The organism is Frigoribacterium sp. VKM Ac-1396, from assembly GCF_015350895.1.
Lineage (GTDB): Bacteria > Actinomycetota > Actinomycetes > Actinomycetales > Microbacteriaceae > Frigoribacterium.
This window is the reverse complement of sequence record NZ_JADKSD010000001.1, coordinates 957,471-1,015,141: the sequence shown is the minus strand read 5'-3', so window position 1 is coordinate 1,015,141 and position 57,671 is coordinate 957,471. Positions and strand designations below refer to the sequence as shown.

The 57,671-nt window shown below is 70.2% G+C and carries 48 protein-coding genes (1 of these 48 only partly in view); 24 read left to right on the top strand and 24 right to left on the bottom strand.

Going from position 1 to position 57,671, the window contains the following annotated elements:
• Positions 1-104: 104 nt before the first annotated feature.
• The 3 genes from ITJ55_RS04680 to ITJ55_RS04670 all read left to right on the top strand — a co-directional run bounded on the left by ITJ55_RS04680 (position 105) and on the right by ITJ55_RS04670 (position 3,147).
• Positions 105-1,241, top strand: a complete 1,137-nt coding sequence (locus ITJ55_RS04680) for a 5-(carboxyamino)imidazole ribonucleotide synthase (RefSeq protein ID WP_194594285.1) — start codon at positions 105-107, stop codon at positions 1,239-1,241.
• Positions 1,242-1,336: 95 nt separating this feature from the next.
• Positions 1,337-1,804: a 5-(carboxyamino)imidazole ribonucleotide mutase gene (gene purE, locus ITJ55_RS04675; protein ID WP_194594743.1), complete on the top strand. Its 468-nt coding sequence runs from the start codon at positions 1,337-1,339 to the stop codon at positions 1,802-1,804.
• Positions 1,805-1,881: 77 nt separating this feature from the next.
• Positions 1,882-3,147, top strand: a complete 1,266-nt coding sequence (locus ITJ55_RS04670) for an LCP family protein (RefSeq protein WP_228497568.1) — start codon at positions 1,882-1,884, stop codon at positions 3,145-3,147.
• 180 nt (positions 3,148-3,327) lie between these two features.
• Here the strand turns inward: ITJ55_RS04670 and ITJ55_RS04665 are convergent, their stop codons facing one another.
• From ITJ55_RS04665 to ITJ55_RS04650, 4 genes are read right to left on the bottom strand one after another with little or no spacing between them, the layout of a single operon-like run.
• Positions 3,328-4,452, bottom strand: coding sequence for a glycosyltransferase family 4 protein (locus ITJ55_RS04665; protein ID WP_370544014.1), 1,125 nt, complete (start codon positions 4,450-4,452; stop codon positions 3,328-3,330).
• Positions 4,442-5,332 (bottom strand): dTDP-4-dehydrorhamnose reductase, encoded by an 891-nt coding sequence (gene rfbD / locus ITJ55_RS04660; RefSeq protein ID WP_194594282.1) that lies wholly within the window; start codon positions 5,330-5,332, stop codon positions 4,442-4,444. The genes ITJ55_RS04665 and rfbD overlap by 11 nt, the downstream gene beginning before the upstream one ends.
• On the bottom strand, positions 5,332-6,315 hold the full coding sequence (gene rfbB, locus ITJ55_RS04655) for a dTDP-glucose 4,6-dehydratase (RefSeq protein WP_194594281.1): 984 nt from the start codon (positions 6,313-6,315) through the stop codon (positions 5,332-5,334). Before rfbB ends, rfbD begins: the two co-directional genes overlap by 1 nt.
• Positions 6,316-6,372: 57 nt before the next feature.
• Positions 6,373-8,091 (bottom strand): hypothetical protein, encoded by a 1,719-nt coding sequence (locus ITJ55_RS04650; protein ID WP_194594280.1) that lies wholly within the window; start codon positions 8,089-8,091, stop codon positions 6,373-6,375.
• 83 nt (positions 8,092-8,174) lie between these two features.
• On the opposite strand from ITJ55_RS04650, the gene ITJ55_RS04645 reads away from it, so the two are divergent.
• From ITJ55_RS04645 to ITJ55_RS04635, 3 genes are read left to right on the top strand one after another with little or no spacing between them, the layout of a single operon-like run.
• Positions 8,175-10,265, top strand: a complete 2,091-nt coding sequence (locus ITJ55_RS04645) for an acyltransferase family protein (RefSeq protein WP_194594279.1) — start codon at positions 8,175-8,177, stop codon at positions 10,263-10,265.
• Positions 10,266-10,307: 42 nt separating this feature from the next.
• Positions 10,308-11,867 carry a polysaccharide pyruvyl transferase family protein gene (locus tag ITJ55_RS04640; protein WP_194594278.1) on the top strand — a complete coding sequence of 520 codons (1,560 nt, stop codon included), beginning with the start codon at positions 10,308-10,310 and terminating at the stop codon, positions 11,865-11,867.
• Entirely contained in the window at positions 11,864-13,714 is a 1,851-nt protein-coding gene (locus tag ITJ55_RS04635) for a glycosyltransferase family 2 protein (RefSeq protein WP_194594277.1), read from the top strand. The genes ITJ55_RS04640 and ITJ55_RS04635 overlap by 4 nt, the downstream gene beginning before the upstream one ends.
• Here the strand turns inward: ITJ55_RS04635 and ITJ55_RS04630 are convergent.
• The 3 genes from ITJ55_RS04630 to ITJ55_RS04620 all read right to left on the bottom strand — a co-directional run bounded on the left by ITJ55_RS04630 (position 13,655) and on the right by ITJ55_RS04620 (position 17,629).
• Positions 13,655-14,734, bottom strand: coding sequence for a glycosyltransferase (locus ITJ55_RS04630; RefSeq protein ID WP_194594276.1), 1,080 nt, complete (start codon positions 14,732-14,734; stop codon positions 13,655-13,657). The genes ITJ55_RS04635 and ITJ55_RS04630 overlap by 60 nt on opposite strands.
• A 76-nt stretch (positions 14,735-14,810) precedes the next feature.
• Positions 14,811-16,223 carry a glycosyltransferase family 2 protein gene (locus tag ITJ55_RS04625; protein ID WP_194594275.1) on the bottom strand — a complete coding sequence of 471 codons (1,413 nt, stop codon included), beginning with the start codon at positions 16,221-16,223 and terminating at the stop codon, positions 14,811-14,813.
• Between the two features lie 35 nt (positions 16,224-16,258).
• Complete coding sequence (locus ITJ55_RS04620; protein WP_194594274.1) at positions 16,259-17,629, bottom strand: glycosyltransferase family 4 protein; 1,371 nt, start codon at positions 17,627-17,629, stop codon at positions 16,259-16,261.
• A 167-nt stretch (positions 17,630-17,796) separates the two neighbouring features.
• On the opposite strand from ITJ55_RS04620, the gene ITJ55_RS04615 reads away from it, so the two are divergent.
• Positions 17,797-18,615, top strand: coding sequence for an ABC transporter permease (locus ITJ55_RS04615; protein ID WP_194594273.1), 819 nt, complete (start codon positions 17,797-17,799; stop codon positions 18,613-18,615).
• Positions 18,616-18,659: 44 nt separating this feature from the next.
• Positions 18,660-19,340: an ABC transporter ATP-binding protein gene (locus ITJ55_RS04610; RefSeq protein WP_194594272.1), complete on the top strand. Its 681-nt coding sequence runs from the start codon at positions 18,660-18,662 to the stop codon at positions 19,338-19,340.
• Positions 19,341-19,414: 74 nt separating this feature from the next.
• Here ITJ55_RS04610 and ITJ55_RS04605 read toward each other — a convergent pair whose 3' ends face one another.
• The 3 genes from ITJ55_RS04605 to ITJ55_RS04595 are packed head-to-tail and all read right to left on the bottom strand — an operon-like array spanning position 19,415 to position 24,935.
• Positions 19,415-22,060 (bottom strand): glycosyltransferase family 2 protein, encoded by a 2,646-nt coding sequence (locus tag ITJ55_RS04605; RefSeq protein ID WP_194594271.1) that lies wholly within the window; start codon positions 22,058-22,060, stop codon positions 19,415-19,417.
• Positions 22,057-23,586 carry a glycosyltransferase family 2 protein gene (locus ITJ55_RS04600; RefSeq protein ID WP_194594270.1) on the bottom strand — a complete coding sequence of 510 codons (1,530 nt, stop codon included), beginning with the start codon at positions 23,584-23,586 and terminating at the stop codon, positions 22,057-22,059. The genes ITJ55_RS04605 and ITJ55_RS04600 overlap by 4 nt, the downstream gene beginning before the upstream one ends.
• Positions 23,583-24,935, bottom strand: coding sequence for a hypothetical protein (locus ITJ55_RS04595; RefSeq protein ID WP_194594269.1), 1,353 nt, complete (start codon positions 24,933-24,935; stop codon positions 23,583-23,585). Before ITJ55_RS04595 ends, ITJ55_RS04600 begins: the two co-directional genes overlap by 4 nt.
• Positions 24,936-25,057: 122 nt before the next feature.
• On the opposite strand from ITJ55_RS04595, the gene ITJ55_RS04590 reads away from it, so the two are divergent.
• From ITJ55_RS04590 to ITJ55_RS04570, 5 genes are all read left to right on the top strand, one after another.
• A complete protein-coding gene (locus tag ITJ55_RS04590; RefSeq protein WP_194594268.1) occupies positions 25,058-25,666 on the top strand; it encodes a dTDP-4-dehydrorhamnose 3,5-epimerase family protein in 609 nt (202 codons plus the stop codon).
• 6 nt (positions 25,667-25,672) lie between these two features.
• Positions 25,673-26,533, top strand: a complete 861-nt coding sequence (gene rfbA, locus ITJ55_RS04585; RefSeq protein WP_194594267.1) for a glucose-1-phosphate thymidylyltransferase RfbA — start codon at positions 25,673-25,675, stop codon at positions 26,531-26,533.
• A gap of 114 nt (positions 26,534-26,647) precedes the next feature.
• Positions 26,648-27,499 (top strand): D-alanyl-D-alanine carboxypeptidase family protein, encoded by an 852-nt coding sequence (locus tag ITJ55_RS04580; protein WP_194594266.1) that lies wholly within the window; start codon positions 26,648-26,650, stop codon positions 27,497-27,499.
• Positions 27,500-27,551: 52 nt separating this feature from the next.
• Entirely contained in the window at positions 27,552-27,782 is a 231-nt protein-coding gene (locus tag ITJ55_RS04575; RefSeq protein WP_194594265.1) for a hypothetical protein, read from the top strand.
• A gap of 188 nt (positions 27,783-27,970) precedes the next feature.
• A complete protein-coding gene (locus tag ITJ55_RS04570) occupies positions 27,971-29,029 on the top strand; it encodes a hypothetical protein (protein WP_194594264.1) in 1,059 nt (352 codons plus the stop codon).
• A 17-nt stretch (positions 29,030-29,046) separates the two neighbouring features.
• On the opposite strand, the gene ITJ55_RS04565 is transcribed toward ITJ55_RS04570, so the two are convergent.
• The 6 genes from ITJ55_RS04565 to ITJ55_RS04540 all read right to left on the bottom strand — a co-directional run bounded on the left by ITJ55_RS04565 (position 29,047) and on the right by ITJ55_RS04540 (position 35,879).
• A complete protein-coding gene (locus tag ITJ55_RS04565; RefSeq protein WP_194594263.1) occupies positions 29,047-29,913 on the bottom strand; it encodes a glycosyltransferase family 2 protein in 867 nt (288 codons plus the stop codon).
• Positions 29,910-31,049: a glycosyltransferase family 1 protein gene (locus ITJ55_RS16445; RefSeq protein WP_194594262.1), complete on the bottom strand. Its 1,140-nt coding sequence runs from the start codon at positions 31,047-31,049 to the stop codon at positions 29,910-29,912. The genes ITJ55_RS04565 and ITJ55_RS16445 overlap by 4 nt, the downstream gene beginning before the upstream one ends.
• Before the next feature lie 90 nt (positions 31,050-31,139).
• Positions 31,140-32,087 (bottom strand): GDP-mannose 4,6-dehydratase, encoded by a 948-nt coding sequence (locus ITJ55_RS04555; RefSeq protein ID WP_194594261.1) that lies wholly within the window; start codon positions 32,085-32,087, stop codon positions 31,140-31,142.
• A gap of 3 nt (positions 32,088-32,090) precedes the next feature.
• Entirely contained in the window at positions 32,091-33,080 is a 990-nt protein-coding gene (locus ITJ55_RS04550) for a GDP-mannose 4,6-dehydratase (RefSeq protein ID WP_228497566.1), read from the bottom strand.
• A gap of 73 nt (positions 33,081-33,153) precedes the next feature.
• Complete coding sequence (locus ITJ55_RS04545; RefSeq protein WP_194594260.1) at positions 33,154-35,289, bottom strand: hypothetical protein; 2,136 nt, start codon at positions 35,287-35,289, stop codon at positions 33,154-33,156.
• Positions 35,286-35,879 (bottom strand): hypothetical protein, encoded by a 594-nt coding sequence (locus tag ITJ55_RS04540; protein ID WP_194594259.1) that lies wholly within the window; start codon positions 35,877-35,879, stop codon positions 35,286-35,288. Before ITJ55_RS04540 ends, ITJ55_RS04545 begins: the two co-directional genes overlap by 4 nt.
• Positions 35,880-36,058: 179 nt before the next feature.
• Here ITJ55_RS04540 and ITJ55_RS04535 point away from each other — a divergent pair, with 179 nt between their 5' ends.
• Genes ITJ55_RS04535 through ITJ55_RS04525 form a run of 3 tightly spaced genes read left to right on the top strand, consistent with a single transcriptional unit; the run spans position 36,059 to position 39,305 of the window.
• Positions 36,059-36,307: a hypothetical protein gene (locus ITJ55_RS04535; protein ID WP_194594258.1), complete on the top strand. Its 249-nt coding sequence runs from the start codon at positions 36,059-36,061 to the stop codon at positions 36,305-36,307.
• Positions 36,308-36,321: 14 nt separating this feature from the next.
• On the top strand, positions 36,322-37,833 hold the full coding sequence (locus tag ITJ55_RS04530; RefSeq protein ID WP_194594257.1) for a glycosyltransferase: 1,512 nt from the start codon (positions 36,322-36,324) through the stop codon (positions 37,831-37,833).
• Entirely contained in the window at positions 37,830-39,305 is a 1,476-nt protein-coding gene (locus ITJ55_RS04525; protein WP_194594256.1) for a glycosyltransferase family 1 protein, read from the top strand. Before ITJ55_RS04530 ends, ITJ55_RS04525 begins: the two co-directional genes overlap by 4 nt.
• Here the strand turns inward: ITJ55_RS04525 and ITJ55_RS04520 are convergent.
• From ITJ55_RS04520 to ITJ55_RS04500, 5 genes are all read right to left on the bottom strand, one after another.
• A complete protein-coding gene (locus ITJ55_RS04520; protein WP_194594255.1) occupies positions 39,302-40,468 on the bottom strand; it encodes a glycosyltransferase family 2 protein in 1,167 nt (388 codons plus the stop codon). The genes ITJ55_RS04525 and ITJ55_RS04520 overlap by 4 nt on opposite strands.
• Positions 40,465-41,442: an NAD-dependent epimerase/dehydratase family protein gene (locus tag ITJ55_RS04515; RefSeq protein WP_194594254.1), complete on the bottom strand. Its 978-nt coding sequence runs from the start codon at positions 41,440-41,442 to the stop codon at positions 40,465-40,467. The genes ITJ55_RS04520 and ITJ55_RS04515 overlap by 4 nt, the downstream gene beginning before the upstream one ends.
• A 16-nt stretch (positions 41,443-41,458) precedes the next feature.
• A complete protein-coding gene (locus ITJ55_RS04510; RefSeq protein ID WP_370544012.1) occupies positions 41,459-42,523 on the bottom strand; it encodes a glycosyltransferase in 1,065 nt (354 codons plus the stop codon).
• A gap of 64 nt (positions 42,524-42,587) precedes the next feature.
• The gene (locus ITJ55_RS04505; protein WP_194594252.1) at positions 42,588-44,846 is read right to left on the bottom strand and encodes a DUF2029 domain-containing protein; all 2,259 of its coding nucleotides are present in this window, start codon (positions 44,844-44,846) and stop codon (positions 42,588-42,590) included.
• Positions 44,846-45,706 (bottom strand): glycosyltransferase family 2 protein, encoded by an 861-nt coding sequence (locus tag ITJ55_RS04500; protein ID WP_194594251.1) that lies wholly within the window; start codon positions 45,704-45,706, stop codon positions 44,846-44,848. Before ITJ55_RS04500 ends, ITJ55_RS04505 begins: the two co-directional genes overlap by 1 nt.
• A gap of 172 nt (positions 45,707-45,878) precedes the next feature.
• On the opposite strand from ITJ55_RS04500, the gene ITJ55_RS04495 reads away from it, so the two are divergent.
• From ITJ55_RS04495 to ITJ55_RS04480, 4 genes are read left to right on the top strand one after another with little or no spacing between them, the layout of a single operon-like run.
• Positions 45,879-46,832, top strand: coding sequence for an ABC transporter permease (locus ITJ55_RS04495; protein ID WP_194594250.1), 954 nt, complete (start codon positions 45,879-45,881; stop codon positions 46,830-46,832).
• Between the two features lie 3 nt (positions 46,833-46,835).
• A complete protein-coding gene (locus ITJ55_RS04490; protein ID WP_370544011.1) occupies positions 46,836-47,576 on the top strand; it encodes an ABC transporter ATP-binding protein in 741 nt (246 codons plus the stop codon).
• The gene (locus ITJ55_RS04485; RefSeq protein WP_194594249.1) at positions 47,573-48,955 is read left to right on the top strand and encodes a hypothetical protein; all 1,383 of its coding nucleotides are present in this window, start codon (positions 47,573-47,575) and stop codon (positions 48,953-48,955) included. Before ITJ55_RS04490 ends, ITJ55_RS04485 begins: the two co-directional genes overlap by 4 nt.
• Positions 48,956-48,964: 9 nt before the next feature.
• On the top strand, positions 48,965-49,753 hold the full coding sequence (locus ITJ55_RS04480; RefSeq protein WP_194594248.1) for a polyprenol monophosphomannose synthase: 789 nt from the start codon (positions 48,965-48,967) through the stop codon (positions 49,751-49,753).
• Between the two features lie 81 nt (positions 49,754-49,834).
• On the opposite strand, the gene ITJ55_RS04475 is transcribed toward ITJ55_RS04480, so the two are convergent.
• From ITJ55_RS04475 to ITJ55_RS04465, 3 genes are all read right to left on the bottom strand, one after another.
• On the bottom strand, positions 49,835-51,142 hold the full coding sequence (locus tag ITJ55_RS04475; protein WP_194594247.1) for an O-antigen ligase family protein: 1,308 nt from the start codon (positions 51,140-51,142) through the stop codon (positions 49,835-49,837).
• On the bottom strand, positions 51,139-52,458 hold the full coding sequence (locus ITJ55_RS04470) for an O-antigen ligase (RefSeq protein ID WP_194594246.1): 1,320 nt from the start codon (positions 52,456-52,458) through the stop codon (positions 51,139-51,141). The genes ITJ55_RS04475 and ITJ55_RS04470 overlap by 4 nt, the downstream gene beginning before the upstream one ends.
• A 65-nt stretch (positions 52,459-52,523) precedes the next feature.
• Positions 52,524-53,720 carry an acyl-CoA dehydrogenase family protein gene (locus ITJ55_RS04465; protein WP_194594245.1) on the bottom strand — a complete coding sequence of 399 codons (1,197 nt, stop codon included), beginning with the start codon at positions 53,718-53,720 and terminating at the stop codon, positions 52,524-52,526.
• A gap of 155 nt (positions 53,721-53,875) precedes the next feature.
• On the opposite strand from ITJ55_RS04465, the gene manA reads away from it, so the two are divergent.
• The 4 genes from manA to ITJ55_RS04445 form a co-directional block, all read left to right on the top strand.
• Positions 53,876-55,042, top strand: a complete 1,167-nt coding sequence (manA, locus tag ITJ55_RS04460) for a mannose-6-phosphate isomerase, class I (protein ID WP_194594244.1) — start codon at positions 53,876-53,878, stop codon at positions 55,040-55,042.
• An 85-nt stretch (positions 55,043-55,127) separates the two neighbouring features.
• Entirely contained in the window at positions 55,128-56,087 is a 960-nt protein-coding gene (gene galE, locus ITJ55_RS04455) for a UDP-glucose 4-epimerase GalE (RefSeq protein ID WP_194594243.1), read from the top strand.
• Between the two features lie 184 nt (positions 56,088-56,271).
• On the top strand, positions 56,272-56,598 hold the full coding sequence (locus ITJ55_RS04450) for a WhiB family transcriptional regulator (protein WP_194594242.1): 327 nt from the start codon (positions 56,272-56,274) through the stop codon (positions 56,596-56,598).
• A gap of 199 nt (positions 56,599-56,797) precedes the next feature.
• Positions 56,798-57,671 carry the 5' end (the start) of a glycosyltransferase gene (locus tag ITJ55_RS04445; protein WP_194594241.1) on the top strand. 1,958 nt of this gene lie beyond the right edge of the window, so 874 of the gene's 2,832 nt are visible here — the first part of the coding sequence; the start codon lies at positions 56,798-56,800; its stop codon lies off the right edge, out of view.

The window sequence follows — 57,671 nt, the reverse complement described above, 5'->3', positions numbered from 1 at the left end:
GCCAAGATGGTTCGGGCCCGGCCGGACGGTTTCGGGTCGACCGCGTTCGTTCGCGTGCCCGCCATCCTCGCATCCGTCGAGCGGTCACGCAGTCAGGAGTCGAGATGGCCTACCGCGTCGGAGTGATCGGTGGCGGGCAACTCGCCCGCATGATGGTGCCGCCTGCCGTCCACCTGGGCATCGAGATCAGCGTCCTGGCCGAGACCGAGGGCAGCTCGGCCCGGCTCGCCGCGACCCGGGTCGGCGACTACCACGACGTCGACGTCGTGCTCGACTTCGCGCGGGGCGTCGACGTCGTCACCTTCGACCACGAGCACGTGCCCCAGCCCGTGCTCGCCGCCCTCGTCGAGGCCGGCGTCGAGGTGCACCCCGGCCCCGCCGCCCTGGCGGTCGCGCAAGACAAGATCGTCATGCGCGAGCGGCTCACGGCCCTCGGCCTGCCCATCCCGGACTGGGCGGCGGTCCACGACGCCGCCGGCCTCGAGGCCTTCCTCGCCGACCACGGTGGCCGAGCCGTCGTCAAGACCGCCCGCGGCGGCTACGACGGCAAGGGCGTCCGCGTCGTCTCGGGCGCTCACGACGCCGACGACTGGTTCGCGGCCCTGGCCGACGGAGGCTCAGGAGGCGCGCTGCTGGTCGAAGAGCTCGTCGAGTTCCGGCGTGAGCTGTCGCAGCTCGTGGCCCGGCGGCCCAGCGGGCAGATCGTGCCCTGGCCGGTCGTCGAGACCGTCCAGCGCGACGGCGTCTGTGCCGAGGTCTTCGCCCCGGCTCCGTCGAGCGCCGGTCGGGTCGCCGACGTCGCCGACGACATCGCCCGGACGGTCGCCGAACGGCTCGGGGTCACCGGGGTGCTCGCGGTCGAGCTGTTCGAGACCACCGACGAGCGCCTCCTGATCAACGAGTTGGCCATGCGACCCCACAACACCGGGCACTGGACGATCGACGGGTCGGTCACCAGCCAGTTCGAGCAGCACCTCCGCGCGGTGCTCGACCTGCCGCTCGGCGACACGGGGTGTCACCGCCCCCACAGCGTCATGGTGAACGTCCTGGGCGGGCCCACCACGGGGACCATGGCCGACCGTCTGCCGGCCCTCATGCTCGACCAGCCGGCCGTGAAGGTCCACGACTACGGCAAGGAGCCCCGTCCGGGCCGCAAGGTCGGGCACGTCACGGTGATCGGCGACGACCTCGACGAGAGCGTCTTCCGGGCGCGCGCCGCTGTCGAGTTCTTCACCGAGTGACGGCTATCCTCTAGTCCGTGTCCGACCCGAAGAGCACCTCTCCGTCCCCGGCCTCGCCGAACGACCCGTCGGTGACGCCCGTGGTGTCGATCGTCATGGGCTCCGACAGCGACTGGCCGACCATGACCGGCGCGTCCGAGATCCTGTCGCGGTTCGGCATCGCCCACGAGGTCGAGGTCGTGTCGGCCCACCGCACTCCCGAGAAGATGATCCGGTTCGGTCACGAGGCCGCCGGCCGCGGCGTCCGCGTCATCATCGCCGGTGCCGGCGGAGCCGCGCACCTGCCCGGCATGCTGGCGTCGGTCACGACCCTGCCGGTCGTCGGCGTCCCGGTCGCGCTGGCCAAGCTCGACGGGCTCGACAGCCTCCTGTCGATCGTCCAGATGCCGGCGGGCGTGCCCGTGGCGACGGTCTCGATCGGCGGTGCGGTGAACGCCGGCCTGCTGGCGGCGCGCATCATCGGCTCGACCGACCAGGGCGTCGCCGCCCAGCTCGCCGACTACGCGTCAGGCCTGGCGCAGCTGGTCGACGAGAAGAACGCGGCCCTCTCGCGGTCGCTGTGAGCGCCGCGCTCCCGGTCCGCCACCCCGACACACGGTCGGCGCCGTTCATGACCCGCCGGGCGTGGACGCTGGTTCTGATGAACGTCGTGATCCCCGGGTCGGCGCAGGTGCTGGCCGGCAGTCGTCGACTCGGTCGCTGGGGCCTCGCCTCGACCCTGGTCTTCTGGGCGGTCGCGCTCGTGACGGTCGCCCTGGCGCTGTTCTGGCGGACGCCCCTGTTCGACGTCGCCACGAACGTCGTCGCCCTCACCGCCGTGCAGATCTTCTTGGTCTACTACGCCGTGCTCTGGCTCGTGCTCACCCTCGACACCCTCCGGCTGATCAGGATCATCCGCACGGCGCCGTCGGCTCGGGGCCTCCTGGCGGGCGTCATGGTGCTGCTGCTGGTGGCCACCGTCGGCCCCGCGGCCTGGGGCGCCTATCTCAGCGGTGTCCAGCACGGGCTGCTCAACAGCCTCTTCACGTCGCAGCAGGCGGCGGCCGCGCCGGTCGACGGGCGGTACAACATCTTGCTGCTGGGCGGCGACGCCGGGTCCGACCGGACCGGCCTCCGCCCCGACAGCATCTCGGTGGCGAGCATCGACGCCGAGACCGGTGCCACCACCATCGTGGGCATCCCCCGAAACCTGTACAACGCGCCCTTCAGCGAGGGCTCCCCGCTCTACGGGGCCTACCCCGACGGCTATACCTGCGGCGACGACTGCCTGGTGAGCTACCTCTACACCTACGGTGAAGAACACCCCGACCTCTACCCCGACGCCGAGGCGAAGGGCAGCAACCCCGGCGTCGAGGCCATGCGCGACGCCGTCGAGGGCGTGACCGGTCTGACGCTGCAGTACTACGTGCTGATCGACATGCAGGGGTTCGTCGACCTGATCGACGCGCTGGGCGGCATCACCGTCGACAACACCGAGGGTCGCCTGCCCATCAACGGCGGCGTCGACGCGAACGGCCAGCCGACGAACGTCGACGGGTGGATCGAGCCGGGCGTGCAGAAGCTCGACGGCTACCACGCCCTCTGGTACGCCCGGGCCCGTCACGGGTCCGACGACTACCACCGCATGGCCCGCCAGCGTGAGGTGCAGCAGGCGCTGCTGACGCAGTTCCAGCCGGCGACCGTCCTGACGAAGTTCCAGTCGGTCGCGTCCGCGGGGGCACAGACCGTCGACACCGACATCCCGCAGGGCGCCCTGACGGCCTTCGTCGAGCTCGCGCTCAAGGCGAAGGACCAGCAGGTCACCGACCTCGAGATCGTCCCGCCGACCTACTCGAACGTCTACCCCGACTACACGGTCATCCACGCCGACGTCGCGGCGGCCACGGCCGTGGCGCCCGCCGGCTGACCCGACCCTCCGTCGGTGGGGTGACCCGCGCCTCCTGAGCCCGCCGACGCTCGTCGGCACCTCCGGACGCGCGGTGACCCGTGCCTCCTGAGCCTGTCGGCCCTGGCCTGCTGCCGGGCGTCACCCGCGACGCGCGCGTCGTCGACGCCGAGGAGGCGCGGGTCGTGACCTCACGGACGCCTAGAGATCGGCGTGCAGCTGCCAGACCTTGTCGGCGGAGTCGGTCCAGCTGAAGGCGCGTGCTCGGTCGAGACCGGCGATGCCGAGGCGGGACGAGAGCTCGAGGTCGTTCACGACCTGGAACATCGCCTGCGCGAGGCGCTCGGGGTAGCCCTCGGGGTCGTCGCGGGGCACGACGACGGCGGCGTCGGCGGCGACCTCGACGAGAGCCGGGGCGTCCGACACGATGGTCGGGGTGCCGAAGCTCAGGGCCTCGACGACGGGCAGCCCGAAGCCCTCGGCCAGGCTCGGGAAGACGAAGGCGGCGGCGCGCTGGTAGAGCACGGCGATCTGGGAGTCCGAGACGAAGCCGAGGGTGCGGACGCGGTCGGGCGCGAGGCCGGCCTTCTCGACGATGTCGGCGACGTGGACGTCGCCCCAGCCCTCGGGGCCGACGATGAGCAGGGGCAGGTCGGGGGCGTCGGGGTGCGCGAGGGCCTGGATGAGGGGCTCGATGCCCTTCCGGGGCTCGACGGTGCCCACGCTGAGGAGGTAGCGCTCGGGCAGGTCGAAGGCGTCGGCGACTTCGTCGGCGTCGTCGGGGACGGCGAGGGCGTCGCTGACGGCCCCGCCGATGACGCGGATGCGGTCGCCGAAGTCGAACCACTCGCCGAGGTCACGGGCCACGGCGTGGGTGGGGACGACGACGGCGTCGGCGTACTTGTGGGCCCGCTTGGTCATGGCCTTGTGCCAGCTGACGCCTCGGGGGGTGAGGGTCTCAGGGTTCGTCCACGGGACGGTGTCGTGGATGGTGACCACGGTCTGCGTGCTGGGGTCGAGCTGACGGTCGTGCCGCCGCAGCGGGGCCATCAGGCTCGTGGCGTGCACCATGCCGCGACCGCTCGGGCCGACCATGCCGGTCTGCCAGGCGACCGAGAGCTCTCGCCGCCCGACCAGGGTCTTGGTCAGGTGCGACAAGCCGGGCAGGCAGTCGTTCAGTCGGTCGTAGTCGGCCTGGGGGTGCGCCGCGACGACCCCCTCGACGGTGCAGCCGCTCGGGGCGGTGCGGATCAGTGCGCGGGTGATCTCTTCGGTGTAACGCCCGATGCCGCCGGGTACGGGTGCGAGGATCTGGTCAACGACCACTCGAAGCGTTGTCATCGTTATGCAGGACTCCCGTGTTGGCGGCCTCGGACAAGGCTTGTCTCCATGGACGCATCGGGGTGAGCCCCGCTCGGCGCCATGCGTCGTGACCGAGCACGCTGTAGCTCGGTCTCGGGGCGGGGCGGACGAACGTCGAGCTGTCGGTCGGCTCGACCCTAGCAGCGTCGAGACCGGACTCCTCGAAGACCGCGCGGGCGAACTCGAACCAGCTGACGCTGCCCTCGTTGGTGCCGTGGTAGGTGCCGGCCGGGGCGTCGGAGTCGAGCAGGGCGACGATCTGGTGGGCCAGGTCGAGAGTCCACGTGGGCTGCCCCACCTGGTCGGCGACGACCGAGAGCGTGTCGCGGTCGGCCGCCAGTTTCAGCATCGTCTTCGGGAAGTTCGCGCCGTGTCGGCCGTAGAGCCAAGCCGTCCGCACCACGTAGCTGCCGTCGGGGTTGCCCTCGCGCGCCAGCCGTTCGCCGAGGGCCTTCGTGCGGCCGTAGGCGCCGAGGGGGGCGAGGGATGCGTCCTCGGCGTAGGGCTCGGTGGCGTCGCCGGCGAAGACGTAGTCCGTCGAGATCGTGACGAGCTTGGCGCCGTGTGCCGCCGTCGCCTCGGCGAGCAGGCCGACGGCGGTGCCGTTGACGGCTCGGGCGGTGTCTTCGTCGGTCTCGGCGGCGTCGACGGCGGTGTAGGCGGCGGCGTTGACGACGACGTCGTGGCCCCGCACGGCGTCGAACACGGCGTCGCGGTCGGTCACGTCGAGGTCGGCGCGCGAGAGCAGGGTCACGTCACGGCCGAAGAGTGCCTCGGCGAGGTCGGACCCGAGCATGCCGCGCGCCCCGGTGACCAGGTACCGGGCGTTCTGGCGCACCGCCATCAGAGGGCGGCGCGTTCTTTGAGGGGCTGCCACCACTCGCGGTTGTCGCGGTACCACTGCACGACGTCGGCCAGCCCCTGGCCGAAGGGGACCTGCGGCTCGTAACCGAGCTCGTCGCGGATCTTCGAGATGTCGACCGAGTAGCGCAGGTCGTGACCGAGGCGGTCCTGGACGCGGTCGACGTACGACCAGTCCTTGCCCGTCGCCTCGAGCAGCATCTCGGTGAGCTCTTTGTTGGTGAGCTCGGTGCCGCCGCCGATGTTGTAGATCTCGCCGGCGCGGCCGCCCACGAGCACCATGGCGATGCCGCGGGTGTGGTCGTCGACGTGCAGCCAGTCGCGGATGTTGTTGCCTTCCCCGTAGAGGGGGACGTGGCGGTCGTCGATCAGGTTCGTGACGAAGAGGGGGATGACCTTCTCGGGGAAGTGGTACGGGCCGTAGTTGTTGCTGCAGCGCGTGATCGACACGTTCAGGCCGTGCGTGCGGTGGTAGCTGCGGGCGAGCAGGTCGCTGCCGGCCTTCGAGGCCGAGTACGGCGAGTTCGGCTCGAGCGGGCGGTCCTCGGCCCACGAGCCCTCGGCGATCGAGCCGTACACCTCGTCGGTCGAGACGTGCACGAAGCGCTTCAGGTCGTTGCGCAGGGCGGCGTCGAGCAGCTGCTGGGTGCCGAGCACGTTGGTCTCGACGAAGATCGACGCGTCGCGGACGGAGCGGTCGACGTGCGACTCGGCCGCGAAGTGCACGACGGCGTCGACCTCGGGGAAGAGCGTGTCGAGCAGCGCGCCGTCACGGATGTCGCCCTGCACGAAGGAGTAGCGGGGGGAGTCGGCCACGCTCGCCAGGTTGGCCTCGTTGCCCGAGTAGGTCAGGGCGTCGAGCACGACCACCTCGGCACCCTCGAGCCCCGGGTAGGCGTCTTCGAGGGTGCGACGGACGAAGTTGGAGCCGATGAAGCCGGCGCCGCCGGTGACGAGGATTTTCACTGCTGTTCCTTTGCTCGGAGGATGGGGCGTCAGGGTGGTTCGTCGATGGCTGCGCGATCAGCGCAGGAACATCGCCATGGAGAGGGCTTTCGCCACGGACGGACCGGCCTGACGAAGTGGTAGTCCTTGGGTCTCGACCCGCCAGCGGGCATTGTCGACGACCTCGTTGAACATTCTGCGGGCAGCCTCGTCACGGATCGCCTGGACGCCCGCGTGCGCGAGAGCCAGGACGTCTTCCGCTTCCGATCCGAGATCGTAGCCGTGCAGCTTCGCGACGGACCGTCCGAGATCGGTGCCTCCGTCAGGGACGTCATGACGCGCACCGTCGACGTGGACACGGACGATCGCCGAATCGGGAAGCAGCCGTGCAGCGCCTCCGGTCGGAGCGGCGCCCTTCCCGAGGGTCGGGGCCAACATGCCCACGAGCGTCTCGAGGGGATCGGCTGCTCCCCGGAACGTGGCGTCCTGCCTGTCCTTGATGCCGCGTCCGGAGTCCGTGCGTCCGTGAGCCCAGCGCGCGAGCTCCAGCGACTGCAGGAGTCGGATGTTGGTCATGGAGACCGAGGTCCGGCCGGCATCGGAGAGACCCGCACGGTGCGAGAGGTACTGGATCTCGGACGCGTCCGCCCAACCGGTCTCGGCACCTGCGCGTCGGATGCCCTTCGCGACCTGGTTCGCGTAGGACGTCCGCCTGAGTGGCGCCAGCGCGGAGAACTCGACCAGCTGAGCCTTCAGGCCAGTCCATCCCCACGATCCGGACACCACCTCGGCGTGGGTGCCGTAGAGCGACGAGGACGACGTGTCGCTCCTCGTCGGCCGTGGGGTGAAGGCGTCCCTGATGCCCAGCGAGCTGGCCGCCCAATGGGTGAGATCGAGCGCCTCGTCCTGGTCCTCGCCGGCCGAGCGGACCAGCCGTGAGTCCACGCTGGCGGCGAGGGCGGCGGCGGAGCGGACGTCGGCCGAGTTCGTCGACGTCGACCACAGATCGATGCGGTCGAGGACCTCGGCCCGGGCCGCCGCGGCGAGCAGCACCCGTGATCCGGCGGCGTGGCTCAGGCCCATCCCGAGGCGGTCACCTGGCATCTCGGCGAGTGCACGGACGGCGCCGACGGCGAAGCCGGCCCAGGTCTCGAGGCCCTTCGGGTTGGACCGGGAGCCATGGACGACGCGGCCCGCCATGCCGGTCCCGGTCTCGGCGACGTCGAGACGGGAGAGGGAGACTTCCGCATGGCGCCCTGCGGGGACGAACAGGATCTCGTCGACGTAGGTGTCGCCCGACATCTGCTGCGCACTGTGACTGTTGGTGAGGGAGCGACCGAGCAGGACCTGGGCGTTCTGGGTGACGGGCAGACCGAGGTGGTCACGGAGTGACTTGAGGACCAGCAGGGAGTCGGAGATGCCGACCACCCCGGGCCCCGTGGTGTGCAGCAGTGCCGTGTTGGCGAAGACGTCGCGCCGGACCCGGACGCGTCGCCGGTTCCAGTCGGTCGCGACGAACTCGCCCTCGAGCTGGTCGTCACGTCGCACGCGGCCCGGCAACCTGTTCCAGGCCTCGACACCGAAGGCGATGCGTCCGTGCCGCGGGCTCACGACGGTCCCGGTGAAGAAGTGACGCCCGTGCTTGCCGTGCGCCACGTTCCGTGCGACGAGGAACAAGACGCGGCCTCGGCTCAGGTCGGTGACCAGGACCTCCGTCTCGGCAGCCTCGGCTTCGAGCCAAGCTCGAAGCTTGACCGCTCGAGCGGCGTCAGCCACGAACACGGAGTAATTCGACATCCCGACAGCTTAGGGGCGCTCGTGCCATGGCATCTCCGGGAGGTCGGTGACCACATCCGTGGCATCGTTGCTACAGTCCCGCTGTGCAGACGAGAGAGATGCGGCGAGCGACCCCCGACGGCCTGTCGCATCCTGCGGCGCCCGTCGAGATCGTGCGCGGAATCCGGCCCGAGATCCAGGCTCTCCGGGCCGTCGCGGTCGCCGCGGTCGTCCTTTACCACCTCTGGCCCCTGCGCATGCCCGGCGGCTTCGTCGGTGTCGACATGTTCTTCGCCGTCTCCGGGTTCCTCATCACCGCACATCTCCTCAGGGAAGTCGAGACCCACGGGTCGGTCCGCATCACGACGTTCTGGGCCCGGAGGGCGCGCCGCCTGCTGCCTGCTTCTCTCGTCGTTCTCGTGGCCACGTCGGTGGCAGTCCTCCTCGTGGTTCCCCGTGCCCTCTGGCAACAGTTCTTCCGCGCCATCGGCGCCAGCGTTCTCTACGTCGAGAACTGGTTGCTCGCAGGAGACGCGGTCGACTACCTGGCTGCGGAGAACGCGCCCACCCCGGTCCAGCACTTCTGGTCCCTCGGCGTCGAGGAGCAGTTCTACCTCCTCTGGCCCGTCCTCATCGCGATCGGTGCCCTGGTGGCCACGCGTTCCCGGCGGTGGAGGGCGAGCCAGGTCGTCGGCCTGCTCATCGCGGTGATCTTCGCGACGTCGCTGGTCGCGAGCGTGCTGACGACGTCCACGGCGCCGTCGCTGGCGTACTTCGGCACCCACATCCGCGCGTGGGAATTCGCGGCTGGCGGATTGGTCGCCCTTCTCGGAAGTCGGCCACCGTTCGTGAACGACATGGCCCGGACGTGGATGTCCTGGACGGGCTGGGTGCTCGTCGTGGTCGCCATCGCGTCTTTCGACGGCAGCATCGCCTTCCCCGGCGCGACTGCCCTGGTACCGGTCGTGGGCACCTTGATGGTGGTTGCCGGTGGCAGCCCTCGCCTGTGGTGGTCGCCCACGCGCATCGTCTCCTTGCCGCCCGTCCAGAGACTCGGCGATGTGTCCTACTCGTTCTACCTGTGGCACTGGCCCGTCATCGTCCTCGTCCCCTTCGCCACGGGGCGCGACCTGACGACCATCGACAAGGCGCTCATCTTCGTCGCCACCCTGGTGCTCGCAGCGCTGACGAAGAAACTGATCGAGGACAGGGTGCGGTCGCTCCCCGCGCTGACGATCCGCCGACCTCGCTGGACGTTCCTCGCCGTCGGAGCATCGATGGCGCTCGCGATGCTCCTTCCCGTTGCAGGGACGATCTACACGGCGGACAGCCGCGAGCAGAGCGTCGCTGCGATCGACGACGCGTTGGCCAGCGGGGAGCGGTGCTTCGGAGCGGGCGCTCTCGTCGAGTCCGGGTGCACGGTGGATCCGGCGGCTGCATTGCTTCCCGACCCTGCCTCGCTGTACGAGGACACGGGCGGGGCGTTCTCCTGTTACCGCCCTCAGGACGATCCCGAGCTGAACACGTCCTGTTCTTTCGGTTCCACCGCTCCGGATGCCACACGGGTCGCTCTCGTCGGGGACTCCCACGCGGCCATGCTGATCCCTGGGCTGCGCGATCGTGCGTCCCAGATGGGGTGGCGTCTCGACGTCCTGGTGGGCAACGACGGTTCGTGGCGTGACCCTGCGTCGGCAGAGCCTGGCAGCGCCCAAGAGGCTTACCTGACGGCACTCGACGAACACCTCGCGGAGGGCGACTACGACATCGTGCTCACCACCGCCCGGCACGATCCTGCACGCCGGGCTGCCGTGTCGGAGAAGACCAGAGACGCCTACGTCGAGGTCTGGACCGACGCGCGCGCTCGTGGCACACAGGTGGTCGCGATCCAGGACAATCCGCTCATCTCGCAGGCCGACCTCGACTGTGTCGTCTCTCCGCGGCCCGGCGTCGAACCGACGAGCTGTGCTGCTCCCGAGTCCGCCGCATCGGATGCCGGAGACGACATCGTCCACGCTGCACGGGACGAAGGGTTGCCTGTGATCGACTTGAGGGACCACTTCTGCACGGCGGACTCGTGCCCGATCGTCATCGGCGGCGTCATCGCCTACCGGGATCTGCACCACATCACCGCGACGTTCAGCAAGACGCTGGGGCCCTACCTGGTCGCGGCTGTGGAAGACGCGACCAGGGCCTGAGGGAAGGGTCGGGGCACCCGCTCTCGGGTAAGGTCGATGCCCGTGGATGATCTCTCTGATCGCGTGGGCGGTGTCTCGATCGTCCGGTGGAATCCCCGGCGAGACGATGGCGTCACCGTCAGCGGCCGAGTCGACAACTTCGGGGACCTGTTGGGCCCGATCATCGCTTCGCGTCTGATGCCTGGGCCTGCCGTCGACTTCGATCCGGCAGGACCGCGACTTCTCGCGGTCGGCTCGATCATGCACTTCGGCCGTCCGGGCGATGTCGTCTGGGGCGCTGGGTTCAACGCGAAGCTCAATGAGCACCGTTCAGATCTGCCCGACCTCGATGTGCGCGCGGTGCGGGGACCGTATTCGCGTCTGCTGCTCGAGGCCGCTGGTCTCGACGTTCCCGAGGTCTACGGCGATCCAGCTCTCTTGCTCCCGGAGCTGTTCCCCGAGACCAGGTCGTGGGCAGAGCAGAAAGTTCGACAGGTGGTCATCGTCCCCAACCTGCACGATGAGGGCCAGCTGGTGGGCGACGATCGGGTCGTGTCACCACGTGGGCCGGTGTGGGAGGTCGTGCGCGCCATCGCGTCTGCCGACCTCGTGGTCGGGTCGTCTCTGCACGGCATCGTGATCGCCGAGTCCCTCGGCGTGCCGGCACGGCTCGTGGCCCCGGAAGCCGAGCATCCGATGAAGTACGTCGACTACTACGCCGGGACAGGTCGTCACGGCATTGCAGCAGCGACCGATGTCGACGAGGCGATACGGCTCGGGGGCGCCGCGCCGATCGACGGTTGGTCCTCCTCTGCACTCGTCGAGGCGTTCCCCGTGGACCTCTGGGCCGAAGATCGTCCAGGAGCGGTCGAACGTCGGAAGGGGGGCAGCTCGGGCCGCGGCATCACGGACGTCGTGTCCGACGTCAGCGACCTCCGACGGAGCGCCGTGACTCCCTTCGAGACGGACGCTGCAGAACACCTCGCCGAGCGGATCGTCCTCCGAGCACTCGCACATGACGCGGATCGATTCGCACCCGAGTCGTTGGCTGTCGTACTCGCCGAGTTCCAGGCCACTCGGCGCGACGGAGCCCTCGCCGATGTCGACCCGCGGTATTCTCGCGCCGTCAAGTTGGCCGAACTTGGATTCACCCCGGAACTCCGACGCAACGCCTTGGCATCGCGGCCCGGCCACAGGGTCCTCCTCCTGGATGTCCATCGCGCCGGTGACGACGGCGTGCTCGTCCTGGGTGGCCGGACCACACTTCCGGACACCGCCTGGTGGGCGACCGACGCGATCGTCGAGGCCGTGGCGCACGATGCCGAGGGCGAACAGCTCTCGTCCACGACCATCCCGTTCTCGGTCCTCGACGTCGACGAGTCGACCGGCACGATGACCTGGGAATGTCGCGTGGACGTCGCCCGGTTGCCAGAGGGCGTGAGCGCGGTCCTGTGGAGCTTGTCGACCCCGATCCACGGCGAGGTGGTCGTTCCGGTCGACGTTCCCCCCGATCTCAGTTTCAATCGCTGGGGCCTCGGTGACGGAACTGCCTACCGGGTCGATCGGACGACCAGAGGACATCTCGTCCTGCACCACGAGCCTCAACGGGGGGTCCGGCCGTGAACTCACTCTCTCTCGTCGTCGATCCACTGATCGGGTCGGCGCCTGTCGACAGAGACGGGACCCTGCTCTCCGTCGTCATCCCCACCCACAACGTCGAGCCGTGGATCGACGAGTTGCTGACGAGCGTCCTGGCGCAGGGGCTGCCGGGCATGGAGGTCATCGTCGTCGACGACCACTCCGTCGACGGGACCCTCGAGCGGGTGCGCCGTCGGGCGGACCTCGATCCGCGCGTGAGGTTGATCGAGGCCAGGGACGCGGGGGGTGCCACGGCCAGGAACATCGGCGTCGCGTCCTCCGCAGGGCGATACATCGTGTTCGCAGACGGGGACGACATCGTCCCGCACGGTGCCTACGTCGCCATGGTCGAATCTGCTGAGAACTCGGGCTCCGACATCGTGTTCGGGGATTATCTGAAGTTCTCGACGACCTCCACGTGGAACCCCACGAAGAACTGGCCGGGGCATCGTTCACAGCGGAACTCGGTGCCGTTCGCGAGCGAGCCGTCCCTCATCCGCGGGCGAGCGTGCTGGAACAAGCTGTTCCGACGGTCCTTGCTGACGGACAACGGCATCACGTTCCCGGAGGTGCCCCGGTCGAACGACATCGTCCCCATGACGAAGGCCTACCTGGCTGCGCGTCGCGTCGACGTCGTCGAGGACTGTGTCTACCTCTACCGGCAGCGTCCTGGCACCTCCTCGATGACGGCTCGGGCCGGTGCGGAAGTGGCGTCGGTGAGTTACCTGACCCAAGAAGCGGAATGCGCCCGCCTGATCGTCCTGCACGACGACGACGCGGTCATGTCGGCGTACTCATCCCTGATCTTCGACTCCGACGCGTGGGTGCACCTTCATGGATATCTCTTGGGCCTCGACGGGTCGAACGTGTCCGCAGAGGTCCTGGCGGCCGTGGACGCACTGTTCGATGCGGCGCCTCGGGAGGGTTTCGCCCGGGCGGCAGCTCACAAACGGCTCCTCTTCGGGCTCCTTCGGGTGCACGAGACGGCGGCGGCCCTTGCTCTGACCCGCGCTGTTGCGATGAGGGCCGAGACCGGCGCCTACGACGTGGAAGGACTTCGAGCGGTCTTCTCCGCAGTCCGAGTCCTGGCGGACGCCATCGCCGGCGAGCCGTCGTTCGTCCTCGACGTGCCCAGGTTGGTGGCTGAGGCCGTCATCGTCCCGCTCGTCCACGACGGCGACTCCATCGGTGCCGCGGCCCTGTCAGGCCTCGTGGGTGAGATCGCGACGAGCGGGCTCCTGGACGGGCGAGACCTCGAGCTGAACCTCCCCGTCGGGCTGGCGCGAGCCCTCGGGCGTTCCGTGCTGGCTGCGGACGCCGAAGCGGTCGTCGCCCTCTCGGGGATGCAGAGCATCTCGACGGTGACGACCGATGCTGTCGGGCTGCACGAAGGGCGTGTCGAGATGTCAGGGCCCCGTGTGTGGGGTCGGCCGGTCTCGGCCGAGCTCCACCTGGTCGCGCAGTCGAAAGGCCAGGTGGGGCATGCGGTACCCGTCGAGACGGGACGAACCTCGTGGAGTGTCGACATCGAAGATCCGGGAAGACAGCATGCCGGCCGTCACTCGCTGGAGCTCGTCCTGTCGATCGGTGACTTCTCCAAGAAGGTACCTGTCGTCTCGGCCAGGATGCCGCTTCCGGTACCGGGCCACAAAGACGTCCTCGCCGTCTTCAGCGACCGGAAGAAAGGGTGGCGAATGGTGATCGAGCGCCGTCGGAAACCGACGATGGTGCGCCGAGTCCTCACTGCCGGACGCAGAGCAGGCGCCCGACTGTCAGGCCGCCGAACCCGGGGCGGTCAGGACGCCACGGAGGGCCTGCTCGAAACGCACTGAGACCTGGTAGGGGGCAAGCCTGTCCGCGAAGTGCCGCGCAGCGCCCTCGACGTCCGCATAGGACTCCGGTGCGGCCAGGACTCCGGCCAGTGACTTCACTGCATCGTCGGGTTCGAAGAACTGCACCCAGTCCTCAGCGCCGAAGTCATGGCGCATGTGGTCCGTCCCGGGGATGACGGCTGTGGTGCCGAAGGTCGCGGCAAGATGGATGCTGCCGCTGTTGAGCACCTTGCGATACGGGAAGACGGCTATGTCAGCCGCGCGGAACCATCGCTCGACGTCGGCGTCATCGACGAATTCGTGGTGACGCACGGCCCTGACGTTCGCCGGGAGGTGGTCGTCCAAGATCTCGACGTCCTCGGCGCTGGTCTTCCCCGCCATGAGCAGCGTGGGGCGCGAGGCCTCGGGCATCGACGCCAGAGCGTCCATGAGGACGGTCAACCCTTTGTAGGGACGCATCTGGCCGAAGAACAACACCGTCCGTTCGGACGCACCGATCCCGAAAGACTCGCGTGCCTCCTGGGTCGTCCAGTTGTTCGTGTAGACGCCCTGATAGCTCGGGTGGGGCAGGACGGTCGTCTTGTCGGCGGGCAGGTCGTAGTGTTCGCTGGCCATCTGGGCGGTGCCAGCTGACATCACGTGCACGAGATCCGCGGCGTCGGCCAGCATCCTGTGCAGTTCTATCTCCGCCTCGAGATGCACCGCGTCGTGAGGGAGGACGTTGTGCACGGTCCAGACGATGGCGATCCCGTCTCGCTTGGCGGCCGCCAGCGTCAACCTGAACCGCTCGAGCCTCTTGCGAGCTTCGTCGATGTCGATCGCCCGTTGCACGACCGGCGACGTCCAGTGCACGTGAAGGGCATCGCCGGGGCGGAGCGTGCCGGCACGGGCGACCAGTCCTTCGAGTGTGGTGGTCTCGAGTGTTTCGAGGCCGCCCGCTCGGGGGGCCAGATACAACATGTTCAGGTACGGGTTGTCTTTCCAAGCAGGAAATACGAGGACCTTGCCTTCGTGCCTCATCGTTCTTCTCCTGTCGATCCGGCGATCTGGTTCGAGACGGTCTCGGCGCCGGCCGGTGTCTCGTGCGAGGTCGTGCTCATCGCCCGAGGGCCTTCCGGGTGGAGTCGGCGAGCTGGGGCCATCGCGACGCGAAGGCGAGTGCCGCTCTACGGCGGACGCTCGCTCGGCGCGGATACGTGATGACGCCAGCCTCGGTTGCGAGTTCGATGACGACGTTCCATCGTCGACGCAGCCGCTCCACGTCGATCCGAGCACGACTCAGAGCAGTGATGGAGACCTCGAGTGGCCGTGGGTCGCCTCGTCCTGGAGAAGCGTCGACGAACTCTTCCAGGACGTGGTGGACGGGGGAGTCGCCGGACGACCGGGCGCCCTCAGACGACATCCCCACCTTTTCGGGCCCTTCCACGACCAGCCACCGGGGTGAGAGGTCGTTCAGGGCGAGTGCGGCAGGAACGTCGTCGAGCCCGCCCACGTGCACGGCGACGTCGAACACGGCGCGCGTCGTGGCCCTGTCGGTCACGCTGACACCCCTGAACCTCCGACGAGCTCTTCTCGTCCATCGTCTCGGCAGGACCAGCGTGCACTCCATGCCAGGTCCGATGTTCGCGAGCGCGAGCGCGAGCGCGTCCCAGTCGGGCCGGGCCGTGGTGGGGCTCGTGAGCGCGACTCGCACGGCGTCGTCCTCCGGCGCGAAGACGTCGGCGAACGTGTCGACCGGATCCCTGTCGCGGTGGAAGAACCTCTGTTGCGCAGCCACGTAGAACGGATACCGCTCGACCAGGATCTTCTCGTGTCCGAAGCGCAGTCGTGGTGCCAGGTCGCTGCTGAAGCTCGTCGAGCCGACGTGGAACACCAGCGCCCTGTTGGCGAGGACTGAGGCGTGTCCGTCCAGACCGACCCTGAGGCAGAAGTCGTTCTCCTCGCCGTATCCGGGGGCGAAGGTCTCGTCGAAGAACCCGTACTGGTCGATGAGCTCTCGACGCACCAGGTAGCAGAAGCCCATGGCTACGGGGGCGATGGTGAATCGCGGCAGGAGGGCGGCCACTGCGGCGTGGGTACGCCGCGTCCGCGAGGGTGACCGAGGTGATCCGGCATCCCTCAGACGGTGCGGAAGGCTCGCGATCGTCGCGTTGTTGCTACGCGCGGTCACGATGCCGTGATCGGGCGAGAGCGAGAGCACGGCCGCGAGTTCCTCGATGAAGCCCCTCGTCGTCACGGTGTCGCTGTTGAGCAGCAAGACGTCGTTGCCGGTCGAGTCGAGCTCCAGGACGGCCTGGTTGCAGTTGCCGACGAAGCCGAGGTTCCGCGGGTTCCGGTGGTAGCTGAATCCGTCGTGATCACCGACCAGCTCGCCGACTCGGGCCTCGATCTCGTCGGCGAGAGGCCCGGCGTCGTTCGTCAGGAGAACACGGTCGACGGCGAAGTCGACGTTCTCGGCAAGGGAGGCCAGGCAGGCTTCGATCCCGGGCAGGTCGTCGTAGAGCGGCACGACCACGGTGACCGGGCGGCGCGGGGGGAGTGATGTCATCGGTCGAGGAGTCGCCGCGCTGCGACCCGGGGTCGCCTCAAGATGCGCCCGACCAGTCCGGTGCGCGTTCGGAGTCGCGAGACGACGAGACCCACCATCATCTTGGAGGAGGTGGCACCCACCGCCGAGAACGCCTCGGGGAGGGCGAACCAGTATCGGGCCAGATCCGGGAGGCGATACGACGGGCCGCCTCCGAGTGCCTCGAGTCGGTCGACGACCGGCCCGTTGCCCAGCTCACCGGAGAGCAACTGGCGGATCCTGACCGCACCCGCCTTCCCGTGTTCGCGGGCGAGGGCCGGTGAGTCGGCGTAGACCTTGAGCGCTTCGAACAGGGTCGAGGGTTCATCGATGTCGAAGAGACTGCCCGTCACCCCGACCTGTACGAGTTCGGCGCTGCCGCCGGAGGACGAGGCCACGACGGGGCGACCCACAGCCATGTACTCGAGCGTCGAACGACCGAAGGCCTCGATGGTGGACGGAGTGACGGCCACGTCGGCGGCAGCGATGAAGGGGAAGGGGTTGCTCTGCTCGCCGACGAACACGACGTGGTCTGCCACGCCGAGGCCTCTCGCCCGATCGAGGAGCTCCAGATCGTACCCGGGCTGGGTCCACGACCCGACGATGCACAACGAGGCTGTGATCCCGGCGGCTTTGAGGGCGCCTACGGCATCGATCACTCGATGTTGACCCTTGCCGTGCTCCACGCGGCCCACGACGGTGACCTTCAACCCTGCGGCCGCCTGCGGGAAGGGCGGCACCGCCGCCTCCTCGAGCGACTGCCCGAAAGCCTTCTCGAGATCGACCTGCGGGTAGGCGACGCTGATCTTCTCCGCGTCGATGTGTTCGGAGAGGTGTTCACGAACGGCGAACGAGTTGGTCACGACCGCCTGGGAGAGCAGTCCGATGTCGTGCAGGGTCGAGGCGCGACCTGTCTGGAAGTTGAGTCCGTGATCCAGGTCGCCGTACTCGCGCACGAACCACGCGTGAGGTATGCCGAGGCTGGCGGCCGCCAAAGCCGCCCAGGGGGCGACGAGGGTGTTCGTGACCACGAGATCAGGACGAATTCGTTCCATGACCTGGATCATCTTCCTGACGGCCGCGTAGTCCGTGGTGGCGAAGGTCGCGACCTCGCTGGGCGGCGCAGGTTGCCGGCTCGGAAGGGCCCACCCTCGGAAGCGGATCGCCTCGAACGGCAACCCGCGATCCTTGAGAGCTGCGATGAACTGCCCGGCGGGAGCCTTGGTGATGAAGAAGGGCTCGAAGTCGGGTCGGAGCGCCGCCCACTCTTCGACGAGGCGGAGCAGGGATCGCTCAGCCCCGCCCAGGTTGACCGGCGCGGTGCTGTGGTTCAGGAAGATGACGCGCACACGGCAAGTCTACAAGTTCTCCTCATGTCTCTCGATATGAGAACGGGCCGCATGAGTCACGGGCCTTTCCTGCCACGCGATGAAAGGCTCCCTTCGGTCGTGCGAGAATGACTCGATCCCCGACCTCTCACATCGATGCCTTCACGATCGCATCGGAAGCGGAACGCATGTCCTACATCTCCGAGCTCGTCTCGTCGCGAGAATTGTTGGCGAACCTGACGATCCGCGAGGTCAAGGGTAAGTATCGGCGAACTGTCTTCGGACAGCTCTGGTCGCTGATCAATCCCTTGGCGACCATGCTCGTCTACACGATCGTCTTCTCCTTCATCTTCCGAGCCCGAGTCGTCACGGGTGATCCCAGTGGCATCACCATCTATCCCCTCTGGCTGATGTGCGGACTCCTGCCGTGGATGTTCTTCACCAGGGTCGTCAACGGCGGCATGTCCTCCATCGTCGCCAACGGGTCCCTGATCAAGAAGGTGTACTTCCCGCGCATAGCGTTGCCGCTCTCGACCGTCGGCTCGGTGGGCTTCACGTGGCTCATCGAGATGGGCGTCCTCAGCCTGGCGCTCCTGGTCTTCGGATCGCATCTGTTGCCGTGGTTGCCGCTGCTCGTCCTGATGATGGCATTGCTGGCGTTGTTCGCCGCCGGCTTCGCGATGCTCTTCTCCATCATCAACGTTTACTTCAGGGACATGCAGCACCTCGTCAGCATCGTCCTGCAGATGTGGATGTACCTCACGCCGATCATCTACCCCATCGACCTGGTCGAGGAAGCCTCCGCGAAATACGGGTCCTGGATACTCACCGTCTACCGACTCAATCCCATGGAACGCTTCGTCGAGGTGTTCCGGAATTTCCTCTACGACAACCGTTGGCCCGACCCCACCGACTTCGTCTTCTGCTTCCTCGCAGCTGCTGTGACGTTCGCGGTGGGGTTCCTGGCGTTCTCGAAGAACGAGAAGAAACTGGCAGAACTACTGTGACAACTCCCGCCGTCGTCGTCGATGACGTGTCCAAGCGTTTTCGCATGTACCACGAACACAACAACTCTCTGAAGTCCGCCTTGATGCGCGGGCGCAGGAGCGTCCACGAGGATTACTGGGCTCTCAACGACGTGTCGTTCGAAGTCCCCAGCGGGTCCACCTTCGGGCTCATCGGGAGGAACGGGTCGGGCAAGTCCACGCTGCTCAAATGCCTCGCGAAGATCCTGCAACCCGACGCCGGCGTGATCACGGCCAACGGGAGGCAGGCAAGCCTCCTCGAGGTGGGGAGTGGCTTCCATCCAGAGCTGTCGGGGCGCGAGAACATCTTCCTGAACGGGTCGATCCTCGGCATGTCCCGGAAGGAGATCCTGGGCAAGTTCGACGACATCGTGTCGTTCTCGGGAGTCGAGAAGTTCATCGACCAACCGGTCAAGAACTACTCGTCCGGCATGTACGTGCGCCTGGGATTCTCGGTCGCCGTCAGCGTTACCCCGGACATCCTCGTCGTGGACGAAGTCCTCTCGGTCGGCGACGCGACCTTCCAAAAGCGCTGCCGCACCAAGTTCCGCGAGATGAAGCGAGACGGGCAGACGGTGATCCTCGTCTCGCACTCGATGGGGACGGTGAAGGACATGTGCGACCAGGTCGCCTGGCTCGACTCGGGAAGGCTGGTCGAGACGGGTGACGCCTCGGACGTGATCGCCGCCTACACGAGCACCGTCTGACCACGGCCGCACCGCCCGTCATCCGACTCCTCGTCAGGCGTGACCCGGGAACACCCCCAGCGTCGTCACGGTCCTCACGCCGACGCCTCGGCCGCGACGGCGCGCAACTGGTCGAGCACGACCGCGGCGCGCCCCGTCACCGCCGGGTGGTCGTCGCCTGCGCCCGGACCGGCCAAGATCGTGAAGGAGGCGCGGGTCGGGTCGTCCACCCGGCCGTCCTCGTCCAACCACACGGCGTTGACCGCACCGGGCTGGGGGACGAAGCGTGGAGCGCCCTCGGCCGTCGCGACGAGCACGGCGACGTCGTCGATCGAGCACGACGACCGGTAGAACGCCGCGACGTCGTCGACCACGACGTCGTGACCGTGGAACACCAAGAACCCACGGAGGCGCGCGCAGGCAGCGACGGCCCGAGCGTCCGACAGGTCGGCCTTCAGGGCCCAGCGCAGACCGTCGCGTTCCCAGGGGCCCGAGCGTGGGGCCCGCACGACCAGGGGACGGGACGACCGCACCATCACGTCGTGCCCGCGTGGCTCACCGGCCTCGATGCCGACGAGGCGGAGCCCGGCGTCGTCGTAGCAGCCGGCGTCGAGGTCGGGGTAGCGTCCGCGCCACCGCTCGTCGAACAGCCGGCGGTTGACGAGCCGGGCGTCGTCCCGACCGGGCGACGTGCTCTCGTGGTGCACGACGACCGACTCGAGCACGACGGCGAAGTGCGACCCGGGCCGCTCGTCGAGGGCTCGCAGGCACAGGTCGACGTCCTCGAGCCCGTTGGCGAAGACGGGGTCGAAGCCTCGCCACCTGATGAGGTCGCTCGCGCGGAAGGCCGCCGCCGCCGCCGTGACGGCCGGGAACCGCCGGGCGTCCGCCCGGTCGACGTCGAGGCGCGGGTGGTGGGCCAGGAAGTGCCACGGCATGACCTTGTCGCCGCCGAACAGCGTGCCGGCGGCCTGCACCGTGCCGTCGGGGTAGAGCAGGAGCGGCTGGGCGCCGAGGACGTCCTCGTCGTCGAGGGCGGCCAGCAGCGGAGCGAGCCAGCCCGGCTGCACCTCGGTGTCGTTGTTCAGCATGACCACGCGCGAGCCCGTGCTCAGGGCGAGCCCGACGTCGCTGCCGAGGCCGAAGTTGAGGTTGCGGGCCTGCCGGTGGACGCTCACGCGGTCGTCGCCGCCGAACCAGCTGTCGAGGACGGCCGAGACCGACCGCCCCGACGCGTTGTCGATCAGGAGCACCTCGACGGCCGGGCCGTCGTCGCTCGTGGCGAGCACCGCCTCCACGGCTCGTCGCGTGAGCTTCCAGTCGCGGAAGACGGGCATGACGATCGAGACGACGTCGGGGGAGCGGTCGCCCGCCGACGCCTCGAGGGCGGGCCAGTCGATCAGGTGGGGCGCCACGGCGACGTCCTGCCAGGAGGCCGGGTGGGTCGACGAGATGCGGCCGCCGTCGTGCGAGTTGTCGTAGTCGACGCCGAGGTGCGGCACGTGGGTGGGCACGTCGAAGGCCCTGGCGAGTCGGAGGACGTAGTCGTAGTCGATCCACCGCTTGAGCCGCAGGTCGAAGGGGCCGACCGCGTCCGCGGCGTCGCGGGTCACGACCAGGGCGTTCAGGTCGATGAAGTTTCCGGCCAGCAGGTCGTCCCAGGTGCCGTCCTCGCCGCGGAACGTCTCGACAGGTGCGCCGTCACGCGCCGCGGGGTCGTTGAGGCCGCGCATCCGGAGCCCCGTGAACACCGACGAGGCCCCCGACTCGAGCAGGGCCGCGAGCGCGATCTCGAGGTGCGTCGGGTACCACGCGTTGTCCGAGTCGAGGAAGGCCACCACGTCACCCGTGGCGGCGGCCAGTCCGGTGTTTCGGGCCGCGCCCGCCCCGAGCGAGGGCTGTGCGAGCGGAACGATGCGGGGGTCGTCGAGGGCCGCCTGCGCGAGCAGGTCGGCCGTGCCGTCCGTCGAGCCGTCGTCGACCACGACGAGTTGCCACGACGTCCAGGTCTGCGCCTGGACCGAGGCGATGGCCGCGCGCAACGAGCCGGCACGGTCGCGGGTCGGCAGCACGACGGACACGACCGGCTGCTCGGCCGTGGCCCTCTCGAGCCCTCGGCGGTACCGCGAGCGGGCCGCGGCGGCGTCGAGTCCGTCCCAGGTCGAGCGGTACCTGCGCCGCGTGCGCACCTGGTCGGCGGCGAACGCCCGGGCCCGGGCGAGCGATGCCTCGCGGTGCTCCGCCCAGGTCGGTGCGTCGCCCGGGCGACCGGCGGGGGCGGGCAGCCGCGTCTCGGGCCCGGCGTGGGCGACGAAGTGCCGCAGGGCGTCCAGCGTGGTGCGGGGGCGACCGGCCTCGGGCAGGGAGCCGACGTAGGCGGCGGCGTCGAAGACGGGCCCCGTCTCGACGAGCCGGTCGTCTTCTTGGTGCAAGAAGTCGTACCAGCTCATCTTCGGGTCGGCGAGCTGGGCCTGCAGCCACTCGGGCTCGATCAGGGGCGACGGCGTGAGCCCGCGCCCCCCGTCGGCCGTGACGACGAAGCGGGCCGCGTCGGCGTCCGACCCGAACGACCGGCCGGTGACGGCCTCGACGTACGGCCGGTCGACGACGTCGAACTCGACGACGCGGTCGGCCCAGCGCTTCAGGCGGTCCTCGACCGTGAGCGGCTTCGGCTCGGGGCGGAACCGCGCGAGCGATCGACGCACGACCCCGGGGACGAACCGCCGGTCGGGGCCGGTCACGAGCGGCCTCGGGGCAGTCGTGACGCGACGCGCCCGATCACCGTCGCGAGCTTGTAGCTGCGGCTGGCCTTGAGCTGGTTGAGCTCGTCACGGTAGTCGTGCAGCCGACGTGCGTCGGTCGAGGCGGACCGGTGTGCCACGGCGTCCGCGAGGCCGATCCGGTCGGCCCGACGTTCCAACGTCGCCACGCGGTCGGCGAGGGGCGTCGCCCGGTGACGCGACCACAGCGAGGAGACGGACGTCCAGGTCGACGTGCCCGCGCCTCCGTCGTCGGTGACGGTGAACGCGGCGTGGTCGACGACCGCGGCACCCGTGAGCCGTCGCCCGGCGGCGGGGCCGTCGATGCTCCACCGGACCGGTCGTCCGGTCAGCCCGAGGTCGAGGGCCGCCCAGACGGCGTACCGGCGGTGGGCCTGGAGGAGGCGGTCGCCGTCGACCAGACCGTCGACCAGCAGCCCCAGCGAGCCGATCTGGTCGTCCGGCGCGTCGCTGCGCACGACGGCGGTCGGTGCGAGGGCCGACACCGCGGACACCGCGTCGTCGTCGACCAGGACCTCGACGGCGAACGCGTCGCCGAGGGCCCGGGAGGCGCGGGTCACGACGGCGTCGCGCCGTGCGTCGTCGAGACCTGCCGCGGTGGCGCCCCGCAGGTCGACCGTCACCGTGTCGCGAGCGGTGCCCGGGACGAGTGCGTCGGCGAACCGGTCGGCAGGGTGGACGTCGTGTCGCAGGAACGCGGCCGTGGCCGACCCGTAGAAGGGGTAGCGCGCCTCGAGCTTCTTCTGGTGGGCGTCGCGGAGGGTGTTGCGGCGCGCCCCGACGAAGCTCTTGGACCCGGCGTGCAGCACGAGGGCCCGGTTCGCGACCAGCGCGAGGTAGCCGTGCTCGTTGAGTCGCAGGCAGTAGTCGTTCTCTTCGCCGTACCCGGGTGCGAACTCGTCGTCGAACAGGCCGAACCGGCGGATCAGGCTGCGCCGCGTCAGGAAGCAGAAGCCCATGGCCACCGGCGAGACGTACCACCGGGGCAGCAGCGGGACGACGTCCGCGGCGACCTGGAGGGTGCGCTCGAACGTGCGGTCGGCGGGGGCCACCTGCCGGAAGGGCAGGCTGGCGATCGTGGCGTTGTTGCTGCGGGCGCAGACGACCCCGTGCTCGGGTGCCGCCAGGAGGACCTCGAGCATCTCGTCGACGAACCCGGCGGTGACGACGGTGTCGCTGTTGAGCAGCAGGACCTCGCGGTCGGACGTGTCGAGTTCGACGACCGCCCGGTTGCAGGTGCCTACGAAGCCGAGGTTCCGGTCGTTGCGTTCGTAGCCGAACCCGTCGCGGCCCGCGACGGCCTCGAGGACGGCGCGTTCGATCGCGTCGGCGTCGGGCCCGCAGTCGTTGACGAGCAGGACGCGGTGACGCGAGGTGTCGACGTGGTCGACGAGGGACGCGATGCAGTCGAGCAGCGACGGCAGGTCGCCGTAGACGGGGACGACGACGGTGACGCCCGTCGACGTCTCGAGGGGCGAGCTGCTCACGGGGTTCCTCCTCGGCGGCTGCCGTCGGACTCGGGTCGTCGGGCGGTCATGCGGACGGCCGCCGCCCGGACGGCGGAGGCGAGGGAGCCGCCGAGCGCACCGGGAGCGAGGTCGGCGAACGCCCCCGGGCCCTCGGCGGCGTTCCGCCGGACGGCCGCGACGACGGCCGCGGCCAGGGCCTCGGGCTCGGCGGCCACCGCGTCGATGCGGTCGTGCAGGCCCGAGCGGGTGCCGTCGAACTCGTTGGTGACGGCGAGGGCACCCGAGACGGCCGCGTCGAAGGGCGGGTGGCTCGGGTGGGGGCTGTACTGCAACGAGAGGACGACGCCGGTCGACGCGAGGAGGTCGAAGTAGTCGTCCCAGGGCAGGGTGCCCACGCTCCGCAGGGTGTGACCGGCGCCGAGATCCGTGTCTCCGTGCAGTTCACCGGCCGACACGAACTCGACCGGGTGACCCGAGGCGGCGAGCTCTCGGGCGGCGATCTTCAGGGCCGCCACCCCGAGCCGGAAGAGGTTCCGGTGCTTGCTCGGACGCCCGTAGAAGAGCACCCGCGTCACCTCGTCGGCCGATCGCTTCGCGGCGACGCGGCGGAGGAGGTCGAGGTCGAGGTCGGGAGCGAACACGAGGTCGTCGTCGACGGTGAGGCCCTGGTGCTTCTCGAGGTAGGCGCGCAGGGGCGTCGAGTTGACGATCGGCTGGAAACCCCGTCGGTACGTCGAGGCGGCGACCGCGTACTCGGTCGACCAGGGGCTGAACCCGGGCTCGTAGTCCTGCACGAGGTAGGCGACCCGGTCGCTCGCGATGCGTCCGCTGCGGGTCGCGACGTCGATCGCGTGGGCGGTCTTCCAGTGGGTGGCGAGCCACGAGTCGTCGGGTGAGAACCGGACCGAGGGCAGGTCCTCGCGCGCGACTACCTGCGCCGTGACGTCGGGGAAGCGCGCGCCGACGAAGGCCTGGGCCGCGGCGGACGAGTTGCCGGACGTCGTGTACGACACCATGACGACGCGGAGCGGCAGGCCGAGTTCGGCCGCGAGGGTCCGGCCGACGGTCAGGGCGGTCGTGACGCCGGCGAAGGTCGCATCCGGCCGGATCTCTCCGACGACGAGGTTGAGGTGGCGTTCGGCGTCGCGCGAGAAGCCGATGCCGGCCAGCGCGGTGCTCGTCTCGACGAGGTGCAGGTAGGGCAGGGCCGCGTCGTCGACGAGCGCGGCCTCGGCACGCGAGACGGGAGAGTTGTCGACCGCGACGAGTCGCTCCCGGGCGGCGTTGCGGAACTCGGGGCGCGTCAGGTAGTCCCTGTTGACCCGCACCAGGTCGGTGACGAGTCGGCGGATCTTGGCGGTGTCCATGGAGCTCGCGGCGCTTCCCCTCGCGTCTGTCGGTACGCCCGTGCCTGCGGCGACGGACCGGAGCGAGTCTACCGACGTGCGGCTCGAGCCCGGGGGATGCCCGGTGCTTGTAGACTCCACCGGTGCAGACGCGAGAACTGGCCATCCCCGGCGCCTGGGAGTTCACCCCGAAGCAACACGGTGACGACCGCGGCGTCTTCTTCGAGCAGTACCGCTACGACGTGTTGCAGGACGTCGTCGGCCACCCGCTCGACCTCAAGCAGACCAACACGTCGGTGTCGGCACGCGGCGTCGCGCGCGGCATCCACTACGCACTCGTGCCGCCGAGCCAGGCCAAGTACGTCTCGGCCCCCAAGGGCGCCTTCATCGACTTCGTCATCGACATCCGGGTCGGCTCGCCGACCTTCGGCCAGTGGGACTCCGTCGTCATCGACGACGTCGACCGCCGCGCCGTCTACCTCTCCGAGGGGCTCGGGCACGCCATCGTCGCCCTGACCGAGGGCGCGACCGTCAACTACCTCGTCACCGAGACCTTCAACCCCGAGCGGGAGAAGGGCCTCAGCGTCCTCGACGGCGACATCGGGCTCGTCTTCCCCGACGACATCGGCGAGATCCTCCTCTCGCCGAAAGACACCTCGGCCCCCACCCTGAGCGAGGCCGAGAGCCTCGGCCTCCTGCCCACCTGGGACGAGTGCCAGGCCTTCTACCAGCAGCTCCGAACCGAGAACTAGGCAGACATGCGCGGAATCATCCTCGCCGGCGGGTCCGGCACACGTCTCTACCCGATCACCAAGGGCATCTCGAAGCAGTTGATGCCGATCTACGACAAGCCGATGGTCTACTACCCCCTGTCGACGCTGCTGTCGGCCGGCATCCGCGAGATCCTGATCATCACGACGCCCGACGACGCGCCCCAGTTCCAGCGCCTCCTCGGCGACGGGTCCGACCTCGGCATCGAACTGACCTACGCCATCCAGCCGTCACCCGACGGCCTCGCCCAGGCGTTCATCATCGGCGAAGAGTTCATCGGTGACGAGAAGGTCGCCCTCGTCCTCGGCGACAACATCTTCCACGGCGTCGGGCTCGGCTCGAACCTCCGGGCCAACACCGACCCCGACGGCGGCGTCATCTTCGCCTACCACGTGTCGAACCCCCGGGCCTACGGCGTCGTCGACTTCGACGAGACCTTCACGGCCCGCTCCATCGAAGAGAAGCCCGAGAACCCGAAGAGCAACTACGCCGTCCCGGGCCTCTACTTCTACGACAACACCGTCGTCGAGATCGCGAAGGGCATCGAGCCGAGCTCGCGGGGCGAACTCGAGATCACGACGATCAACGAGCGCTTCCTCGAAGCGGGCAAGCTGCAGGTCCAGGTCCTCGACCGGGGCACCGCCTGGCTCGACACCGGCACCCACGAGTCGATGATGCAGGCGTCCGAGTACGTCCGCGTCATCGAGCACCGACAGGGGTACAAGATCGGGTGCATCGAAGAGCTGGCCTGGCGTCGTGGCTGGATCGACGACGAGCAGTTGCGACGCCTCGCGAAACCCCTCGTCAAGAGCGGTTACGGCGCCTACCTCATGGGGCTGCTGGGTTAGTCCCCCTTTCGGCCCACTCCCGCTCGGGGGGTGGTCCGATCGTGGCATCCGTGCGATCTTCGGAGTATGGACTCCTCTGTTGATCAGGCAGAGCTGGGGGACAAGATCGGGCGCATGATCCATCGCCGCCACTTGCTCTCGCTCGCTGCCGCCTCCGTCGTCGCCACCGGCGCGGCCTCCGTGCTGCGGCCCGACGCCGCGCACGCGTCGGTCAGCCTCGGCGAGACCTCCGCCGCCACCGACAGCATCGCGGAAGCGCTCGCCGTCGCCGAACTCAGCGCCTGGGGCGGGTACTCGAACGGCAACATCCCGGCCCGTGCCCTGACCCCGGTCTCGGCGACCGTCGCCGGGTCGGGCTACCTGCGGACCGACGCGGCCCGCCAGTACCTCGCCCTCAGCCTGGCCTTCTCGAACGCCGTCGGGCGTCCCCTGGCCATCACCGAGGGGTACCGCGCGTACTCGCGCCAGGTCGACTACTGGAACGCCTACCAGGCCGGCACCGGCAACCTCGCGGCCTACCCCGGCACCTCGAACCACGGCTGGGGCATCGCGTGCGACTTCGGCGCCGGGGTCGCGACGGCCGGCTCGGCGGCCAAACGGTGGATGGACGCGAACGCGCCGTCGTACGGCTGGATGCCCACGGGCAACTCGTTCAGCCGACCCGAGCCGTGGCACTTCGACTACACCCCGTCCTACGTCGGCGACATCCCCCTGGACGTCGACAAGGACTCCGAGGTCATCATCATCCGGGCGAACCAGGCCCTCAGCGAGCAGGCGCTCGGCTACACGGCCCTGGTCGGCGTCCGCAGCCTGCGGCACCTGTCGACCATCGACATGATCAACGCGATGCGCGTCGCCGGCACCCCGTTCTACGAGGTGGGCCGCAACCAGTTCTACGCGATCATCAACTCGCTGGGCATCGCGCGCTCCGCGCTCACCCAGGACGCCGACTACTGGCGTCGTTGACCTCACCGACCGCCACGACCGACACGACCCACCCGAACCGAAGGACTCCTCCATGCTCATCATCCGTTGCACCGACAACCTGCCCGAGGTGGGAAGCGGCTACGTCTGCATGGTCGGCGTCCGCTCGCTCCGCCACATGACCACCATGGAGATGGTGAACGCCATGCAGGCGGTCGGGGTCCAGTACAAGAACCTGAACGCCGCCGGCTTCTACGCCGCCCTCAGCTCGCTCTCGATCCCGCGCACGGCTCTCAAGACCGGCGCCGACTGGTCCGGTCGCTGACCATGACCCCCGTCGGCCACCGATCCCGTCTGCTGGCCGCGACGGTCGCGGTCGTCGCGGCGGTCGTCGGCGGGGGCATCTCAGGTGCTCCCGTGGCGGGGGCAGCGGCCGCCACGACGGTAGCCGTGTCCTACGGCGTCGGAGCACGGTCGTTGAGTCAGCCGTCACCAGGCGGCCGATTCGTCTACGTGTCCACGAACGGCTCCGACACCTACAAGCAGTACGGCCGTGCCGCCTGCCTCAGAGATCCCGCCGACGCAGGCCAGTACCAAGACCGGTGCCCGGAACCCACGGCATCGTCGCCGTTGCGGACGGTGCAGGCGGGCATCCGGGCGGCCAGGCCTGGCGACGTGATCGTCGTGCGCGAGGGCGTCTACGCGGAAGCGATCGGGTGGGGCATCCAACGGGGCACCGTCGAGCGTCCCATCGTCCTGCAGGCGAGCCCCGGAGAGCGAGTCGAGGTCAACGGGACGCTCATCATGGCCTCGGCCGACCACTGGACCATCAACGGCATCCGTTTCACGTACAACTCGGGCATCCAGACCGGTCAATCGGTCGTGCTCATGTCGGGGGGCGACGGGTGGTCGTTCACCAACAACGAGGTGCAGGGGACACGCGGCGTGGCCAACGTGCTGGTCAACGCGACGACCACCTCCGGGTCGACCGCCCAGCTGACCGCCGCTGCGCCGCGCAACTACCTCATCGGTGGCAACTGCATCCATGACAACCGAGCCGTGGACGCCGCCGGGACGGACCACAACATCTATCTCATGTCGTCCATCTGGTCGACGGGCGGCCTCATCGAGAGGAACCTGATCGCGGGTGCGCCGCGAGGAGCCAACATCAAAGCCGCCGGAAGCACCCCCGCGACGGCGTCCGGGAGCCCGCGGAACGTCACCATCAGGTACAACACGCTGCTGTCCGCAGCATCGGGCCTGACGATCGGGCTCGCAGCAGAGGGAGTCGAGGCCCAGCGGAACATCATCGCCGTCCCCAACGGGTCCGGTCGCTACGACGGTGCGGTCAAGACCTACCAGCTCGACCAACCTGGCAAGAACGCGGTCAAGGACTCCGTGCTGAGTGGGTACGCCCGGCCGATCAGTGAGGACTTCGGCGTGACACGCCACATCTTCACGGCACGCAACGACACGGCGTCCCCCGTCACGTACACGGGCTCCATCGCGAACTGCAGCGCCGTGGCGGCCTCTGCGACGCTCCGCTCGTCCTACGGCCATCTGGCCCGCTGACGACGGAGCCTCCGCGCCTAAGCCCGTCGGCGGTGCCCCGCCACGATGGTGAGACGCGCCCGAATCGCCAGCCCGACGCCGACCGCGGCGACGACGGGGCGCCACAGCGGCCCCGGGTGGGTCTTGGCGATGTAGCGGTGCGCCGACCGGTGGTGCGCCGTGATCATGACGTCGGCCGACCGCGCGGTGCTCTCGCCACCGATGTGCATGACCTCGGCGTCGGGCACGAAGAGGTTCGTCCAGCCGGCCTCGGCGAGGCGTCGCCCCAGATCGACGTCCTCGAAGTACATGAAGAAGTCGGGGTCGAAGCCTCCGACCTGCTCGAACGCCTCGCGTCGCAGCAGCAGGAACGCCCCCGACAGCCAGCCCACGGCCGACGTGTCGGCGGACTTCGACACGTCGCGCTGCTGGTAGCGGCGCGTCCACGGGTTCGACGGCCAGACCCCCGAGAGCAGGGCGTGGCCGATGCCGGTGCGGATCGAGGGCAGTGCCCTGGCCGACGGGTAGACCGTGCCGTCGGGGTCGACGACCCGTGGGCCCAGGGCGCCGGCCCGGGGGTCGTGACGGGCCGCCGCGAGCAGCGCCTCGATCGTGCGGGGCGTGGCCACGACGTCGGGGTTGCAGATCAAGAACCACCGTTCGTCGTCGGTGGCCATCGTGGTGCCGAGGTTGGCGGCGCGACCGTAGCCGACGTTTCCGGGGGACCTCACCAGCGTGACGTCGTCGTGCGACGCGGCCACCGCCTCCGGGGCTCCGTCGGTCGACCCGTTGTCGACGACCAGCACCCGACCGGGCGGGAACCCGTTCGGTGCGAGCGAGTCGACGAACGTCTCGAGGGTGTCACCGGGGGAGTACGTGACGGTGATGCAGAGGATCTCGCTCATCGGGCGCCTCCCGCCGCGTCGCGGTACGCCGCCGCGTGTTCGGCGGCCGTCCGCTGCCAGGTGAAGCCGAGGGCCCGCTCGCGTCCGCGGCGGCCGAGGTCGGCCCGACGCTCGTCGTCGTCGAGCAACGATTCGAGCGTCGCTTCGAGCGATGCGGCGTCGGGTTCGCAGTAGACGGCCACGTCGCCGCCGACCTCGGGGGCTGCGAGCCGGTCGGTGGTGACCACCGGGACGCCGCTGGCCAGGGCCTCGAGGATCGGCAGCCCGAAGCCCTCGCCCACGCTCGGGTAGGCGACGAGGCTCGACGACGCCACGAACGCGGGCAACAGCCGCTCGTCGACGTAGCCGAGCCAGCGGTAGGGGGACGTGGGCCCCGCCGCCTCGAGGCGGGCGAGGACGGTGTCGTCCCAGCCGCGTCCGCCGGCGAGCAGGAGGCGCGGCGCCAGGTCGGGGCGTCGCTCGCCCACCCGGGCGATCGCGTCGAGCAACGGCCCCACGTTCTTCCGCGGTTCGATGGTGCCCACGAACGCGCAGTAGCCGCCGTCGCCGACGGCCAGGCGCTCCCGCATCTCGTCCTCGTCGCGTCGGGCCTCGGGGGAGTACCGCACGGTGTCGACCCCGTGGAACGACACGACGATCGGCGCCAGGCGACCCGGCACCCACCGGGTGACCTCGTCGGCCGTCGCCTGGCTGGGCGTGAGGCACCGGTCGGCTCGACGGGCGGCGAGGCGGATCCACGCCCGGAAGAACGGCCCCTTGAGGCGCCCGTGGAGTTCGGGGTGCGAGAAGAACGTGGCGTCGTGCAACGTCACCACCCGGCGCCGCCGACTGAGCAGGGGCATCGTGTAGTGCGGCGAGTGGATCACGTCGACGCCCAGGCGACGGGCGAGTCGGGGCAACGCGAGTTGCTCCCACAGCAGGCGCACGCCCACCGACGTCGTGCGAGGGGGCACCCGGTGCAGGATCGCCTCGGGGGCGTCCTCGCGCAGCCAGGCGAGGTCGCGTTCTTGGCAGGCCACGTGCAGGACGACGTCGTCGCGTCGAGCCAGGGCCGGCACGAGTTCGCGCAGGTAGCGACCCACGCCGCCCGAGTCGGCGGGGATCGACGTGGCGTCGAGGAGGACGATGACGCTCACGACGGGACTCCTCGGTCGGTGCGGTGCGGTGCGGTGCGGTGCGGTGCGGGCGGGTGCGGTGGCGGTGGGGCGTGCGGCGACGGGGCAGGCTCAGCGGTCGGCGTCGACCATCGCCTCGACGACCTCGGTGAACGACCGGGTGGGCGCCCAGCCGAGTGCCGCGCGGATCTTCGAGGCGTCGCCCCGGAGCTCGGTGGCGTCGGTCGGCCGGACGAACTCGGCGTCGCTGCGGACGAGGCCGGACGTGTCGCTGATGCCGACCCGGGCGAACGCCGCGTCGACGAAGTCCTGGATGCTGTGCGACTCGCCGGTCGCCACGACGTAGTCGTCGGCCGTGTCGGAGGTCGCGACGAGCGCGAGGGCCTCGGCGTAGTCGGGTGCCCAGCCCCAGTCACGGCGGACGGTGAGGTCGCCCAGCACGAGTTCGCTCTGCTCACCGCGGGCGATGCGAGCCGCCGCGGCGGTGATCTTGCGGGTGACGAACTGCTCGGGCCGCCGGGGCGACTCGTGGTTGTAGAGCACGACGCTGCAGGCGCGGAGACCGGCGGCGCGGTACGCACCCACGAGGAGGTGCGCATAGGCCTTCGAGGCACCGTACGGATTGACCGGGGCGATCGGCGTCGTCTCGTCCTGAGGTGAGACGGCGGCCTGACCGAAGATCTCGGCGCTCGAGGCCTGGACGAAGGCCGCGTCGTGCCCGCCGTCGCGCAGCTCGGCCACCGCGGCGAGCAACGCGGCCACCGCGGCCCCGTTCAGCTGTGCCGTCTCGACGGGCAGGCGCCACGAGGCCGCGACGCTGCTCAGGGCCGCGAGGTTCACCACGACGTCGGGTCGGACCTCGAGCACCGTGGAGCGCATGCCCGCGAGGTCGGTCAGGTCGCCCCGGTGCAGGACGACCTCGGGGGGCAGCTCGACCGCCGACGCGTCCTCGCCCCCGTCCCGGACGACGCCGTGGACCTCGAGGCCTCGGGCCACGAGGTTCTCGGCGAGGTAACTGCCGGTCTGACCGGCGACTCCGGTGACGAGGGCGCGCAACATGCCCTACTTGCCCTGCGTCGCCTTCTCGCGCTCGAGATCGGCGTCGACCATCATCGTCACGAGGTCCTCGAACTTCGTGGCGGGCGTCCAGCCGAGGGTCTCGCGAGCCTTGGCGGAGTCGCCGATCAGCAGGTCGACCTCGGCGGGGCGGAAGAACTGGGGGTCCTGGAAGACGTGCTTCTCCCAGTCGGCGATGCCGACGTGGTTGAACGCGATGTCGAGGAACTGGCGGACCGAGTAGGTCTCGCCGGTCGAGATGACGTAGTCGTCGGCCTCGTCCTGCTGCAGCATGCGCCACATGGCCTCGACGTAGTCGCCGGCGAAGCCCCAGTCGCGCTTGGCGTCGAGGTTGCCGAGGCTGAGCTGGTCCTGCAGGCCGAGCGAGATGCGCGCGACGGCCATGCTGATCTTGCGGGTGACGAACTCGGGGCCGCGCAGGGGCGACTCGTGGTTGAACAGCACGCCCGACGAGGCGTGCATGCCGTACGACTCGCGGTAGTTGATGGTCATGTAGTGGCCGAAGACCTTGGCGACGCCGTAGGGCGACCGCGGCCACAGCAGGGTGGTCTCACGCTGCGGGACCTCTTGGACGCGGCCGAACATCTCGGACGACGACGCCTGGTAGAAGCGCACCTTGCCGATGTCGTCGCCGGCGTACAGGCGGATCGCCTCGAGGATGTTGAGCACGCCGAGGCCGGTCACCTGGCTGGTCAGCTGGGCGTTCTCCCACGAGTAGGCGACGAACGAGATGGCGCCGAGGTTGTAGACCTCGTCGGGACGGGAGCTGTTCAGCGCGCGCAGCAGGCTCGACTGGTCGAGCAGATCGCCGGTGAGGATCTTGACCTCGGGAGCCCACTCGTTGATCACGGGGATCTTGGGGTTGTTCTGGCCGCGGACGAGGCCGTAGACCTCGTACCCCTTCGAGAGGAGCAGACGGCTCAGGTACATGCCGTCCTGGCCCGTGATACCGGTGATGAGGGCGCGCTTGGTCAATTCAGGTTCCTTACGTTGAGTTCGGGCCGACACGACATCTTAGCCGGGGCCGTCCAGGGCGATCCGACCCGGGTCAGTAGACCTGGGCCGAGTCGATCAGCAGGGTGGAGTCCGTCGAGTCCTGGTAGATCTCGAACTTGAACTGGGTGTGGTCGTCGTGCGTGATCGGCACCTCGAAGGTGACCTTCGTCCACGCGTCCGTCGTCGTGAAGGAGGCGCTGCCCGCCTCGGTCGCGCCGCCCAGCGCCCACAGGGCGAGCCGGCCCTTGAACGGCGTGGGTCCGCCCGACCTGACCCACAGCTCGGCGGTGTACTTCTCGCCGGCCAGGGGCTTGGCGCTCACGGTCTGGTAGAGCGACGACGCCACCGGGGTGTTCGTGGCGGCCAGGTACGAGCCGTCCTTCGGGGGCAGCTGCGCCTTCGAGTAGACGGCGAGGTTCATGCGCGAGTTGCCGCGGGTCCAGCCGGCCGACGTGTTGCCCTCGAACGAACCCGACGCGAGCAGGTTGTCGCTCAGCCCGCCGCCGTCGAGCCAGAGCGTGGCGTTCGTGGTCTCCATGTAGACCTCGGCCTTCAGCTGTCTCGACGCCGTCGACTTCATGTCGGTCGAGACGGTGATCTTCTGCCAGGTCGAGTTCACGGTGAAGGGCGTCTGCTCGACCACGTTCGCCTTGCCGCCGAGACCCCAGAGGGCGAGGGTGCCCTTGAACGGGGTGGTGGCGCTGTCGGAACGCAGCCAGATCGAGAACGTGTAGCGCTGGTTCGTCGACGTCGCCGAGACGGGCACCGTCTGAGCGAAGCTGCGGCCGCGCGCGGGCGTGTTCGAGGCCGCGAACCACGACCCGTCGACGGCCTCGTTCGCGTCCTTGAAGATCTGCTGGTTCACGAAGCCGTTGCCCGGCACCCACTGGGCGAACGACCCCTCGAACGACGCGTTGCTCAGCTCGTTCTGGGGCTTCGGGGCGGCGCCGAAGGTCAGCTCGGTGTTGTCGAGCCACAGGTCACCCGTGTTCGACCCCATGTAGACGTCGAGGCGGATGGTCGAGTGCGAGGACTTGCGGACCGGCAGCTTGACCTGGATCTTCGTCCACGAGGTGCCGACGGTGAACTTCGAGATCGCGACCTCCTGCGTGCCGCCCAGCCCCCAGAGCACCATCTCGCCCGAGTACGAGGCGGCGGAGCCCGACCGGACCCACGCGGTGGCCGTCGCCTGTTCGCCGACGTTGGTCGTGCGCCGGACGTCCTGCGTGATGGCGCGACCCACGACCGACGTGTTCATCGCGAGGAAGTAGTCGCCGTTCTGGCTGAGCGAGGGCGACTTGACGGCAGCGCGGTTGATCGCTCCGTTGCTCCAGCCCCAGCCCGAGACGGACCCGCCCTCGAACGAGGCCGACTGCAGCCAGTTCGACGGGTTGCCGAACCAGTCGGTGAAGTACAGGTAGAAGTTGCGGTTGCCGTAGGCGCTGCACGAGTCGCCCGTGCCGTAGCCCGCGTTCAGCGCGGCCTGGTTCGGCGTGTACGGGGTGTAGAGGTACAGGTTGGCCGTCGCCTGGTTGGCGATGTAGACCGTCTTCGTCCCGCACGCGGCGTTGGGGTGGTAGTAGACGGTGTTGTTGCGGCCCGGCTGGTAGCTCCACGACGAGCTCGTCTTGGTGTACCGCTGGAACTGGTGGGCCGCGTTGTAGACCTGGTTGAAGAAGCCGTAGTACGCGGTGTCGCAGGGGGCGGTGTCGGGGCAGCCGTAGCCCATGGCGATCTTGTAGGCGGTCGCCGTGGGACTCACCGACTGGACGAGGCCCTGCTCTTTCTGCAGCATGACGAGCAGCACCTGGGGGTTGATGCCGCACACCTGGCCCACGCGGTAGATGATCGACGCCGCACTCTCGTTGCTGCGTCCGTCGATCGCCGAGCAGTACGGCGTGGCCGCCCGGCCGGACGTCGTCTGCTTGTAGTCCTTGAGGCAGGGCTGGCCCGCGGCGGCCTTGCAGGTCACGACCTTCGAGTTCAAGAACGACTGGATGCTCTCGGGCGTCATCGCCGCCGAGTTGTAGAACGTGTCGTTCGAGATGATGTTGCCGGCGTTGAACTGCCGGGCGTCGGCGGCCGCCGACGCCGGCGCGACGGGGCCGGTGACGGTCGCGGCCGACATCAGGCCGGCCGCGACGGCGACCGAGGCCACGAGGGCGATCAGGCGTGAAGGACGTCTCATGGGATGGTGACCTCGTGATCGGTGACGGAGCCGGCCGACGTCGACGAGGCGTACGCGACGCTCACCGACCAGGTGCCGGACGTGAAGGTGTCGCTCTGCAGGGGCATGGACCCGCAGTCGGTGCTGGAGGCCGAGGCCAGGGCGGTGAACGTCCCCGAGACCTCGGCGTCGCCGTTCGTGGCGGTGACCGTGCAGGTGCCGTCGTCCTCGAGCGTGCCGGGCACCGTCGCCCCGATCGTCAGGGTGCGGGTGTCGGCGGACCACTGGTCGAAGGTGATGAGCGGGGTCACGGCCGCGGCGTCGGGGGCCGGTTCAGGGGCGGCCGTGGTGGTCTGGCCCGGGCCGACCGGCGTCGCCGTCGGTCGGGGTGTCGACCCGGCCGTCGACGACGGGCTGGGCGACGCCGAGGCCGAGGGGGTGGGCGAAGCCGAGGGGGTGGGCGAGGCCGACGCGCGCGTCGACGAGGCCGTGGGCGACGGTTCGGCGCCGGGGCCCGGGTCGCCGGTCGAGGCGACCACGGCCGTGACGACACCCGCGACGACGATGACGCCGGCGACCACGCTCAACGTGACGACGGTGGCTTTCTTCATGGCTCACTCTTCCGGGCCGGACCCTGCTCCGACCCTGATGGGTTAGACGATATGCTAGCCGGGCGCTCCGGCCGATCGGGTCGGTCGGCCTGTCGTCGATGCTCCCCTTCGGGGGGTCCAGCCCACGTTCTCGCGGGGTCGGACAGGTCGCACGGAGCGTCCGAGACGGAGAACGAGCGATGAACCAAGACCAGACGACCGCCGAGAAAGACCTCGAAGAACTGCGTGAGGCCGTGCTCGACGACTGGCTGACGGTCACGTCGAACGTGACCGACGCCCTGCGTGACATCCAGCAGACGGTGTCGTGGCGCGTCACGAGGCCGCTGCGTGCCGCCAAGACCTTCTCGCGCAAGGTCGACGAGGTGGGTGTGGTCCCGGCCGGTCGACTGGCCGCCGTCGAGGTCGCCCGTCGCCTGGGGCGTCGATGACGTCGACGGCGCCGGTGACAACCGAGAACGTCTCGGACGAGATCGGTGCCCTGCGCGCCGCGCTGGGCACCCGACTCGAGGTGGTCGCACCCGCCCTCGGCGTCGACGTCTCGGGTCTCACCCCGTCCGAGCAGCTCGACCGCCTCGCCCGGTCGGTGCACGAGAGCGCCGATCCGGCCTCTGCCTGGCTGCTCTTCGTCGGGGTGACGGCGACGTTCCCGTCGACGGCCGACCTCGCCGGCCTCCGGCGGGCCCTCCTCCTCGCCACGCCCGCGACGGCGATGCTCGCCGTGCTCGAACGCACGATGGACGTCCAGTCGCGGACGCACTCGGGCCTCCGCACCATCGAGCTGGTCTCCGACACGGTGCTGGTCGACGTCGACTTCTGCGCCAAGTACGAGCACAACACCGGCATCCAGCGCGTCGTCCGGCACATGGTGCCCGAGTGGAGCGGTGACCGAGCCGAGGGTCACCGGCTGGTCGCCTGGAACCAGGACAGCACGGGTTACCGCGAGCTGACGGCCGAGCAGGTCGACCGGGTCCTCCACTGGAACGACCGGCGGCTGCCGAAGAAGGACGACCCCGTCCTCACCGACGCCGACCTGCGACGCGAGCACGTCCTCGTGCCCTGGCGCGCCACCCTGCTCGTCGCCGAGGTGCCGGCCTTCCACGTCTGCGACTCGCTGACCTCCATCGCCCGGTGGTCCGGCACGGCCGTCGACCTCATCGGCTACGACGCCATCCCGCTCGTGAGCGCCGACTCCGTGCCGAACGCCGAGTCCGAGCGCTTCGCGCACTACCTCACCATCGTCAAGCACGCCCGGCGCGTGTACGGCATCAGCGTCTCGGCCGCGGACGAGTTCCGCGGCTTCGTGGCCACCCTGCCCAGTCAGGGGCTGTCCGGCCCCGAGGTCGTCGACGTGACCCTGGCCACCGAGGTCTCGCCCGTCGCCCGTGCCGCCGCCTCCGTGGTGACGGTCGATCCCGAGGCCGAGCCCGTCGTGCTCTGCGTCGGCAGCCACGAGCCCCGCAAGAACCAGGACGCCACGCTCTTCGCAGCCGAGCTCCTGCACCGCGAGGGGCACCGGTTCCGCATCGTCTTCGTCGGCGGCGGAAGCCGTCTGGCCACCATGCACTTCGACAAACGCGTCGCCAAGCTCTCGGCCTCGGGCATGAAGGTCGAGTCCCATCGACGCCTCGGCGACTCCGAGCTGTGGGGGCTGTTCGGCGTCGCGCGCTTCACCGTCTTCGTCTCGCTGCACGAGGGCTTCGGCCTGCCCGTGGCCGAGTCGCTGGCGCTCGGGGTGCCGGTCGTGACGAGCGACTTCGGCAGCCTCGACGAGATCGCCCGGGTCGGCGGCTGCCTCCAGGTCGATCCCCGCGACGACACGGCGATCGTCGACGCCATGCGCACCCTGCTGACCGACGACGCCGAGCACGCCCGGCTGCTGGCCGAGATCGCCGAGCAGCGACCGAAGAGCTGGCGCAGCTACGCCGACGAGATCTGGACGGCGGTCACCGCATGAACCTCGCACCACTGGCACCCCGGCTGCGGGCGCGACCGGGCCACGACCTGGCCCTCCGGGCGGCCGGACGCCGCGCCTCCTCGGCCCCCGTCGACTGGGACCGCCTCTCGGGCGGCGAACTCGTCGACGCGCTCTCGCGTGACCTCGGCGAGGCCAGCGACCGCCTCTCGTACCTGCTGCTGGCGCTCCTCGAACGGCGCATCCCCTCGACCGCTCGCGTGGTCGAGTTCACGCGGCGATGGCGCGTCGAGGGGCTCTCCGCACCGCTGACCGTCGAGTACCGCCGGTTGCGCACGCCGCGCCGACCGACGCCGTTCGTCATCGTCGACGGCGTCGTCATGGACGTCACCGACACGAGCCGCAGCAAGTTCACCACCGGCATCCAGCGGGTGGCCCGCGAGACGGTCACCCGATGGACGCGCGAACACCGCGTCGTCCTGGCGGCCTGGGACGTCACCGGTCGGCACCTGGCCGGGCTGACCTCCGACGAGACCGGGCGCGTGCTGCTCGACGGTGCCGGTCCCGTCACGGCGGTCCCGGCCGGTTCGGTGGTCATCCCGTTCGACGCGACGTTCGTGCTGCCCGAGATCACCGTCAACGCGGACCGCACCGCGAGCCTCAGGTCGGTCGTGGCGTTCGGCGCGGCCCGGTCGGTGGCCATCGGCTACGACTGCATCCCCGTGACGACGGCCGAGACGAGCGGGCCCGGCATGCCCGGCGCGTTCTCCGAGTACCTCGCGACCCTGGCGTCGTTCGACGCCATCGCGCCGATCTCGAGTGCGGCCCACACCGAGTACTCGGGTTGGGCGTCGATGCTGCCCGGTGCCGGGCTGACGCCGCCCGCGATCACCACGGTCGCGCTGCCGGCCCAGGTCGGCCGGGTCGCCGACGACACCGTCGAGGGCGTCCGCAGCGAGCTCGGGTTGGTCGACAGCACGGTCGTCCTGTCGGTCGGCAGCCACGAGCCGCGCAAGAACCACCTCGGACTGCTGACGGCGGCCGAGCTGAACTGGCGACGCGGGCACGAGTTCACCCTCGTGCTCGTCGGTGGCAACGCCTGGGGGGACGGCGAGTTCCAGGCGATGGTCCGACGGCTGCGGCGCAAGGGCCGGTCGGTCCAGATGCTGTCCGGCGTCGACGACAGCGTCGTCTGGAGCCTCTACCGGATGGCCAGGTTCAGTGTCTTCTGCAGCGTCAACGAGGGCTTCGGCCTGCCGGTCGTCGAGTCGCTCGTCAGCGGGGTGCCCGTCATCACGAGCGACTTCGGCAGCATGCGCGAACTCGGTGAGGGCCACGGGGCCGTCGTCGTCGATCCGCACTCGCCGCTCGACATGGCCGCGGCCATGGAACGCCTCTTGACGGACGACGGGCTGCGCGCCGAACTGGTCGAGGCGTCGGCCACCCTGCCCCGACCGACGTGGGACGACTACGCCGCGGAGATGTGGACGCTCGTCGAGGGGCCGGCCGCCTAGTCTCGCCGGTGTGGCAACCGGGCCTTGACCCGGTCGAGGGTCGTCATGGACTCGAGGTGCTGCACGTGCACGAACAGGGCGTGGTTGCTCTGCGACAGTTCGTGGTGTCGCGCCTGCAACTCGGCGAACTGCTCGTGCAGCTCGGCTGCCTCGAGGCGCTGCGCGTCGACGACCGCAGCGAGGTCGCGGGCCTGCACGAGCTGTTCGCCGAGCCACCCGAGGTACTCGCCGGCCACGGCGGCGTGCGGGATGCCCGGGGCCGACGCCGCAGCAGACGGTCCGTCGCCGCGCGACTCGGGCAGCTCGCTCGGCGGTTGCACCTGGCACAGCTCGTCGAGCGGAGCGTCGGCCGCGGGCGCCGAGGCGAGGGTGTCCGCCCACTTCGCCCGGAACGTCGCACCGTTCCGCAGACCGAGGAACTCCCGGTAGAAGGGCATGGCGTCGGTCGAGGCACCTGACTCGTGGCGGACGACCGCATCGGGTTCGACGACCACGGGTCGTCCGGCGAGCCTGAGCCGCCACTGCAGGTCGACGTCCTCGAAGTAGGCGGGGGCGAATCGTTCGTCGAATCCGCCGATCGCGTCGAAGGCTGCGCGATCGACCCAGAGCGCGGCGGCCGAGCAGTAGTCCACCTCGCGAGAGACGAGCAGATTGGCGGACCGGGCGTCGTCGAGGCTGAGCCCACGCCCGAACTGGACCGTGCCCGCCGTCGAGAGCACGCGGCTGCCGGCCTCCTGCACGGTGCCGTCCGTGTCGAGCAGCAGGCTGCCGACTGCGGCCGGTCGGTCGTCGGCCCGGGCCCGGGCGGCCAGCTGCGCAAGCCAGTCCGGTTCGGCGACGGCGTCGTCGTTGACGAAGACGAGGGCGCTGCCCGTGGCCGCCGAGGCACCGGCGGCGCATCCGCCGCCGAAGCCGACGTTCTCGTCGAGTTCGACCAGCACGGCTCCGTCGACGAGGTCGAGGGCCGCACGGGCCGCCGGGACGACCCCGTTGGCCACCACGACGACCTCGAACGACGGCGCGTCCCGTTGGGCGGCCAGGGCGTCGAGACAGTCGAGCAGCTCGTCGCCCAGGCGCCAGGCGAGCACGACGATCGAGATCTCGGGGGAGGGACCGGTCGGGACGGTGACCCGGCGGGTCGGGCGGGTGTCGGTCGACGTCATCGTCGGACCCCTCCTTCGTTGAGCGACATCAGCGTGCGGTGGATGCCCGCCGCGATCGGGGTGAGCGACCGTCGGTCGAGCTCGGGCCACACCAGCGAGCGGAACCTCAGGTCGAGGGCCTGCCGCGACGCCGAGGCGTGGCTGCCCCACACGATGCGCGGGCGCCGCTTCACGACGTTCTGGAGTTCGGCGATCAGGGCCCCGATGGTCACGCCCAGCCCCGAGGCGATGATCTTGGTGACGACCGTCCCCGCCTCGAGCAGGGAGGCGCGGTCCAGGGCGTCGACGGTCATGGCGGCCGCGTCGTCCACGAACACGTAGTCGCGGATCGTGTCCATCGGCACGTAGATCGACGACGGCCGGCCCTGCAGGTGGGCGAGGCACAGCTGTGACACGAGCCCTTGTGCCTTGGTGAGGTCCTGACCCGGGCCGTACAGGTTCGCGAAGCGCCCGACGACGACCGGGACCCCGGAGTCGGCCGCCCAGCGCGTGAACAGTTCTTCGACGCCGAGCTTGTTCCAGCCGTAGGGCGCGAGGGGGCGGGGCTCGGTGTGCTCGTCGAAGGGCGACCCCGACGCCCCCGCGTAGACCCCACCGGCGGACGAGGCGACGAACGCGCTGCCATGGGCTGCGCCTCCGTCCGTCGTGTCGTCCACGGCGGAGAGCAGACGCCCGAAGGCGGCGAGCGAGGCCTCGACGACGCGCCGTTCGCGGTCGAGGGCGTCCGGTCCGCTGGCGACCACGCCCGCACCCGCGCACCAGACCAGCGACCACGGCGTCCCGGCCGCCACGACGGACCCGAACTGCTCGGTCAGTGCGGCGACCGACCCGGCCTCGTCGTCCCACGGCACCGACGCTCGGACGACGACCGCGTCGGGCCGGCGGTCGAGCTGGGCGGCGACCGCACCTCCGAGCAGGCCGCCGGCTCCGACGACGAGGTACCGCCGGGAGGCGCGGGCCGACTCGAGGGTCACGGTGCGGTCTCTGCCGTCATCGTGTGTCGTGGCCGCGTCGTGTGTCCGGGCCGCGTCGGGCGTCGCGTCGCCTCGCCGCGACCCGTCGACCCAACGGCCCGCGACCGGGATCGCTGACGATCAGGTAGGACGGACGACCCATCGCCATGTTGACCGCGACCCCGATGTACTCGGCGACGACGCCCAGCGAGAAGAGGATCGCCCCCGACGACAGGAGCACCACGACGATGGTCGACGACCAGCCGGCCTCGAGTCGCTGACCGGCGAGGGTCGAGACGACGACGTACAGCGCGAACAGGACGCCCAGCACGCCCAGGACGACCCCGAGGACGCTGACGATGCGCAGGCCCCGGGTGCCCGAGGTGAGGACCATCCGCCAGAAATGCGAGAGCAACTTGCGGAGGGAGTAGCCGCTGGTGCGCTCACCCTCGTCGCGGAGGAGCACGGGGCTGGTGGTGACGCGGCGCGTGACCCAGCTGATGGCGACGTCGAGGTAGACCCCCGATCCGGCGTAGGCCGACACGCTGCGGCCCACGTCGCCGAGGATCAGCCGGTAGGACTGGAACAGGGACGCGTCCCCGTCGCCGAAGACGGCGCGCAGCACGGTCTTGGCACCCTTCGACGCCGCGTTGCGCAGCGGGCCGTGGGGAGCGGCGTTCGTGGGCCGGGCGTAGACGAGTGCCGCCTGCTCGCGCATGGCCGTGTCGAGCATGGAGTCGAGGTAGGCCGGGTCGTGCTGGCCGTCTTCGTCGATGGTGGCGATCCAGTCGCCACCGGTCGAGGCCATGCCCGCGAGGGTGGCCGCGTGCTGGCCGAAGTTGCGACTGAGCCACACGCCCCGGACGAGGTCGTGGGCCTGTTCGAGCTCACGGATGACCCGGTCCGAACCGTCGGGCCCGTTGTCGTGGACCAGCAGGATCTCGCTGACCTCACGGCGGTGGCCGTCGGGCGTCTCTCGCGTCGACGCCAGGGCGACGATCTCGTCGATCAGCCCCGGGAGCGTCTTCTCACCCTGGTAGACCGGGACGACCACCGAGAGGCGGTGGACCGGCGTCTCGTCGTCGTCGGGCAGGCTCGGCACGGGTCGTGACTTTATCACAGGGCCTCTCGTCGGATCGGGGGTGGCGGCAGCGGTGCGCGTCGGGTCACGGGGTGAGGTCGAGGGCCTCGACCGAGGGCTGCAGGACGGCGATCGAGGTGAAGCCGACGGCCGCGGACTGGCCGAGGGTCGTCTCGCCACCATCGGTCGACCCCTCGAGGGTGACCGTCGTCACCCCGGGGGCGAGGTCGAGGTCGAGCGTGACGGTCGCCGAGCTCTCGTCGACGGGGACGACGCGGGTCGTGCCGGACGCGGTGACGACCACGCTGGTGACGCTCGGCAGCGTCGTGAGGTCGATCTCGAGCGTCGCCGGCACGGCGGTGTCGCGGTCGTTCTGGACGACGACGCTGTTGACGGTGTCGTCACCGCCGCTGGCGACGTCGGTGCTGCCGGGGCGGGCCACCGGGGGATCGGTGATCTCGTCGACGAGCTGCTGCCGTTCGTCGGCGGGCAGGGCTGCGGCGGCGTCGGTGAGGTCGGTCGGCATCGAGTACAGCGCCCAGCGTCCGCCCGGAGACACGAGGGCGGGCGCGCCGAGGGTCGGTTCGAGCGACCGTTCGATCTCGTCGCCCGAGTCGGCGTACCCCTGACGGTCGACGAGGACGGCCGAGAATCCGACGACGGCGAGCTGGTCGGCGATCGAGGAGCCCGGGTACTCCTGCAGCGACTGGACCCACTCGCTTGTCGCACGGCCCTTGATGCCGCCGGCGGACCAGTGGACCCCCTGCGTGTGCAGGTACGGCTTGAGGAACTCCGTGTAGCTGAGGCCGTTCGGGGTGCTGGCCTCGGGGAAGTCCACGTAGGGCAGCTGGAGCACGTCGGCACCCTGCCCCACCTCGTCCTGGACCTCGGAGAAGAAGGCCTGGTCGGACGAGAAGGAGGCGTCGTTGGCGGCGTAGGTGGGCACGGCTCCCGAGTTCGTCTGGTCGAGGACGCCCCCGCCGACGAGCACGAGCGCCAGCAGAGCGCTGACGAGCACGGGCGCCCGCCGCCAGCGAGGACGCCAGCGGGCCAGTCGCGTGAGGACCACGTCGGCGACGAGCCCCACGGCGGCCAACGACAGGAGCCCGATGACGATCGAGAGGCGGTTCCAGCCGCGGAGGTCGCTCGTGAGGAACGAGAGCAGGCTCGAGACCCCGCCGAGCGTGCCGAAGAGGAAGGCGAGGATGCTGAGGGCGGCGAGCACGCGGAGCGTCCGGAAGCGGTCGGATTCGGCCGGCGTGGTCGCGGCCGCCGTCCGACGACGACCGAAGAGGGTCACGAGCGCGAGCACGAGCAGGGCGACGAACCCCGCGGCGGCGACGGCGCCGAGGACGGGGGTCTCGGACGGGAAGGGGTAGTAGGAGTCGTAGAAGTTGCGCAGGTCACCGAGGGCCGCGATGCGGTGGTTCGGGATGGGCAGCAGCAGCTGGGTCAGCTTGAAGGCGTAGAACTCGGTCTCGACCGGCGAGCGGGTGAGGCCGCCGTTCGACTCGCCGTTCTGCCAGGCGTAGATCGTGTCGGGCAGCATGTTGGCGACGGCACTGGCCGCCAGGACGCCGCCTGCGGCGATCGCGCCGACGAAGCGTCGCCACGAGCGGTGTCGCCAGAAGGCGGCCACGCCCGCGACGGCCAGCAGCACGATCGAGAAGAACGCGTAGTACGTCGAACTCGCGGCGGCGAGGGCGAGGCCGACGAAGACCCCGGCACCGCGACCGGTCAGGACGGCGAGGACCGGGTTCGAGACCCCGGCTCGACGAGTCCAGAGCGGCTGCCCCGTCGCGACCAGCCAGACCACCCACAGGGCGACCGGCAGCAGGAAGTACGACGCCAGCCAGAGGTGGTTCTCGTTGCGGACGAAGTGGTACGGCGCGAGGGCGAACAACACGGCGAGGGCCATGGCCAGGAGGCGCGACACCCCCACCCGGGACAGGAAGAACAGGCCACCGATCGCGCAGAGGACGAAACCGAGCACGTAGTAGACGTTCATCGCGACGGCCCAGTCGCCGAAGAGCACGCCGAGGACGCGGCCCGCGGCGAAGTTGAGGTTGTCCGCCGTCGGGAAGTCGTGGTACGTCTGGCCGATCGGGGCGCCGAGGAGGGGCTGCGACTCGTACCAGCCCGTCTCGAGCAGCGTCTTGAAGTGGGCCGAGACGGCCAGGGCGTCACCCGCATAGTAGAAGGGCACGCTCCAGTCCGCCCGCCACAGCTTCAGCACCCAGGTCGTCGCGGCGAGGGTGACGAGGGCCGTGACGAGGTAGGCGAGCGCGGGCGAGCGGACGACGCGGTCGAGACGCCCGGCGTCGTCGGGTCGGGTGCCCGCCATCAGTTCTTCCCCCCGTGCCCCGTCGCCCCTGCGGTCATGCGCCGCTTCAGCACGATGTAGGCGAGGCGACGCGTCTGCGCGACCAGGCGCACCCGGAGGTCTCCGACGCGACGGTCGCCCTCGCCGACGATCTCGGGGTGCGTGCGGCGCAGCTCGGCGTGGAACCCACGGGCCTGACGCGACTGCTCGGCCGCCAGTGCCACGCTCCACTGCGTGGAACTGAGCCGGAAGCCACCGGCGAGCTCGGGGACGGCGACGAGGTCGCCCAGCATGAGGGCCCGACAGTAGCTGGCCTGGTCGATGAGGTAGGGGAAGGAGGAGTCCCACCCGCCCGCCCCGACGAAGGGCTCACGACGGAACGTGACGCAGAAGGGCTCGCCGAACACGTTCGTGCCCGCTCGGACCGTCGCCCGGACGGCCTCGGCGCCGGGCACGAGGCGGGCCCGCCAGCGCGGGCCCCGGCGACCGATGATCGTCTTCGTCGAGGCGTCGACCAGCGATCGGGGTGACGAGGCGATGGTCGCCGAGGGGTGGGCGTCGAGGGCAGCCACGTGCTGGGCGAGCGTGCCGGGGAAGAGCACGTCGTCACCCGGCACGAGACGCAGGTACTCACCCGTGGCGGCCTCGGTGACGCGGCTCCAGTTCGCCAGCGCGCCTCCGCCGGCAGGGGTGCGGAGCAGGGTGACGCGTTCGTCGTGTGCGTGGCGCTGCAGCACCTGCCAGGTGTCGTCGGTCGAGGCGTGGTCGGCGATGATCAACTCGAAGTCGTCGTACGACTGGTCGAGGATCGACCGGACCGTCTCGTCGACGAACTCGGCGTTGTTGAAGGCGGGCACGACGACGGATAGGCGGGGTGACATTCACGCAACTCTCTGGCTTGACCAGAGGCAGAGTCTACCGATGCCCTTGGGCTGGACGGGTAAGCTGCCCCGGGCTGTCGATGACGGCCTGTGATAATGATTCGTCGCCGTGACCTCGGCACCGCCCGTCGGCGGGTCGTGGCCGTCACGGCGTCGAGAGTCTTGGAGAGTCGTGAGTACTGAATCGCAGGCGCGCATCGAACGCATCGCGACGCTGCCCTTCGAGAAGGCCGGGGCTCCTGCCGGCGGCCTCGTGAGCGGCATCTCGCCGGCGGTCCGCGACATCTGGGCGCACCGGAGCCTCCTCGACCTGCTCATCCGCCGCGAGCTCAAGGCCCGCTACAAAGACAGCGCCCTCGGGTTCGTGTGGAGCTTCATCCGCCCGCTGACCATGCTGGCCATCTACTACTTCGCCGTCGGACAGGTCCTCGGTGCGGCCCGGTCGGTGCCGCAGTTCGCGATCTACGTGTTCGCCGGGCTCACCCTCTGGGGGCTCTACAACGAGATCATCGCCAGCGGCACGACGTCGATCCTGGCCAACGCCGGGCTCATCAAGAAGGTCTACGTGCCCCGCGAGCTCTTCCCGCTGGCCTCGTTGGGGTCGGCGTTGTTCAACTTCGGCGTGCAGTTCCTGGTGCTGGTGGCGGCCGTCGTGCTGCTCGGCCAGTTCCCGGTCTCGTGGAACCTCCTCTACGTCCCCGTCGCCCTCGTGCTGACCGTGATCTACGGCCTGGCCCTGGCACTGCTGCTCTCGGCGTTGAACGTGTACCTCAGGGACATCCAGTACCTGGTCGAGGTGGCCCTGCTCATCCTCTTCTGGGCGTCCCCGATCGTCTACTCGTTCGGCATGGTCGTCGACCGGGCCGCGGCACGCGGTCAGGAGTGGATCGTCACCCTCTACCAGCTGAACCCGATGACCGACATCATCCTGGCCTTCCAGAAGGGCATCTGGCGGGCCGGCACCGAGACGACGACCCTCGCCGACGGCACCGTCGTCGGACCGCAGCCCTACCCCGTCGACCTCGACTTCCGTCTGCTGGTCATCGGCGTCGTGGGGCTCGCCCTGCTCGTCGTCGCCCAGCGCATCTTCGCCCGTCTGCAGGGCAACTTCGCACAGGAGATCTGACCCGTGAGCACCTCCCCCGTCCCCGTCGTGACGATGGCAGGCGTGTCCAAGCGCTTCGTCATCCGCAAAGAGAAGTCCCTCAAAGAACGCATCGTCAACCTCGCCCGCTCGAACAAGCACAAGGACGACTTCTGGGCCCTGCGGGGCATCTCGCTCGACATCGAGGCGGGCACGACCGTCGGCCTCATCGGTGCCAACGGCTCGGGCAAGAGCACGCTGCTCAAGGTGATCGGCGGCATCTTGCAGCCGTCGACCGGCGAGGTGAAGCGACGGGGCCAGCTCGCGGCGCTCCTCGAGCTCGGAGCAGGGTTCCACCCCGACCTCACGGGTCGTGAGAACGTGTTCTTGAACGGGGCCATCTTGGGTCTCTCCCAGCAGCAGATCGCCGGCTTCTTCGACTCGATCGTCGACTTCAGCGAGATCGGCGAGTTCATCGACACCCAGGTGAAGTTCTACTCGTCGGGCATGTACGTGCGGCTCGCCTTCGCGATCGCCATCCACGTCGATCCCGACGTGTTGCTGGTCGACGAGGTCCTCGCCGTCGGCGACGAGCCGTTCCAGCGCAAGTGCCTCGACAAGATCGAGGAGTTCCAGCGCCAGGGACGCACCATCGTCATCGTCACGCACGACCTCGGCACCGTCGAGTCCCTCTGCGACCGCGCCATCGTCCTGGCCCACGGCCAGGTCATCTTCGACGGGGGCGCCGTCGACGGCGTCGCCGCCCTGCGCGCCGAGTTCGGGTGACCGCGAGCGCGAGCCCCGGCGAGGGCGCCCCCACCCCGCGGAACCCGGTCGTCGGCCTGGCGGCCGGCACGATCGTCCTCGGGGCGAGCAACTACGTCTACCTGGCCCTCGTCGGCAACGTGGTGGGCGGGGTCGCGAGCGCTCCGGTCTCGGTCCTCTGGACGATGATGGCGGGCTTGGCCGTCGGACTCTTCCAACCCGTCGAGCAGCTGCTCTCGAGGGCCCTCGCCCGTCGACGGGCCCGAGGGCTCGACGTGCGGCCGACGATGCGTCGGGTGGCCCTGCTCGCCGGCGGCCTGCTGGTCGCCTCCCTGATCGTCCTCGCGGTGGCCTCCGAGCCGGCGTCGAGGTTGCTCTTCTCCGGCCGTTCCGAGTTCACGCTCCTGCTGGCCGCGGGCCTCGTCTCGTCGACGGTGCTCTTCTTCGTCCGCGGCTGGCTCGCCGGTCGCGGGCGCTTCGGCTCGTACGCCGTCGAGATGGCGTCCGAGGGGCTGCTCAAGGTGGGTGCGGTCGCCGTCCTGGCCGCCGCCGGCGTGCGCGACCCGGTCGTGCTGGCCGTCTCGTTGGTGGTGGCGCCGCTGGCCGCCTCGGCCGTCGCCGTTCTGGTCTCGAAGGCCGCGCGCCGCTCCGGCTCCCTCGTGCCGGTGACGTCGACCGGAGGTGCCGTCACCGAGGCCGGTCCCGGCCCGGGCGTCGACGCCGCGGGCACGGGCGTCGGTCTGCGCTCGTTCGCCGCCCTGACGACGGGGTCGCTCCTCCTACAGGTCTTCGTCAACGCCGGCGTGCTGCTCACTCAACTGTCGGTGGACGGTCAGGCGACCGCCTTCACCGCGAGCCTGGTCGCCGGGTTGGCCATCGCGCGCATCCCGCTCTTCCTCTTCAACGCGGTGCAATCGTTCCTGCTGACGCGCTTCACCGTCGACGCCCAGGCCGGGCGCCTGCGCTCGCTGGCCCGGTCGGTCGTCGTCTGGAACGCCGTCGTCCTGGTGCTCGGCGTCGTGTGGGTCGTCCTCGTCGACGTCGCGGGAGCGTCGGCGTTGTCGTTCTTCGGGCCGGACTACGAGCTGGCCACCCGGCAGCTCGTCCTGCTCGCGGCGTCCTGCGTGTTCCAGATCGCGACCATGGTCACGGTCCAGGGTCTCCTGGCCCTGCACCGCGACCGGACGTCCGTCCTGGCCTGGCCCGTCGGGCTGGTCGTCCTGCTCGTGGTGTTCGTGCTGCCCTGGGCCGACCTCGGGGTCGCCGTCGGAGGGGCCATGCTCGCCGGCACGCTGGCCACCTTCGTCACCGCCGCGGTCGGCCTCGCCTGGTCCGTCCGGCGCGACGCGACGAGCGGGTCGCACGCTCCCGTCGGGGCCGACGCCGACCCGGTGCACTAAACTCCAGCGGTGCGATCTACAGACCACCGGCCCCGTTCCCTCGTCGTCCTGCCCACCTACGACGAGGTCGAGAACCTGCCGATCATCCTGGGTCGGCTCTTCGCGGCGGTGCCCGAGGTGCACGTCCTCGTGGTCGACGACGGCAGCCCCGACGGCACGGGCGAACTCGCCGAGACCATGGCAGCCGCCGACGAGCGCATCCACGTGGCCCACCGCACCGGCAAGCTCGGTCTGGGTTCCGCGTACGTCATGGGGTTCGACTGGGCGCTGCGACGCGGCTACGACGTCGTCGTCGAGATGGACGCCGACGGTTCGCACCCGCCCGAGAAGCTCCCCGAGATGATCTCGCTCGTCACGGCCGGCGGTCCGGGCGCCCCCAGCCTCGCGATCGGCTCGCGCTGGGTGCCGGGCGGCTCGGTCGTCAACTGGCCGGTCTCACGACAGGTCCTCAGCCGCGGCGGCAACCTCTACGCCCGCCTCGCCCTGGGGTTGGCGCTCAAGGACGTCACGGCCGGGTTCCGCGCCTACACTCGCCAGGCACTCGAGGCGATGGACCTCACGGGCATCGACTCGAAGGGCTACTGCTTCCAGGTCGACATGACCCTCCGCGTCCTCGACGGCGGCGGTCGAGTCGTCGAGGTGCCCATCGAGTTCCGGGAGCGCGAGCTCGGCGAGTCCAAGATGAGCCAGGCGATCGTCGTCGAGGCGATGCTCCGCGTCACGAGGTGGGGCCTCCAGCGCCGGGTGCAGACCCTGCTCGGTCGGCGCCCCGGGCCCCGCTGGGTCGTCGAGGACTGACGTCGCCCCGGCGGCAGCGACCGTCGGGCACCGTCGGACGCGGGCTCGAGGTGCCCCGCGCCTCCTCGGGTCGTCCGGTCGTCAGTGCCGAGAGGCCTGGGGCAGGCGGGACCGCCACGACCGCTTGCGGGCCGCGATCGTCGCGATGGCCACGAAGGTCATGAGGGCGCCCTCGAACAGCACGAAGCTCTCGGCGAAGGCGGTCACGCCGATCAGCACGAGCACGAGTGCGGGCCAGACGTAGGCCACGATCGGGTGGCCCGACGCCGTGATCCAGCTGCGCACGAACGCCAACGTGCCGGCGACGACGAGCAGCAGCCCCCCGACGAGCCCGAGCTGCAGCCAGACGTCGAAGAACGCGTTCAGCCCCGTCTCGTGGGGTCGCCCGCTCGGGGCGATGATCGTCGAGTACGGGAAGATCTCGGTCGGCCACTGGCCGACGAACCCCCAGCCGACGATGTCGTGCACCGCCGCCAGCTCGCGGATGCGCGCCCAGAGCAGCGACCGCACCGAGAGGTCGTTCGTCGCGTCGACCGCGTCGAGGAGGCGCGACCGCCCCGCGTAGGCCAAGGCGCCCCCCAGCACCACGATCACCGCGAAGACCGACTGCATGAGCGGCCGGCGCGACTCGGGTGCCCGGCGGAGGGCGTTGAGCGCCACGCCCGCCACGATCAGGACGATGACGGCGATCGCCGTCGCGGGGGAGCGGGCGAAGACCAGCGCCGCCAGGGCGAGCACGCCCGAGGCCACGGCCTGCCGCCTCGGGACCGACCGGGTGAGGAACTCCACGGCGAAGGTGATGATCGCCAGCGTCGCGAGGAACCCGAGGTAGTTGCGGGTGCCCGAGATGCCCTGGATCGGTCCGCCGGCGGCGAGGTTGCCCTGGATGCCGAGGAACGCGATCGGCTGGTCGATCAGCAGGCCGCTGAGCACCTCGAGCGACAGCGACGCGACGAGCAGGATGCGCAGCGCGTCACCGAACGCGCGGACCACCTGCACGAGGTCGCGTCCGAGGGCGAGGTAGAGCCCCAGGGCGCCGAACCCGACGGCGTAGGCGACCCCGCCGATCGAGACCCAGGTGTACTCGCTCCAGAAGACGCTGAGGCCCATGAAGCCGAAGAGGGCGATGAGGGACACGGGCAGGATGCCGTGCCACTCGATGTGGTGCCGACCGCCGACGAGCGACAGTGCGGCGAGGACGACCAGGGTGCCCAGGACGGCGAGGGACCCGGGCCAGCCCATGAGGGCCCTGACGGACTGCGTCGAGAACGCGTAGAGCACGATCGCCACCGACAGCGCCTGGGAGAAGTGCCCGCCGGCCGAGAAGCCGATCCAGGCCGACAGGTACCGGCGGAGTGGGTCACGGCTGCGGTCGAAGCCCGAACTCACCGGTCGTGGCCCGTCCAGCCGAAGGGGTCGCGGCGGGTCACGAGCACCACGACGACGAACGTGGCCCAGCCCCATTCGACGATCAGCCGCGACTCGGTCAGCCCGTGGACGAGCAGTGCCGTGACGAGCAGCAGCGGCAGCAGGTCGTGGGCGGTCCACGGGGCCACGACCTCTCGCGACAGCACGCGGCGGTCGACGGCCCACCACCACGAGCGCACGACGACCCCGACGATCGTCAGGCCGAACAAGGCGAGGCCGATCCAGCCGAGTTGGAACCACACGTCGAGGTAGGCGTCGTGGGCCTGCAGGTACACCACCCCGTTGCGCTCGGCGAGGTCGGTGAAGGGCTCGACGAACGGGAACCAGTAGCTGACCCAGCCCCAGCCCACGACGGGGTGCTGCACCCCGAGGTCGTAGACCGCCGACCAGATGTCGGTGCGACCGGTCAGGTCGGCGCTCTTGCCGGCCAGGGCGAGCAGCGGCCCGCGGGCGAGGGCGATGGCCGCGGCGCCGGCGACCACGACCAGCGCGGCCACGCCGTAGACGGGTGCGCGGCGGCCGGGTTCGCGGCGGCGGGTCGCCACCACGAGCAGCAGCACGAGACCCACGGCGACCGCGACCACGGCGACGGTGGCGGACCGGGTGAGCACGAGGGCGAGCACGGACGCCGCGACGCCGACGACGGTCGATCCGCGGGTGATCGAGCGGTCGGCCGCCTGGACGGCCGTGACGATCAGCGCGAGCAGGGCGATCACGGCGAGGATGTTGCTGTTGCCCTGCAGCCCCTGGATGCGACCACCCTCGAACAGCACGTCGCGCGACCAGAAGAAGGCGTCCGGCTGCCCGGTGCAGTCGAGGTAGACGGGGCAGACGGGCTGGCGGACGAACAGCCCGACGACGACCTCGAACAGCAGCGAGGCCACGACGTGGATGCGCAGTGCCCGGCCGAGGGCCGTCACGACGGCCGGCCACGGGGCCACGACGGTGATGGCGAGGGCGCCCACGCTGGTCATCAGCGTCGTGACGATGCCGACGGCCGAGCCGGCCGGGTACTGCGACCACGCGAGGGACGCGACCGCGAACGCCAGGTAGAGCACGAGGAGGCGCGGCAGCGTCCGCACCCGTGGCGGGTGCCGCACGACGAGGACGACGGCCGCGACGACCATCGCCACGCAGGCCGCGCCCCAGCCCCACCAGCCCGTGCCGTTGCGCAGGACGTCGCCCCCGAACAGCACGAGGAACGCGAGCGTCGCGAACGTCGTGGCACCGCGAACCGGCGCCACTCGGGCGGTCCGCGCGGGCAGCGTCGAGGTCATGGGCACCAGGCTAGACGACGGGGGAGGCGCGGCGGGGCGACCAGGGGGCCGCCCCGCCGGACGGCTCAGACGAACGCGGCCTGCCCGGTGATGCTGCGGCCCACGATGAGCGTGTTCATCTCGCGGGTGCCCTCGTAGCTGTAGAGGGCCTCGGCGTCGGCGAAGAAGCGGGCCACGTCGTAGTCGAGCACGATGCCGTTGCCGCCCATGACCTCGCGGGCGTAACCGACGGTCTCTCGCATGCGGGCGGTCGTGAAGGCCTTCGCGAGCGAGGCGTGCTCGTCGCGCTGGGTGCCCTCGTCGAGCATCTGCGAGCAGCGCACCACCATGCCGATCGACGCGGTGATGTTGCCGATGCACTTGACCAACAGGTCTTGGACGAGCTGGTGCTTGGCGATGGGCTTGCCGAACTGCACGCGCTCGTTCGCGTAGGCCAGGGCGGCCTCGTAGGCGCCGATCGAGTTGCCGACGGCGGCCCAGGCCACCTCGGCACGGGTGAGGCGGAGCACGGCCGCGGTGCTGCGGAACGAGTCGGCCTGCTGGAGGCGGTGGCTCTCGGGCACGCGCACGTCCTCGAGGGTGATGTCGGCGTTCTGCACGATGCGCAGGCTCTGCTTGTCCTCGATCTTGGTCGCCGAGTAGCCGGCGGTGTCGGTCGGGACGATGAAGCCCTTGACCTGGCCGTCCTCGGCACTCTTCGCCCAGATGATCGTGATGTCGCTGAAGGTGGCGTTGCCGATCCACCGCTTCGAACCGTTCAGCACCCAGTCGTCGCCGTCGCGCGTCGCGACCGTGCGCAGGCCCTGGGCCGAGTCGGACCCCGAGAGCGGCTCGGTCAGGCCGAAGGCGCCGACGAGGTCGCCGCTCGCCATGCGAGGCAGCCATTCGGCGCGCTGCTCGGCCGAGCCCCCGACGCCGATCGACCCCATCGCGAGGCCGTTCTGCACGCCGACGAAGGTCGCCACGGACGCGTCGACCCTGGCGAGTTCGAGGGCGACCCAGCCGCGGAAGACGGCCGAGTTCTCGAACGGCCTGGTCTCTTCCCACGGCATGCCGAAGAGCCCGAGCCCGGCCAGGCCCTTGACGATCTCGTGCGGGAACGTGGCATCCGCCCAGTGCCGGTTCACGACGGGCTTCACCTCGGTCTCGAGGTATCGACGGAGGTCGGCCAGCACGCCCTTCTCGCGGTCGGAGAGCAGGTCTTCGTAACCGTAGAAGTCGCTGACGAGGGAGGTGAACGAGGTGAGGGTCGCTGATGACATCCGTGCTCCATTGCTTCGTGTCGGGACGACAGGAGCCTAGGCAGCCGACCGCCCGGCACCAAGGGCTTGGTAGCTTTGATCAACGCCCCGACGCCGTCGACCGGACGGCTTTGTAGGGGGCGACCAAGCACGAGCTCCGACAAGCAGGTAGAACGATGTTCCTCGCCATCACCAACACGCCCCGCGACTACGCCTGGGGCTCGACGACGGCCATCGCCGAACTCCTCGGACGACGGCCGAGCGGCCGCCCGGAGGCCGAGCTGTGGCTCGGTGCCCACCCGGGGTCGCCGAGCGTGGTCGTCGCCCCGGCGGTCGTCGGTGGGGCCGACACCCTCGCCGACTGGTTCGCCGCCGAGCCGACACGGGCCCTCGGTCGCGGTCGCGACGAGCTGCCCTTCCTGCTCAAGCTGTTGGCGGCCGACGGTCCCCTGTCGATCCAGGCCCACCCGACCCCCGAACAGGCCCGAGAGGGCTTCGCCCGCGAGAACGAGGCCGGCATCCCCCTCGACGCCCCCGAGCGCAACTACAAGGACGCCTCGGCCAAGCCCGAGATCATCGTGGCGCTCAGCGACACCTTCGACGCCCTCTGCGGCTTCCGCGAGCCGGCCGAGTCGCTGGTCGACGTCGACCTGCTCGACGGCGGGTCGGGCCGCCTGGGCCGGCTGCGCGCTCATCTGGAGGACTCGCTCCGGGCGACCCTGGCGTTCTTGTTCGAGGGCTCCGACGAGTCGGCCGCCACGATCGCGGCGGTGAGCGAGCTCGCCGCCGAGCACCGCTCGGACGGCGCGGGCATCGCCACCGTGGTCGACCTCGCGGAACGCTACCCGGGCGACCCGGGCGTCGCGCTGTCACTGCTGCTCAACCGGGTGACGTTGCGCCGGGGTGAGGCGTTGTTCCTCCCCGCCGGCAACGTGCACGCGTACCTGGGCGGCTTCGGGGTCGAGCTCATGTCGCCGTCCGACAACGTCCTGCGCGGCGGCCTGACGCCGAAGCACGTCGACGTGCCCGAGCTGCTCGAGGTCCTCGACTTCGACCCCCTCCCCGTGCCCCGTCTCGAGCCCGTCGAGGTGGCTCGCGGCGTCGAACGGTTCGCCCCGGCGGGGACGGGTTTCGCCCTGCTGCGGGTCGACGCGGCCGGTCAGGGGGCCGTGGTCGAGATCGGCGGTCCGAGCATCGTCCTGGTCGCCGAGGGCGAGGTCCACGTCAAGGGGCAGGACGGCACCATCCGGCTCGGCCGGGGCGAGTCCGCCTTCGTCACCCCCGACGAGGTCCGGCTCGCGATGACGGGTGGCGGGACCGCCTACGTGGCCACGCCCGCTTGAGGTACGCCCTCGGCCCTCGACTCCGGGCCCCGGGCCTTGGGCGGCGGGCGGCGGGCAGCCGACGGCCACCCGATAGGTTGACCCCATGTCTTGGTTGGTCACCGGCGGTGCCGGGTACATCGGTTCTCATGTCGTCCGCGAGTTCACGGGGGCGGGCATCGACGCGGTGGTGCTCGACGACCTCTCGTCGGGCCTCGAGGGCTTCGTGCCCGACGGGGTGCCGTTCGTCCGGGGCTCGATCCTCGACCGCGAGCTGATCGAGCGCACGATCGACGAGCACGGCGTGACCGGCGTCGTCCACGTCGCGGGCTACAAGTACGCGGGCGTGTCGGTCCAGCGGCCGCTGCACACCTACGAGCAGAACGTCACGGGCACCGCCCGCCTGCTCGAGGCCATGTCGAGCCGGGGCGTCGACCGCATCGTCTTCTCGTCGAGCGCAGCCGTCTACGGCACCCCGCCGACCGAGCTCGTCACCGAGGGCACCCCGAAGGCCCCCGCGTCGCCCTACGGCGAGAGCAAGCTGATCGGCGAGTGGCTGCTGCGCGACCAGGCCGTGGCCGAAGGGCTGCGCCACACCAGCCTCCGGTACTTCAACGTCGTCGGTTCGGGCCGTCCCGACCTCTGGGACGCCAGCCCGCACAACCTGTTCCCCCTGGTGTTCGCGGCGCTCGCCGAGGGGCGCGTCCCGCGCATCAACGGCGACGACTACGACACCCCCGACGGCACCTGCGTCCGGGACTACGTCCACGTCGCCGACCTGGCGGTCTCGCACGTGGCGGCGGCCCGTCGACTGGACGCGGGCGAGCCCGTCGAGCCCGCCTACAACCTCGGCTCGGGGGGCGGCGTGTCGGTGGCCGAGATCATGACGGCCATGCGCGAGGGCACCGGCATCGACTTCACGCCCGAGATCGCCCCGCGGCGCCCCGGCGACCCCGACCGGATCGTCGCCGACGGCAGCCTGGCGGCTCGCGACCTCGACTGGGAGATGCGCCACACCCTGCTCGAGATGGTGACCAGCGCCTGGCGGGCGGCACCGCGCGCCTGATCGGGCGTCCGCGGTCGAAGTCACCCGTTCCGCGCGAAACGTCCCCCGACACGCCGAGGCCCCCTTGCCCCTGATCGGGGGGTGCAGGGTTTATTGGCCCTCGACTTGACGGATGGGTAATGACACCGGTGTAATTACCTTGTCGCGTACATTCACGGGCGATCGACACGAGGGGAGATGCGCTGTGGGCATCCACGAGAACCGCGCCGGGGTCCCGGACGACTGGCACGTCGACCCGATCCAGCTGGGCGTCCCCGGCTCGCCGGCGTCACGCACCGTCACCGACGACGAGAACCAGCTCGCCTGGCAGGTCGACTCGCTCTGCGCGCAGACCGACCCCGAGGCGTTCTTCCCCGAGAAGGGCGGCTCCACCCGCGACGCCAAGAAGATCTGCGCCTCGTGCGACGTGCGGGCCCAGTGCCTCGAGTACGCCCTGCAGAACGATGAGCGTTTCGGCATCTGGGGCGGGTTGTCCGAGCGCGAGCGTCGCAAGCTGCGCAAGCGGGCCTGACCCGCGCCTCCTCGTCTCCGACCTCGACGGCATCGACCCCTGTGGGTCGGTGCCGTCGTCGCGTGACGGGCCGGCGGCACCGCGGCACCGGCCGACGCGAGGCGCAGGACGACCAGGAGGCGCGGGTCGCGACGTCTCGCCCGTCGCGTCGGCGCGCCGAGCCGGTGCCCGCGTCGGTGCGACCTAGGCTGCACGAGTCATGCAGCCGAGAGTCACAGCGATCCTCGTCGCCCCTGGTGGAGCGACCTACCTCGACCGAACCCTCGACGGGCTGTCGCGTCAGACCCGTCCGCCCGAGGCGCTGGTGGTGGTCGACACGGGGGGCAAGGACTCGGCCGCCGGCCGTCTCTCGTTGAGCGGTGCGGCGCAGCTGGCCTCGCTTCCCGACGCAAAGACCTTCGGGGCGGCCGCCGCCCACGGCATCAGGCTCTCGGACCCGGGTGACGGCTCTGCCGACGACTGGGTCTGGTTGCTCGGTCACGACAACGCCCCGGCTCCCGAGGCGCTCGAGCACCTCCTGTCGACGGTCGAGGTCTCGCCCTCTGTGGCCGTCGCGGGTCCGAAGCTGATGAGCTGGGGGCGCCCGGGCGTCATCGCCGAGTTCGGCGAGACGATCACCCGGTACGGCGCCTCGCTCGCCCGGGTCGAGAACGAACTCGACCAGGGTCAGCACGACGTGATCGACGACGTGCTGGGGGTCGCCGCCGGCGGCATGCTCGTCCGTCGGACGGTCTGGAACGCCCTGGGCGGCGTCGACCCCGCCCTGCCGCACGTGGACGCCGCCCTCGACTTCTCGATCCGCGCCCGGCTCGCGGGCCACCGCGTGGTGCTCGTACCCGACGCCAAGGTCGACAGCGCGGGCCCGCCCGAGGAGTTCGGCCAGGGGCCCGTCGGGCACGCCCGTCGGGCCCGCCTGCACCGTGCCGCCCAGTTGCACCGTCGCCTGGCGTACTCGGCGGCGGTCCTGCTGCCCCTGCACTGGCTGAGCCTCGTGCCCCTCGCGATCGTCCGCAGCGTCTGGCACCTGCTGACGAAGAACCCGGGCGCCGTGGTCGGCGAGTTCGCGACCGCGT

What these genes read in the sequence shown, in the direction of transcription:
- ITJ55_RS04680 (WP_194594285.1), top strand. Translation starts at nt 105, where the DNA reads ATGGCCTACCGCGTCGGAGTGATCGGTGGCGGGCAACTCGCCCGCATG.
- purE (WP_194594743.1), top strand. Translation starts at nt 1,337, where the DNA reads ATGGGCTCCGACAGCGACTGGCCGACCATGACCGGCGCGTCCGAGATC.
- ITJ55_RS04670 (WP_228497568.1), top strand. Translation starts at nt 1,882, where the DNA reads ATGAACGTCGTGATCCCCGGGTCGGCGCAGGTGCTGGCCGGCAGTCGT.
- rfbD (WP_194594282.1), bottom strand. Translation starts at nt 5,332, where the DNA reads ATGGCGGTGCGCCAGAACGCCCGGTACCTGGTCACCGGGGCGCGCGGC.
- ITJ55_RS04650 (WP_194594280.1), bottom strand. Translation starts at nt 8,091, where the DNA reads ATGTCGAATTACTCCGTGTTCGTGGCTGACGCCGCTCGAGCGGTCAAG.
- ITJ55_RS04630 (WP_194594276.1), bottom strand. Translation starts at nt 14,734, where the DNA reads ATGAGGCACGAAGGCAAGGTCCTCGTATTTCCTGCTTGGAAAGACAAC.
- ITJ55_RS04615 (WP_194594273.1), top strand. Translation starts at nt 17,797, where the DNA reads ATGTCCTACATCTCCGAGCTCGTCTCGTCGCGAGAATTGTTGGCGAAC.
- ITJ55_RS04610 (WP_194594272.1), top strand. Translation starts at nt 18,660, where the DNA reads ATGTACCACGAACACAACAACTCTCTGAAGTCCGCCTTGATGCGCGGG.
- ITJ55_RS04595 (WP_194594269.1), bottom strand. Translation starts at nt 24,935, where the DNA reads ATGGACACCGCCAAGATCCGCCGACTCGTCACCGACCTGGTGCGGGTC.
- rfbA (WP_194594267.1), top strand. Translation starts at nt 25,673, where the DNA reads ATGCGCGGAATCATCCTCGCCGGCGGGTCCGGCACACGTCTCTACCCG.
- ITJ55_RS04580 (WP_194594266.1), top strand. Translation starts at nt 26,648, where the DNA reads ATGATCCATCGCCGCCACTTGCTCTCGCTCGCTGCCGCCTCCGTCGTC.
- ITJ55_RS04575 (WP_194594265.1), top strand. Translation starts at nt 27,552, where the DNA reads ATGCTCATCATCCGTTGCACCGACAACCTGCCCGAGGTGGGAAGCGGC.
- ITJ55_RS04565 (WP_194594263.1), bottom strand. Translation starts at nt 29,913, where the DNA reads ATGAGCGAGATCCTCTGCATCACCGTCACGTACTCCCCCGGTGACACC.
- ITJ55_RS04555 (WP_194594261.1), bottom strand. Translation starts at nt 32,087, where the DNA reads ATGTTGCGCGCCCTCGTCACCGGAGTCGCCGGTCAGACCGGCAGTTAC.
- ITJ55_RS04545 (WP_194594260.1), bottom strand. Translation starts at nt 35,289, where the DNA reads ATGAGACGTCCTTCACGCCTGATCGCCCTCGTGGCCTCGGTCGCCGTC.
- ITJ55_RS04540 (WP_194594259.1), bottom strand. Translation starts at nt 35,879, where the DNA reads ATGAAGAAAGCCACCGTCGTCACGTTGAGCGTGGTCGCCGGCGTCATC.
- ITJ55_RS04535 (WP_194594258.1), top strand. Translation starts at nt 36,059, where the DNA reads ATGAACCAAGACCAGACGACCGCCGAGAAAGACCTCGAAGAACTGCGT.
- ITJ55_RS04525 (WP_194594256.1), top strand. Translation starts at nt 37,830, where the DNA reads ATGAACCTCGCACCACTGGCACCCCGGCTGCGGGCGCGACCGGGCCAC.
- ITJ55_RS04520 (WP_194594255.1), bottom strand. Translation starts at nt 40,468, where the DNA reads ATGACGTCGACCGACACCCGCCCGACCCGCCGGGTCACCGTCCCGACC.
- ITJ55_RS04505 (WP_194594252.1), bottom strand. Translation starts at nt 44,846, where the DNA reads ATGGCGGGCACCCGACCCGACGACGCCGGGCGTCTCGACCGCGTCGTC.
- ITJ55_RS04500 (WP_194594251.1), bottom strand. Translation starts at nt 45,706, where the DNA reads ATGTCACCCCGCCTATCCGTCGTCGTGCCCGCCTTCAACAACGCCGAG.
- ITJ55_RS04470 (WP_194594246.1), bottom strand. Translation starts at nt 52,458, where the DNA reads ATGACCTCGACGCTGCCCGCGCGGACCGCCCGAGTGGCGCCGGTTCGC.
- ITJ55_RS04465 (WP_194594245.1), bottom strand. Translation starts at nt 53,720, where the DNA reads ATGTCATCAGCGACCCTCACCTCGTTCACCTCCCTCGTCAGCGACTTC.
- manA (WP_194594244.1), top strand. Translation starts at nt 53,876, where the DNA reads ATGTTCCTCGCCATCACCAACACGCCCCGCGACTACGCCTGGGGCTCG.
- galE (WP_194594243.1), top strand. Translation starts at nt 55,128, where the DNA reads ATGTCTTGGTTGGTCACCGGCGGTGCCGGGTACATCGGTTCTCATGTC.